Raw genomic sequence first — 57,671 nt, forward strand, 5'->3', positions numbered from 1 at the left:
TTTTTTTTATTTTTTCTTTTCAGCCCTGTGTTCGCAACTTATTGTAAACCACTTGCTTGCAGAAGAAATTTATGATAAGAGCTGACCGATTCAGTGTTGTCTTTTCCGTTTCGGGATTGCAAAGGTAAGCGCTTTTTTTACTCTACCAAACTTATTTTAAAAGTTTTAAAAAACTATTTTTAAAACATCAATGTTTATCAGCATTACAGAAGAAAAATAATTTTATAATGGACTGCCTGCTTTTATTCCCTTTACCGGACCTGCTGTCCGGTAAAAAGAGGCAGTATTACACTCAAACCCCTACCCCGGCTGCATTTGGAGTCCAATTAGCATAGCAGGCATTAAAATTCTATAAACACAAGTGCTTAGGGCAGCGGACTGTTATTTATAGGACTGGCACCATCATTTAAATACGATACGCTATAAATAATTTCCCCCGGATAAGGGATTCCATTGAAAATACATAGCTTTGCCCTGTTTGGGTTAAATATACCAATCATATAGTCATAGCGAGTCTCGTTGCTCGACAGTCTTATGGGTAACCATACTTAAACGTTGCCGTTCCGGGGTAGGAGCTGGAACGGCTTTTTTTCTTTTCCATTGTGGCAAATCTGCCACCTTTTAACATTCAGTTTCTTCATTATAGTACACCAGGTACCGGGCCCGGCTTATCTCCTATTTAGTTTGGACAGGTATTTGGAGCAGTTAGGTAAGCCGTCCTCTTTACTGAGCGGTAGGGGAGTTTACATTTAATCACCAAAAGCCTAGAATCATGCAAAACGATCATTTTAAAGTACCATTTAATCAGGCAGGTAACACCTATACAGTCCAGGTACATACGGAACCCTCCACAGATGATGTTGACACCTATGTCTGTCAATTAAACGGGGAGAGAATTACCCAGGTTCGCAAGGATATGGGTACATGGAAACAATTATGGGGGGAGCTCAAGGAAGCAGAAGTCCAGCAAATCGGACAGGCCATAGATCAGGAGCTAGCCAGATAGGCCGGCTCCTTGTATTCAATAGGCTTATTTACTCGTATGGTTATCATTAATCCGCAGAAAAGTCTACAAATAGCTTAAATACGGCTTCAGGCTTATCAGACCACTGCTGCATGGCGCCTCTAACTTCTTCGGGTTTTAATTTCTGGGTAATTAAATCTTCTAAAGGTAGCTTTCCGGTCTCCATATAGTTCATGACGGCCCTGAAGTCTTCGGGCAGCGCATTTCGGGAGCCTCTGATATCCAGTTCTTTCTGAACAAACAGCTTGGTTGTAAAGGCGACTTCGTTTTTAGAATACCCGATATAAACGACTCTGCCGGTAAACGCCACTTCTTCAATGGCTGTCACATAAGTGGCCGGACTGCCAACGGCTTCAATAACAACATCCGGTCCCTGAGCAGCCGTAATTTTTTGCAGTGCATCATGGAGTTCGTCTTTTCCGGCATTGACCGTGTATTGAGCCCCTAATTTCCGGGCTATTGTTAATTTATGGTCATCTAAATCCACTGCTATGACCCGGGCACCTCTAAGGCTGGCCCTGATAATCGCTCCTGCGCCTATCATGCCGCATCCAATAACCAAAACAGTATCAATATCCGTCACACCACCTCTCTGAACCGCATGAAAACCAACGCTCAAAGGTTCTACTAAGGCCAGTTGCTCCCGGCTCAGCTGTTCATTCATCAAGAGCTTCTGCCAGGGTAATGCCAGATACTGCTGCATGGCACCATTACGCTGCACGCCCATGGTCTCATTATATTGACAGGCATTATATCTTCTTCTTTTACAGGATGGACACTGGCCACAGTTCGTATAAGGGTTGGCGGTTACCAACATGCCCTTTTTAATATATTCAGGGACCTGATCCCCTTTTGCAACCACTTCTGCTGATATCTCATGTCCCGGAATGACCGGATATTGAACAAGTGGATTGGCACCTCTAAAAGTACTGAGATCCGTACCGCAGATGCCTATATAATTAATTTTTACAAGCACCTCACCGGATGTAACCTCAGGGATATCGTTTTCCACTATTTCTACTTGCCCGGGTGAGGGAAATAGCACTGCCTTCATAATTTGATACAATTTTGCCAAAATTACCTAATAAAGAATTTGTTCATTGGTAAAATATTTTCAATTATTAATCAATAATTGCCATCTTGTAGCTACTATTTATTAACGGATTGTCAAACAAGCGGAACTTTGCTGAACTATCCCTAATTTTGTTATTCATAACATTTATTTACAATCCATTATTTTTCAGTGATTTAAACAATAATCGCCGGATACCGGATTAAACTTATTTGACATTAATGAGAAAACTCCTTGTTTTGGCCATATGTGGCCTGATGATGACAACTGGGTTTGGACAAAAGTACCAGCCGAACTGGCAGTCGCTTAATACGCGTAAAATGCCTGAGTGGTTTCACCAGGACAAATTTGGCATATTTATTCATTGGGGACTGTATTCTGTGCCCGCCTATGCACCTGTCCTGCCGAACAGTGGTTATAATTACGCGGAATGGTACTGGCGTCGGATCAGAAGGGATCATACCGACGGAGAGGAGCAAAATGAAGCCTCCAGGCAACTTTTCACCGATTTCCATAACAGGGTATATGGCAAGGATTTTAAATATGAGGATTTTGAGCCTATGTTTAAAGCGGAGCTGTATGACCCTAAACAATGGGCGGAGGTCTTTAAAGAGTCGGGCGCTAAATACGTGGTGCTGACCTCCAAACACCATGAGGGCTATACCCTTTGGAACAGCCCTGAAGCCGACAAAACCTGGGGGCATCCCTGGAATGCCGTAACGGGTACGCCTAAAAGGGATTTACTTGGAGATCTCTCAAAGGCAGTAAGGGCCGAAGGATTAAAAATGGGTTACTACTACTCCTTATATGAATGGTTTAACCCTTTGTGGTTAACCAACAAACAAAAATATGTGACCCAGCATATGATTCCCCAGTTAAAGGATCTGGTTAATAAATATAAACCGTCCATCATCTTCGCGGATGGTGAATGGTCTTTACCGGATACTGCCTGGCACAGTCTTCAATTCTTATCCTGGCTAGTTAACAGCTCTCCTGTAAAGGATGAAGTAGTGGTGGACGACCGCTGGGGCAGTAATACCAGGAGTATGAATCACGGGGCCATGTATACCACTTCCGAATATGGAAGTGGTATGGATAAAAGCATTATCTGGGAACAATGTGAGGGCATCGGCCACTCCTTTGGTTATAACCGCAATGAGCAATTAGCAGATTATAAATCAGCAAAAGACCTGATACTCATGCTCGTGGATATTGTTTCCCGTGGTGGCAACCTCTTACTGGATATCGGCCCGACAGCCGATGGCAGAATCCCTGTCATCATGCAGCAAAGACTTCAGCAAATGGGTGCCTGGTTAAAAATAAACGGTGAGGCGATTTATGGCACGGAAGCCTTTGATCACCCTTATCAGTGGAGTGAAGGTATCGTGCCCGGTCAAAAAGAAGGCAATTATATGAATGGCTACAGCACGACAGAATTAACCAGACCTAAAAAAGATACGGCCCATATCGAAGCATTTTTCACGACCAAAGGCAAGGACTTATATTGCACGCTGCCGGCGTACCAGCCTCAGCTCTTATTAAAGGGCGTTAAAGCGCCTAAGAGCGGTACAGCCCTGTTATTAGGAACAGATATTCAGGTTCCGGTCAGCCAGAAGGGCAAGGACTGCATGATTAACTTAAACGGCTTAAAGGCCGATCAGTTAACGGGTAAGATATTCACCTTAAAACTTTCCGGCTCAAGGTAGGCAGTAAATAGCTTTTTATGTTAACTAGTGCGGGGTGTAATTGGAAATTATTTGCCAATTACACCCCGCACTAGTTAAGCGCCTCTCTCTGCCTCTCTGCCCGCAATCATTACGAGACTTATGAAGTTTAGGCATTTTAAATGCGTCATATTTTGAAGGACCCGAACATAGACATGGTTATATCCGCCTATTCTAAGTCCGGGTGCCCCCAAATATATACCGTCAACTATGCCATAACCTGACGTCCGCCACAAAAGATGGTTGGCTTATTTATAAACATCTGATAAGTATAGGTTTGTCTTACTTCAAATAAAAAAGATCTGTCTTTTTGAGGGGTCGCCTCGAAAACTCAGGGCCACTCCAGGACAACTGCAGCGCAGCGGTTGACTTATTTGCACCAGCGCTTTGATCAGCCTGTGAGGCGTCCTGTTTTATAAAAAGATGCAAAGGATGCAACCCCGCTTTTAAAAACACGGAGGCTACTTTATCTGATACTCCCTGATACCCAAAATCATCGTCAATTAGCTGCATGTCATGCAGGCGCATAAAGCAGGGGGATGCGGTTTTCAGATAAAACGTATAACGCCCATCCCTGGGCACACTTATATATCCATCTAAGGCTAGAATACCGGCCTGCCTTAACTTTTTTTGATCCGTACCCGGCAGCTCTCTAGTTGTGAGATCTGCAGGGGAACATACCCCCTTTTCAGCAGGCTGCAGGGTGCTGGTTTGCGGGATCCATGAATAAGCACCCTTAAAAAACTTCCAGCTAAGCCCGCTTAGGAGTTCCCCCTTTTTCACCTCCTTTAATTGAGCAACCGCAGGCACCAGCGCACTGTCATAAGGTCTCTTGGCCCACTTTTCAGGCCTTCTTACCTGCAAGACCCGTGCTTTAAAATAATCCTGCAGTTCAGCTATCGTCCTGACCGGTTCTGTCAAAGGAGCATTCATATTGATCTTTACCGTTTTTTCGGGTTGACTGGCCAGATTTACACGCTCTCCGGGATCAGTTACCACATTATATATTTCAAAATCATCGCCGGCTGATTGAATATTGTAGCGGACTGCGACAAAACTATCCAGCCGCATCAACTGCATCTGGTCACGTAAACGGTTTCTATGCCCCGGTGCAAACTCTTTAAACCCTGGCGTATTACCATGGAAGTAATATTCATTATAAATCAGACTAACCAGCTGCTTTTTTGGATGCCCGGTCAACTCCGCCAGCAAGGAGCGACCGTCCATCCTTTCTGGAGGTACCGACCCGGCAGCCTGAATAAAAGTAGGCGCCCAGTCATAGGAGACGCTCGGACTGGAAATAACCTGTCCGGCAGGTATATGACCGGGCCAGGCGGCGATGACCGGCATTCTGACCCCTCCTTCCCAGTTATCTCTTTTGATCCCGTCAAAAGGGCCATAACTGGCAAAGAAAGTGGGTTTTACATGAGCGTACCCCTTAGGCAGATAATCTTCTATGGAAGGGCCATTATCGGAAGTAAAGACCACGATGGTATTGTCATCGATTTTTAAGTCCTTCAAAAGCGCCATCAGGTCTCCGACGCAGTAATCAATCCTTCTATTGGACATGGCATAACGCTTATAAGTATCCGGCCAGGACACCTGGGGTGTGGAAGGGTCATTGTCATCATCATAGGTGGCGTTTGCGTAGTCTGGATGCATATAACTGTCTGGAGTGCCGGTGGCTGTGTTGATCATATGCCCCGGGCGCCCCAGCCATTGAAGCCCGCCTTTAAGCCCCTGACCTTGAGGATAGGCCTCTGTAGGCAGCTCCAGGACAGCATGAGGTGTCTCAAAAGCCAGATACATAAAAAACGGTTTGTCTTTTTGGACACTTTTTTCATATTGTGTAATCCATTTTTTGGCATAAGCTGTCCACAGATCCGGGGTATAACATTTATCTAATTCAGCAGTGATGTTTTTCCCTTCATCCCAGACTTCTATTGGGGTATGCTCCGGAAAATAAAGCGCCTCCTTGGGATAGTGTTCATGGCCATCCATGTGCCGCATATAGCCAAAAAACTGATCAAACCCACGATTCGTTGGTCTTGCGTTCCAGTCATTGCCGTTAACATCCCAGGGGGTAGCACCCTGCAGACCCCATTTACCGATGGCAACGGTCTGGTAACCCAGTGATTTGAGCGTGGATGCCATTGTGTAATTACTATCGATAGCCCGGTCAAATTCATTGTCTCTAACATTGGCATGCCCCTGGCTGACACCCAGCATCAGGGAGGCTCTGGAGGGCGCACAAACCGGCGCTGCCGAATATTGATCCGTAAGCATGGCACCGCTTTTTGCCAGCTGGTCCAAATAAGGCGACCGCTCAAAAGGCTTGCCTTCTTTTTCTCTTTGGTGCTGAAAGAACACCCCTACATCTCCATATCCCTGGTCGTCTGTCAGGATGAAAATAATATTGGGCTGTTTGGATTTAATGGTTTGTGCATATAGGCTTTTCGGTGCCGGCATAACCGCCGCAAGACTTATTAAGCCCAGAGTGGAAACAAGTTGTTTGCGGCCAAAAGTTCGGTTCATATAAATTAATTTAAATTTTCAGGAGACATATAATGGCTGAATACTCCATTTACAGGTCCCTGTTTCAATCAAAAAAACAGGGGGCGGCCTACTTCAGTTATCAGTTTCGGCAGCCCCCAGTACATTTATTGCTGTTACCTTTAAGTAAGCAGTCTTTATTTTATCCCATAAAAGAAAGGCCGTTTAAATGGCCTTCCCAAAAATCATTCATTAATCCCAGCCTGGATTTTGGTCCAGTGCCGGATTTAAAGCGATTTCATTGGTAGGTACCTGGTAAAGGTAATATTTATCCAACCAGCCTTTGCCAGATTTAACAGGATCGTTAAACAGGAAGCGGTAGCCCTGTGTCATACCCGTGTTATCGGCCTGGGAAGTACTCGTGTTCAGCAGGCTTCCTGTAATCTCGGATTTATTGATCCACATACCATAATCCTGCCGGTTGACATACCAGGCTGCTTTATCCCATCTTCTGATATCATCAAAACCAAATCCTTCTCCCATCAGTTCAATCATACGCTCTCTTCTGATTTCCCAAAGAATCGGATCGATGGACTGATCTCTGGCCGGATCAAAATCTGCTCCAATGGAGGCCAGCGTCATATGGGCTACAGACGCCCTGTCACGCAGTTTATTAATAGTCTCATCGGCAATGGCCTGTGTAAACTGACCCATTTCCCACATACACTCCGCATAATTCAGTAATACTTCATCTATTTTAAAGATGGGTTTATCGGAGGTATTTAAGGCTGAATTATTAAAACTGGTCTCCCATTGATCATAATATTTCCAGACATAATAACCGGACCGGCAGGATACAAAGGCTTTCGTGGCACTGGAAGTTCCATCTGCAAAGTTAGGTACAGCACCCAGCACGGTAGCTGACCAGTTTTGAGAAGGCAGGCGTTTCATGCCGATACCAGGATTGGAGCAGCTGAGGTTGGGGCCCATGATATCAATATATTCTCTGTCCCCAGGATCTGAGGTATAGGACCAGCCGGGGGCATCCCCCGGCGTACTGCTGACCCGAAAAGGGGGCATTACGGTCTGATAAAGCCTGGGATCTCTGTTTCTAAAAGTAGCATAAGGTGTTTTATCGCCTGCATACTGCGTATTGGCAGCATTATGTATAGGTAACCCGTTTTTAGTCAGATACATGTCCACGGTATGCTGAGGCATCTCTACATTATGCGAGGAGGTATGCTCTATATAGGAGGAATTGCAATAATAATTGGTATTGGCAAAATACTCCTTATATAAAATCACTCCGGGAATTCCATCCAGGCTTTCAGTTGTCCACATCTCCCCATATCCGGAGGCAGGAGAACCGTCAGTGCCTGTATAGAGCGTAGGATACAGGGCCATTAATTGCTTGGAGGCGCTGGCACATTCCTGCAAATAGTTGTTATAATCTCCTAAATTATGATATTTTCTCCAGGTGGCTTCTCTTAATGTAAATCTGGATATCACCGCCAGAATACAGTTTTTATTGATGGTATTGGCACCATCCTGAGCGGAAAAATCACCAATATTTTCCTCTGCCCATTTCAGACGGGCCAAAATGGAATCGGTTACCACAAGTCTGTCGACTCTTGGGCCATAAGCCTGCTCAGAGGAAGTTCCAAGGGTCGTATTCACCCAAGGCACATTGCCAAAATGGTTGACAAGTTCCATATACCAGTAACAATAAAAGAAATAACCAACTGCTTTCCAGTGATTGCGCTCTTCAACCGAAAGACTGCCATCACCGATATGGTCCAGCATAATATTGATTCTCCTGATATAACTAAAATTCCAGCCATTCCCGGAAACCGCATCTTCTATTGTCTGCCAGGCATACGGGTTTTGCTGACTGGTGCCTTTAAAGGTGAGGTAGTTGGCATAATAATCTCCCCGGTACTGTGCATTTTGAGGGAAGCCATTGGTTACAGAAGTGAGGATCGTTGCATCGGTAAACATGCCGTAACATGGATACAAATAGGATTTAAAATTATCATAAGTCTGGAAAGCCGTGCTTTCCGTAGGTGAGGTGATCGGATATTTCTCTAAATAATCTTTAGAGCAGGACCCCATTATGACCAGCACCAGGGCTAAAACTAAACATATATTTTTCATCTGTTTCATTGTATTTTTCTTTAATAACTATGACCGGATAACGGCTCCGCTAAAGGGTTATATTCAGACCAAAAGAAATTGTCTTGTAAAATGGATAAGACCAGGTCAGAGACTCAGGATCAAATCCCTTAGGCAAAGAAGTAAATGTGGCCAGATTTTCTACATCCACAAAGAATCTAAGTGAAGTAATCTGTGCCTTTTTGAGCAGCTCCTGCGGAACGGAATAAGAAAGGGTAATATTCTTTACGCGTAAGTAAGAAGCATTCTGCAGGTATTTATCCGATACCCTGGTATTGGATCCGACATTTTCCATCTGACCGTAGATTCTGTAGTATTTAGCATTGGGATTCTCGGCCACCATATAATCTGCACTGGAGGGATCCGTGCTTTTTGGTTTCCAGTAATCTGTTTCGTTATAATATAAAGGCTGGAATACAGCATCCGTTGCACCTGATCCGGCAAAAGGAAAGAGCGCCTGCCCGGAAATCCAATAATCTCTTTTGCCGATTCCCTGAAGGATTACATTTACATCAAATCCTTTATAATTCAGTCCGAAGTTAGCCCCGTATTGGTATTTAGGCATGGAATTACCGATCACTTTTCTGTCTCCCGGATTTTCAAGTGTACTTAACCCTGCATCAATCTGATTGGTACTGTTGGCATCATCCATCAGGTTTTTAAACTTAACATCTCCTGGTTTTACATTATATCCTTTAATGGAAGTAACCCCATCTTTGAGCGTCCAGTTATTAATATCAGAGAAATCATTTACGCTGTAATAACCATCCGCCACATATCCCCAGATCTCACCCCATTTTTCACCGACATAGTAATCACTGAGTAATCCGGAAGTATTCGTGTTGTACTTGGTAATCCAGGAACTACTGTTGTAAAGATTGAGTCCAAGCCGGTAGCTCAGCTGACCGATCTTGTCATGCCAGTTTAAAGAAAGCTCAAAGCCGCGGGTACGCATGTCAGCTGTATTCTGCAATGGAGCAGAGGCGCCTACCACTGCAGGCAAGGGAGAGCCGGCTGAAAGCATATTTTTAGTATCTCGCTGGTACCAGTCCACCACTCCGGATAATTTGTTTTTAAAGAGCCCGAAATCCAGACCTACATCAGCAGAGGTCACCGTCTCCCAGGTAAAATTATCACTCACCAGGGCTGGTGTACCGATGACCGTTACCCGGTCCTGGTTGGCGGCCCACACATTAGACTTAGCGACTTCCATTGTAGGAGAATAGGCGTATGGGTCAATATTTTGGTTGCCGATCGAACCATAGGAAGCACGTAATTTTAACTCGTTGATGGTGCCCCGCAGATTTTCCATAAATCCTTCTTTAGCAATCTGCCAACCTGCGGATACGGATGGAAAAAAGCCGTACCGGTGGTTTTCAGGGAACTTACTGGATCCGTCATAACGACCGTTGAATTCCAGTAAATACCTGTCTTTATAACTGTAATTGACCCGGTAAAACAAACTTCTTAAAGAATATTCGCTGTACTCATCATAATCGGTAACGGTTCCCGTAGCTCCGGAGAAGGAAGGGATGGAGAGTAAGGCCTGACCCTCTGCATTGTTACTGATAAACTCGTAATAACTAGACTCCTGCGCAGCACCGCCCATTACCTTGAGATGATGCTCCCCAAAGTCTTTTCTGTAGGTCAGATAGGCATTAAATGAGTTATAATCCGTATAATAACGGGACTTATAATAATAATCTGTTGCAGGAACGGTGGTTGCAGCCATTTGAATGGTGCTGTAGGTCCACTGACCAGAATAATAGGAAGACTCGTTATCTGTTTTATTATAAGTATATTCAAAGACACCTTCCAGATTCTTCATGGGTTTTAAGATGGACTTGAAGGACAGGCTGGGTGTATTGGTGATTAAGGTACTTGGATTGGAATATAAAATTTTATTCTTAGGGGTAAAAATCGGAACATCCACGTCACTGTTTAACATTAAAGAGGCCGGCATATCTCCTTCCGGATAATAGGAAACCAGTCTTAAACTGTAAAGGCCGCCTGATTCATCTGTTGGTAATTGTTTGGTAGACTGCGCATATTTAATACTCAACTCCTGGGTAAACCACTTAGTCACGTCCGCTGAGACATAGGAAGTGGCCGACAGACGTTTATAGAAATCCTTTTTGGTGATTAAAGGTCCATTTTCAGAATTATATCCGCCGGACATTCTATACCTCACCCTGTCCGTACCACCTGATACCGAGATATTATGGGATTGCAGAAAACCGTTGGTTAAAAAGCTGTTCCAGAGATTTTTATCATGCAGATAATAAATATCATTATCCGGATCAATGTAAATGCCATCTCCGATCAGATTAAAACTGGCGGGATCCTTCTTATAGGCTTTATAATAATCCAGCCATTTAGAAACACTCTGAGAGTTAGCCCAGTATTTATCACTGAGCCCCGCATCCAGATAAGCGGTCAGGTAATCCTCCAAGGAGGCCTGCTCCGGTGTTCCTATCGCTTTTTCTGAGCCAAAGTTATTGTTGTAGTTTACCTGAAAAGGAGCATTGGCGCCGGGATGTTTTGTAGTAATCAGAATGACGCCGCCGGCCGCACGGGCACCATAGATGGCAGAAGAGGCCGCGTCCTTCAGTACGGTTACGGTTTCTATATCCTGCGGATTCAAAGAGCCTAAATCACCCGGCACATTGTCTATTAAGACCAGCGGATTACCTCCGTTAATGGATAAAGGACCGCGGATATTTAAAGAGTTGCTGTTCTGACCCGGAGTAGAAGACCTGGTAATCTGCAAGCCCGGAATGGCCCCCTGAAGGGCACTGGTTGTATTGATTACCGGACGGTCCCCCAATACATCTTCCATTTTAATCTGGGAGACGGAGCCGGTCAGGTTTTCTTTTTTCTGCTGACCATATCCCACCACAACTACGTCATTGAGGTTATTGGCCAGACTCACCATGGTAATTAACATGGAGGTCATTTTACCAGTTTCCAGTATACTACCGCTTAATGTCTGGGCCTGATAACCGATACTGCTGAAATTAAAATTATACCTGCCGGGTTTTAAGCCCTCAATTTTGAATTTACCGAGACTATCGGTAATCACATGGGCCACAGCCTGGTTATTTTGTTCAGCTTCGACGGTAACGCCACTTAGTGGGACACCAGCACCATTATTGACAATCCCTGTGGCTCCTGTTCGACCTCCCTGTCCGTAGACCGAACCGGCCCACAGGGTGAGTAGCAGTAGACAAAGGCTGCATAACTGTTGTTTTAAACTTTTCGACATAGTTATAGTGATTAATATTTATTAGTAATACGCTTAGAAAACCCCCATCCCGTAATCATTGTTGATATTTTTTTAACACAAATGCTGAAAAACAAAAATATATCTAAACATGCCAATAATTTACCAAGTTATCAATTATATACACATTATGATAATATAATTATTTATGATTTTATATTTTATTCTGTTAGCAAACTGGCTATTTCCATCAAAAACACGCTTTTCTTCGTCTTTAAAATGTCTGACATTACTTATTGATTCCTCTGTTTTTTGACGCATTTATATACAAAAACATGTATAACATATTGAAAGGCAAACCATAAAAATTCCCCAGGGCAAATACAAAGCACTGTACACAAAAAAAGCCCAGATTTATTTTGGGCACTTCGCACAGAACATGTTCAGCATTTACCGAAAACTTGTATAAGTCATCATCGATTTATTTTTGCAAACATAAAAAATAGTCTACTAATTTAGTAGACTTAATAATTATTTTTTTTCATTTTATATTTTTATGTCAATGCCTGCCTTTATTGCAGGATATACTTATGATTGAGGGTATCGGCTGAAAGCTTCAGATCATTCATGGCAGCTATATCTGATAAAACTTTTTCAATAGGGGTGTGATCATTTACCGTCCCGATAAACTTTATATTATCCACTTTGTTGGTTGGATAGGCAATCTTGACACTGCGTTTTTCTGCCAATAGGTCCAGTACCCTAGCCAGGCGGACATCATTGAACACGATAGCTGTGTTGCTTTGCGTGATGGCAAGTTTCGTGGAGGTGCCAGCGCGGTGAATACTTTCAGTCGCGACCGCTACAACATCTGTATTTAAATGATTGTTGCTTGCAGCAGCTGCGCTGCCAGCAATCGTCGGATGATCAATTTCAGTAAACTGCCCCTCTACCCTGCTATAGGCAATCTGATTGCCGGGCAATAAATAATAATCTTTCCCATCCGCCGCTTTTTTATCCGTGGAACGTACCAGAATCTTCCCCTCCAGGAGCGTCACGGCAATCTTTTTACTGTTCATCTGCTCCTTTACTTTAAAGACGGTTCCAAGGGCTGTTGTTGCTACCTCTCTGCAATACACCGTAAAGGGCCTGGCAGCATCTTTATGCACTTTAAAGATACCTTCTCCTGTAAGATATATATCACGCCGGGTGCCGTTCAGGTCTTTTAAATATTTAATGCGGCTTCCAGGCGATAATTGAACTTCCGACAAATCCGGCAGAAAATAGGTTTTGACAATACTTGATTTATTGTCCTGAATGGTATATAAGGAACTGATCGGCGTGGGGCGGTGCGTTAATTCTACAGCCGGTCCTTTCAGATAGGGCAACAGAAAATATCCTGATAACCCAATAAGCAGACAAACACCGGCAGCTACCGCCACTCTGTTTAACTTCACCCCCCTTAAAATGGAACGACCTCCATACTTAATCTTATTTTCTGCTGGTGGAAGTTCCAGTGGTTCTTTCGGTAATTTTGTCCCCAGCTTTTCTAAAAAATTGTCTGCGCCAGCTTCATTAAAAGATATATCGGTTTCAAAGTGGTCCCACTCAGACTGGTCAAAAAACTGGTCCATCTGTTCAGGATGCTCCTGAAAAAATGTCTTCAGCTCTTGTTTTTCCTTTTCAGAACAAGCCCCATTAAAGTATTTTTCAATCAGTTCTTTTACCACAGAATCCTACATCAATTAATAATAGAGTAATAATTATTCGTGTCCTGTTTTTATCAGGTTATTTTCACCAGTCCTTTAATATAACGCAGCGCGAGTTGTATATGTTTATCAACCGTCTTTACAGAAATAGATAAGGCTTCAGAAATCTCCTTATGACTGAGGGCTTCTTCCCGGCTTAACTTAAAGACTTTTTGCCTGACCGGCGGTAGTTGCTTTACCGCCTGGTTAATGATTTGCCGGGTATCTTTTTCATCCAATACGTCATAGCCGCTACTAATATGCGTATTAAATATATTATCCACTACTTTATATTGTTCTAATTGTTCTTTACTGCGTCCTTCTCTGCGAAGTTCGTCAATCATCAGGGTTTTGGCGATCTGAAAGATCTGCGTGGAAAGCTTTAAATCCGTATTCAGATTTTCCCTGTAACGCCATAATTTAATAAAGGTCAGTTGCGTAATTTCATTAGCCAGATAAGCAGATTGGGTCTTGTGATACAGAAATCCATAGAGTTTGCCGCTGTATCCATAAAACACTTCATTAAAAGCAAGGTTGTCGCCAGCCTTTATTTTCACCAGAAGGGTATCCATTATAGAAATGTTTTTTAAAATAATTGATTCGAGAAACCTGGGCTCTCATAAAACGGAGTCAATTTAACAAATATTAACCGAATAAAACAAATATTCTCTACACAAAGGTTTGCGCCAATTGCCTCCCAATTCGCTTCTGTTACGGGTAAGCCCTCTGCCACCCTCCTTCGGATACATTGATAATTAATATTTTATGTGTATCTTAGCTGCAGATTTACAGACCTTCAGGTATTACTCCTGTGAAGAGGTCCAACCAGAACCAAAAAATGAGTAGATTATGTCTTTTAAGAAGAACCAAAGCTTTTATCTGATTAACCAGTTAATCCAGAACAGGAAAACGGTCAGTTCCTTTGAAATCCAACAAAAACTGTCTGATTACGATCTGCCCAGTTCAGAAAGGACCGTCCAAAGACTGATATCGGATCTTAAGGATATGGGACTGGAGTTAGCCTATAATCCCCAGACCCGTAAATATGATTTTAATGCCATGGACAGTACAGATCAAACCAAACTGTTGGCACTCATGGTCACTGCGGATTTTATGCAATCAGTCGCAGCCTTTCCAACCAATACCTTGCAATACATTGATTTTGATGACCGGTTAGTTGCCAAAGGCGCTCATTTTTTACCGGATTTATTTTTAGCCATCCAGCAGCGAAAATGGATTGAGATTGTTTATCAGCGTTATGAGACAGAAACGCCAAAAACGCACAGACTGGCTCCCTTATTTTTGAAAGAATTTAATTACAGGTGGTACCTGCTGGCAGCGGTCAAAAATGGTCATACGGATGAAAAGAAAATGCCGCTACTCTTTGGACTCGACAGAATCCAGCAGCTGACCCTCACGGGCCAGAAATTCAATAAAAACCTATTTCAATCCCTTTCTGAGTACACGCCCTGGTCTAAAGGTTCCATTAAAAAGCCTATGGACCTCTTTGATGATGTCATCGGTGTCCGGTTTACAAACGAAGCAGTTCAGCAGGTTAAATTGAAATTCAGCCCTGAACAAGCGCCTTTCGTTCAAAGTCAGCCCTGGCACTCCACACAGATGATACTGGCAAATACCGAAGAGGAATTTACCATTGAAATATGCGTACGCCCCAATGACGATCTCATGACGATGATCCTGGCACAGCACGGGAATGTCGAAGTACTGGAACCCTTGAGTTTGCGGGAAAAAGTCCAAAGCCTGCTGCAAAAGAGCCTGGAAAAGTATAAAACTCACAAAAAGCCTATAAAAAAGAAAAAATAAAGACTATTAAAGGCCTAAGCGAAGCCCGTTTCATGGGGCCTTTTATGGGTTATAATCTCCTTGCTGATGATGCCATTTTGAGCGAGAATCTCTTTTAACAGATTTATCTGCTCATAGGCGAGTTCCAGGGCACGCAGATAACCATCTGCACAGATTACGGCCATCGGCCCCGTTAACAATGAAGGATTCCCGGCATCCATGCCCTTTTGGGTAAAGGCAATGGGATCAGGTCCTTCCAGACGTAAGATTTCTGCTAAAGAAAGTCCATATACATTGCAGAATGTGGCAAGGGTTGCAAGGGAAACGGACTTATGTTTTCCACCCTCTATTTTGCTAAGTGTTGCATGAGACAGGTTCATTTTTTCCCCCAAACCGGCTAAGCTGGTTTCATGGTAAGCACGCAGGCTGCGCATATTATGGCCCACGCTTTTGAGCAAAGCATCGATATCAATCATATGACAGGTTTTAATACCATGAAGTTACGAAAAAGGAGCAATCAAAGTCCGGGGTAGAAAAAAAACAGCGGCAGCACCTTTGTTCAAATCCCCTCTTTTTTGACGCGCCACCTGTCACATCATCTCATTTTTTAAGCAATTTGTCTCAATTGGCCCCTTTAAGGGCTCAGGTCCTCCCTATTTGTTATTGTAATCGCTATTATTGTAGGACAAACCTACCAGATTTTAAAAAAGTACAACAGACAATGGCTATAAACACCATGGCAAAAGAAGCCGCGGTAGACAACAGCACGGTTAAAAGCGCAGCCCCGGCAAATGTTCTATTGACGACCAGAACACATTACATGGCTTTAGATGGCCTACGCGGCATCGCTGCCGTCGCAGTAGTGATCTTTCATTTCATGGAGTTTATTATTCCGGACTACGCGGACAGCTTTATCGGGCATGCCTATCTGGCTGTAGATTTCTTTTTTTGTCTGTCCGGATTTGTGGTAGCCTACGCCTACGACAACAGAATTAAAAAACTGGGGAAAGCAGCATTCTTTAAAATGAGGCTGATCCGCTTACAGCCCATGGTGGTTATCGGTGCTTTTATAGGTCTTTTAACCTTCCTATTGGATCCCTTTCATCATTTCTATGCCCAATATGGATGTAAGGATACTGCCGTTATGTTTTTAAGTGCCGCCTTTATGATTCCTCATCCAGCCATGCCAGAGCGTTACAACAATTTATTTTATTTTAATCCACCTACCTGGTCGCTATTCTGGGAGTATATTGCCAATATCTGTTACGCAGTCATCTTATTCAAAATACATAAGAAAATCCTGATACCTTTAACCATCCTTGCCGCCTGCATCCTTGTGTATACAGCCCATCAGTTTGGCAACCTCAGCATCGGATGGGGAGCAGAGAACTGGATTGGAGGAGCAGCCAGGCTGTTTTACTCGTTTTTAGCCGGAATCCTCGTTTATAGAAGTAAATGGCTGATTCAAAATAAATTAGGCTTTCTTGGGATGGGTGCATTGCTAGCCATTGCCTTTCTGATTCCCTATGTGGATCGTATCAACTGGATTACCGAGCCCATTATCGTAATTTTTTACTTCCCCCTATTAGTGGCTTTGGGAGCCGGCGTCCGGATCAATAAAAGCGTTCAGCCCGCCTGTAAATTCCTGGGGGATATCTCCTACCCACTCTATATGGTGCACTACCCCTTTCTCTGGGTTTTTCTAAGTTACCTGGAAACACAAAAACCATCCATGGGACAGCTCTATGTGCAGATCCCTGTCATCACTTGTCTTTTGATCGGCTTTGCCTACATCATGGCTAAATTCATCGATGAACCGGTTCGCAAATATCTGAAAGGAAGATGGCAAAAAGGTATTAAAGCAACAAGATCTTAATGAATCAGTCCGTACATTTTATAACAACTAACTAATTAGTCAATTACTTTAAATAGCATGGCACCATTTATCAGGTAGCCAGGCGCCTCATGAACAAACCTATTAAAGTCGTACCATCTGGTGTTGCCGAAGGCTTTGTAGTTTACTGGTAATAGCGACTCCAGAAAAAAGAGTTCGCAAAGCATGCTGATATACTTTCATAAGTAAACAAACTAACCATTGAAAACAATGTAGCATGCTCATGGCGGCAATTGTCCTTGCAACCGACGGCGGCATTACCAACGACATTTTCAAAACAACCTTTCTTGTCGAACAAAAGCATTAAAAAACCGGAAGCTTATTGCATCCCAAGGGATGAAGCAAAGTGAACACTATGATTGGTATAAAATTTTATACCCATGAATATGTTTAACATATCGCAAGATCAAGCAGCATTTAAATACAAAGATTCACCTCCAATACGGATCGATTTTAATTGAATTTATTCATAACCTGCCACCTGTTTTCTGAACAAATCATGCAAAAATTGTATAAACTGAAAATAATTCATAAAATCCATTTTTATTTCATTCTATAATGATAATTAATATATAATTATCTAAAAGAGTGAATTGTAACAATTTATAATTAAAACAAGTTTTTAAAATTAAAAATAAATTTTAATTATTTGGTAAGCAAATTTTGTCAATCGTTTGCGTAACAACCCTGATTTTGAAATTATTCGTTAAGAGCTGTCCTATATTTGGCTATAACAATGTTAATATCTTTCTATTTTTTAGAGAACATCTCCTCAAACAAAATTTCGAATTCATGAAAAAATCTCAGCGTGTTTTGTTATTTGACAAAACCAAAGGAGCCTTCAGGTACGGAGTCAGCCTTATGGCCATTTCTGCTTTGATGCTACCTTGCGGATCTTTATGGGCGGCAGCAACACCAGAAGTAAGCCCAAATAATCATCAAACAACCCAACAGGAAATCACGATTACAGGTTTTGTAAAAGACCAGAATGGTTTGCCGCTGCAAGGTGCATCCGTGCTGGTTAAAGGCACCCATAAAGGCACCCTTACAGGCTCGTCCGGAGAATTTACTATTAAGGTACCCGGTGAACAGTCCGTCCTCGTTATCAGCTCTGTTGGTAAAAAAACCCAGGAAATCACAGTCGGCTCTCAGACCTCCGTTACCATTCAGTTAGAAGAAGGAGCAGGTAATCTGGATCAGGTCGTTGTTGTGGCATTTGGTAAACAACAAAAAAATCTGATAACCTCTTCCATTGCCGTTGTTGACAATAAAGCAATGCAGGACCGGCCGGTCAGCAACCTGACTTCTGCACTTCAGGGACAGGTCCCCGGATTAAATATCGTTTCCAACTCAGGGCAACCAGGAGCGACGCCGACTATTAATATCAGAGGTGTTGGTTCCTTAAATAGTGAGACCAACCCCTTGGTTATAATCGATGGTATCCCCGGGTCTCTGTCCATGATCAATCCAAGTGATGTATCCTCAGTTTCAGTCTTAAAGGACGCATCTGCCTCCTCTCTATATGGAGCCAGAGCGGCCAATGGAGTAATCCTGATTACGACAAAACACGCAAAAGTAGGCAAAGCGAATATTAATTACTCCGGTTATGTTGGTGTTCAAAACCCGACTGAACTTTTCCAGGAAGCGAATGCCTATAATTATGCCAATGCATACAACACGGCACTTATGATGGATGCCATCAATCGCAATAAGCCAGATCTGGATCCTTCCAAAAAAGTATTTACGGAGGATGAACTCAACGCTTGGAAATCTGGACAGGTTCCTTCCACCGACTGGCGCGATGCGCTGTTTAGTCAAAACGGTGTAACCCAGTCTCACAACTTAAACATTTCTGGAGGACTGTCCAATGACAATATAGCTATCAGAAACAATTTATCAATGGGCTATTTTCAAGAAAAAGGCAATATCGTACATACCAATTACGACCGTGTTACCCTCAGAGATAACGCCGGGATTGACCTCGGGAATTTTGGTATTGATTTAGGCCTCGCCCTTACTTACACCAATCAAAAGGCGCCCACCTCAGCGGCCGTAGGGGACTTATATGCCATCACCAGCGCCATTAACCGTCAACGCCCTGTAGATCTGATTAAAGATGAAAATGGTGACTGGGTAATTACCGCTACCAATGACACACGTAATCCGGTACGACAGGCGGAAGAGGGTGGATTAGATCAAAAGAAAATATATAATGTCATTGCCAATATCAAATTACATTACGATTTGACAAAAGATCTGGTTATAAACTTTACCAATAGTGCCAATTATTTAAGCACGGATAGAGACCAATTTAAAAATACGCTTGAATGGTCAAATGGGACAACAACCGGTCCCAACTCTTCCACCAAAGAGTCATACAGCACCATGCATTATATGCAACAGCTGGATCTGAATTTCGATAAACATTATGGAGACCATCACATAAAAGCGATTATCGGAGGTCAACAGGAGTATGAAAAGTACAAATACCTGAGTGCCTATCGCCGGGATTTTGTCAATAACAGTTCGGGGAGTCTACAATTAGGCAGCTCTGATGGCCAGAACAACAGTAGTGTCGACTGGGACTGGGGACTGATCGGAGCATTTGCCAGGATTAATTATGATTACAAAAGCAAATACCTGTTGGAACTTAATGCCAGAGAGGATGGGTCTTCCAGACTTACGCCGAATGCTCACTGGGACTTTTTCCCATCAGCTTCAGCAGGCTGGCGCATTTCCCAGGAAGATTTCTTTCAGCCTATGCGCCATATATTCTCTGAGTTAAAGCTTCGCGGAAGTTACGGCGTACTTGGAAACCAGAATATCGTTGGTGCTGTATCAGATGATAATAACGCCAAATACTATCCCTATCAGGCAATAGTAGGTGCCACCACCGACCCGGCTTATTGGGGTCAGTTATATTATGTATTTGGCGGTAACATTATTACGCCGATGAGTGTAGTGCAAGATCCTAATAATACTTTTACATGGGAAAGAACTTCTATCACGGATATCGCACTGGAGGGATCTATGCTTAATAATGCACTGAACTTTTCAGTGGGCTATTATAACAAAACAACCAGGGGCATGCTCATGACAAAAACAGTATCCGCTGTCAACGGTGCTAAAAATTACGTCGCTAACATCGGCAAGATGAGTAATGCAGGTATCGAAATTTCCCTGGGCCTGAATAAAATCAACCCGGAAGGCATCAGTTACAGTCTGAATGGGAATGTCAGCCATGCGGTAAACAAACTTTTGGACCTGGGTGGAGAACAACTTGCTCCAACCTCAACTAGGGCTCAAGTCGTAGGGCACCCTAATAACGCATACTATCTGTATCAGGCAGATGGCCTTATTACCAAGGAAGATTTCCAGGACCCAAATTTCACCCTGCTAACCGGTCAGACCTATGGCGACCAGAAGATCGTAGACAGAAACCAGGATGGTAAAATTGACAACGCCGACAGAATACTGATTGATAAGACATCGACCCCTACCTGGCTTTATGGTCTGAATTTCGATGTATCCTACCATAATGTTGGTATTGCAGGCATGGTACAAGGTGCGGCAGGTGGATGGTTATATCTGGGCTCCAGCACCGGTTACGGATTTAGTAGTGGCTACGGTATAACCGACTGGACCATTGAAAACTCTTATGATCCAATCAATGCACCAGACAATTACAACACACGCTTACCAAGAGTGTCAGTCAGTAATTCCATTAACTCAACTTATCCATCCACTACCTATTTATTTAATGCATCCTATGTACGGTTAAAAAACCTGAGAGTATATTATAGCCTGCCTGTCAACTTTATCAAGAAAGCCAGTATGACCAGCGCCAGAATATATGTTTCAGGACAAAATTTATATACCTGGTCTAAGTTACCGCGCGCCTTAGGAATCGACCCGGAAATCAGCAGCCCGACTGCAGGATATCCTTTATTAAAAACATATTCCTTTGGGATCGACGTGACTTTTTAATCAGTTAATATAAATTCATTCTTGCTCAATGGAATATCAATGATATAACCCAATGATGCAAAAACAAAAAATAACATTTCAATGAAAAAGATAATAGTAGCACTGGCCACGCTGGCATCACTACAGCTTGCCTCTTGCGTTAAGCTGGAAAGACAGCCCACAGACGGTTATTCCACTGACCAGTATTTCACCAATAAGCAAGCCGCATTAGATAACCTGGCCTCTGTTTATCAGCTGACCAAAATGAGTGGTTTTTTTGAGGACGGCAATAGTATCCTTCTTGACGATATCACAGATAACGCCTATTGTCCGTTTACCAATCAGCTAACCTCATTTATTGCGCTGGGAACAGCAACGCCTTCCTTAACGGGAAAATATGTGGATCTTTATAGAGGCTATTTTAGTTATGAAGGCATCAAGACAGCCAACTATTTTTTAGAGAACATCGACAAGGTATCAACCATTTCTGATGAAGATAAAAAAGAGCTTAAGGCGGAAGCCAGGTTCCTAAGGGCCTTCAACTATGCCAGAAAAATGATGTTTTTTGGCGGGGTGCCGATTGTAACAAAAGTGCTGAGCTACGGAGAGGAAAATTCATATCCTAGAAATACAGAAAAAGAAGTGACGGACTTTGTAGATTCTGAACTAGAGAGCATTGCACCTGATTTACCCATTACCAGAGAAGACGCAGACTATGGCCGGGTCACCAGAGGTGCCGCTTTGGCCTTAAAAGCAAGAGTCGATTTGTTTGTGGGTAATTATAGCGGAGCTGAAAAAGCAGCCAAAGACGTTATTGATCTGGGTATATACGGCCTTTATGACAACTATGAAGGGCTATTCTGGGAGAAAAATCAAACGGACCCGAATAGAAACAAAGAAGTCATTCTGGAAGTCACCTATAAAGCGCCTACCTGGGCTTCCTGGATCGATGCCCTTTATACCGTAGAGGAAGGTGGCTGGAATTCTGTCAACCCGACACAAAGCCTGGTGGATGCCTACGAAACAAAAAATGGCAAGTCCATCATGGACGATCCAACCTATAATCCAGACAAACCATATGAAAACCGCGACCCTCGCTTCTACGCCTCGATTATCTATCCTGGCGAGACCTGGAACGGGCGTATTTTTAACAGTCTTGAACCGGTAGGACCTGATGAGTACTACAATTCCTCCAAAGGCAACCGTAGCCGTACCGGATATTGCCTGCGTAAGTATTGTGCTCCGCTGGTAGACCTTCCCAATGGCGATCCAGCCGATGGACAGGGCCTTAGTTTTATCGTATTCAGATATCCTGAAGTATTGCTGACCTACGCGGAGGCACTGATCGAGCAGAACAAAGATCTGCCTACAGCAGCAGCTATGATTAATGAGGTGCGTAAAAGGGTAAATATGCCTGCCGTGACCGAAAGCAGTCAAGCAGGCCTTAGAGCCAGGGTCCGTAATGAACGCAGAGTAGAATTCGCATTTGAAGGCCTTAGGTGGTATGATATGAAACGGTGGAAGATAGCCGCTGAGGTCATGAATGGTCCGGTCTATGGCGTGCGTCCTGGTAAAGTAAACATGACTACCGGGGTCGTTACTTTCTCCAGTCCAAACCATATCACGGTTGGAGCTGACAGAGTTTTTAATCCCGACAGAGATTATTATTTCCCAATACCTCAGGAAACGCTGGATGCCAGTGATGCCTTAAAAGGCCATCAAAACCCTAATTGGTAATCATCAGAAAACTTTTCACCTACTTTGCTGTTAACATTCAAATAGCAACAAAAGAAGGAACAAGTAAGAAGATAAAGAATCTAAGACCAAACAAGGCCGTCTCCTTATTTATGGGGAGACGGCCTTGTTATTGAAAATTCAATGATTTCAATAAACGTATTTTCATTATTTCCTCCAGGAGGTTCATTATTTAATCAGGAAACTATCCGCATCCCCTAAAAACGGGAACTGATCTCTTATTTGATGCAAATTTTCTTTCTTCAGCGTGATCGTCTGGATTTCTTCTCTGTCCTCTGCATCATACAGTGGATTACCTAACGGATCCAAAACCGTGGAACCTCCTTTATAAACAATATTATTGCCATCCACCCCCACCCGGTTTACAGCTGCCACATAACACATATTTTCTATGGCCCTTGCTTTAAGCAATGTGGACCACGTGCTTTGTCTTTTTTCAGGCCAGTTGGCGACGTTAATCAATAAATCATATTCAGGGGCTGCTCCTTGCATTTGCTGACGGGCCCACACGGGAAACCTTAAATCATAACATATCTGTAGATTAATTTTCCAGCCTTTTACACTGGCAATGAGTCTTTTGCCTCCGGCCGAATATTTAGCCCCCTCCCCTCCGTAAGCAAAAAGATGCCTTTTGTCATAGGTACCAATCTCTCCATTTGGCATCATCCAGACCAGGCGGTTGTAAAAATCCTCTCCCTCTCTGATGACAAGGCTGCCTCCGATGATTACATTTTTATCGGCGGCCAGATCCCGCATCCAGCTTACCGTCGGACCGTCCATGGTTTCTGCGACCTTCACCGGCTCCGAGGTAAACCCGGTGTTAAACATCTCAGGAAGCAGTATAATCTCCGTAGCAGAGGCAATGCCTTCTATTTTTTCCGTCAGCATCTGGATATTTTCCTGTTTTTTCTTCCAGAAAACTTTGGTCTGTACTAAGGATAAGGTGATAGAGGACATATTCCAATTTATTTTAAATGGTCATAGATTAATTGCAGGAGCGCTATCGCCTTTGGGGCGCCCGGTTCCTTTGCCATATCCAAGTTAAACAAAATATCGCATTTCGCTAAATTAATTATTTGGTAATACCTTATCTTAGCCATTCCATTTAACTTTCAACCAATTTTACCACATTTCAGAAACAAAGACAAAGTTATTATGAAGAAACTCGCTTTATTTTCTTTACTGCTAGCCGGATTTTTCACTGGCTCTGCCCAGCTGGAAAGGCCCAAATTAGTCGTGGGCATCGTTGTAGATCAGATGCGCTGGGATTACCTGTACCGCTATTATGACTTGTATTCAGATGGCGGATTCAAAAGAATGCTTAGTGAAGGCTATAGCTGTGGCAATACTTTCATTAATTACCTGCCTTCCTATACTGCGGTAGGCCATACTTCCATTTTCACAGGGTCTGTTCCTGCCATTCATGGTATTGCAGGTAATAGCTGGATCATAACCAAAACGGGTAAATCCACCTATTGTACGGATGACTCTACCGTGCAAACGGTAGGCGCCGGCGGAGATGCCGGAAAAATGTCTCCCAGAAATTTATTAGCAACGACGATTACCGATGAGTTAAGGCTTGCTACCAATTTTCAGGGAAAAGTAGTGGGCGTTTCTTTAAAAGACCGGGCTTCCATATTGCCAGCCGGTCATAACCCGACAGGCGCATACTGGCTAGATGATCCATCCGGTCATTTTATTACCAGTACCTATTATAAAAATGAATTACCAGGCTGGGTATCCAGCTTTAACCAACAACAGCTTCCTGAAAAGCTGATGAGCGGACAGTGGAAAACCTTACTTCCCATTGATGAATATACGCAAAGTACAAAGGACGACGCTCCGTGGGAGGGACTGCTGCCTGCCGCCAAAAGCCCCGTATTTCCTTATGACTTAAAAGCAGCCTATGCGAAAGATAAAGAATCACTCAGGGAGACACCTTTCGGCAATACGCTGACCCTGAAATTCGCGGAGGCGGCCGTTGCGGGAGAAGCCTTAGGTCAGGATAACGTAACTGACTTTTTAACCATCAACTGTGCCTCTACCGATTATTCCGGTCACCTGGTAGGCCCCAATGCAATTGAAGTAGAAGATGTCTACCTGCGCCTGGATAAAGACCTATCAGAATTTTTCACTTATCTGGACAAAAAAGTAGGGAAAGGCAATTACCTGGTGTTCCTTAGCGCCGACCATGGGGCTGCCCATGCCCAGGGATTTATGGAACATAGTAAAATGCCCACCGGTTTTATTACCAGTCTGCGCAGCGGTTTAAATAAAGACCTGCAGCAAAAATTTGGTGTGGAGAATTTAGCCACCAGCTTTTCCAATGAACAGGTACATTTTAATCAGGCGCTCACTGAAGCGCATAACATCGACATGGATGCGCTGAAAAAGGAAACGATTGATTACCTACACCTTCAACCAGAAATCTCTTTTGTGATGGATGCCGCTAACCCCGGCCGTTCCGGTGTTCCTGAAAAAATAAAAGAAATGATTGTCAATGGCTACAATAAGGAAAGAAGTGGCGCCATTAAAATCGTGTATAACTCGGGATTTTTAGATAGTCATTATAAAACAGGAACCACCCACGGTAGCTGGTACACGTATGATACGCATATTCCACTGATTTTTATGGGCTGGAAAATACCACATGGCGAGACTAATAAAACGCTTCATATGACAGATATCGCTCCGACTATTGCAGCTTTATTACATATTCAGATGCCAAGCGGGTGTATAGGCGACCCCATCACCTCAATTACGGACCAGATTAATGGAAAATAAAAAGGGCTGATTTTTAATACGCAGGCATAGAATTATTAAAAAGAAGGCTCCAACTGCTTCAAATTCAATCTTAGAGGTTAAATTTGAAGCAGTTGGAGCCTTTTAGCATTCCGTATATCAGGATCCCGGCTACTGGCATAAAAGCCTCATTCTATGGTCGTTGTATTGGGATGCCCGGCAGCCCGGCATAACCTGAAATTATAGTAATGCCCCCAGACAATAAAGGTAACGGCCGGAATCAGTAAAATGATGGAGTAATCATGCCATATCTCCTTGGCAAATAAAAATAAAATGCCCACTGAAAATAAAATAATGGGTACAAAACTACGGTGATGCTTACGGTAGCCATGGGATAATGCATAGGCCCCTACGGCAAATGCAAGAAAAATCATAAAATATTCAAATCCTTTGTTCTCGATAATATTTATACCAAAGACAGGCAATGAAGTCATGATTAACGGCAAAAGGGCACAGTGTATAGCACAGGCCAGCGAAGCCCCTATCCCCATTGCATCCCAGTTGATTTTAAAGCCCATTTATTCATACAATTTGTGCAAAGATACAACTTTGCAACAAAGTTGCAAAACAATGTTAAGCCATAGACAAATCATCCGGCAAGCCGCTCCGTTTATCGTACCTTTGCACACCAAAGGAGCTGTTGCCCCGCTTACGCACATAAATTAAAGAATTAAGTCATGTCTGTACTCAAAAAATATAAAAAGCTAATTGGATATACCCTGTTTTTTGCTGTTTGCTGTATTGTTTTCTGGATTTTTCTTTTTGCCGGCACGGACAACTGGAAAACAAAATTACCAACACTTAGCACAGTACAGCCGTTTTCCTTTACCAATCAGGATGGACAGCCATTTACGCAGGAAGATATGAAAGGTAAGGTTTGTGTGGTGAATTACTTTTTCACCACCTGTAAGGGCATTTGTCCCAAGATGAATCATAATATGGATGACATCTACAATACTTTTAAGGATGAAAAAGACTTTATGATTATCTCCCATACCTGTATGCCTGAGGTGGACTCCGTACCCCGTTTAAAACATTATGCAGACTCAATGGGAGTAAATGACCGTAAATGGGTGTTTCTGACGGGAAGAAAGGATAGTCTTTACTACCAGGCCAGAAACAGCTACCTGGTGGATGACAACAAGAATCCGGTAGAAAGCATTGATGATCAGTTTATTCACACGCAATTCTTTGCCTTGATTGACAAAGATGGCAACGTTCGTGGAGAGATTTTTGATGGATTACAGAAAAAAGACCTGGATAAATTAAAGCAAGACATTCAGATCCTGCTAAAAGAACGGCCCGGCGGCAGAAACAACTTCAGCAACAACATATTCGGTAATAATATGTAATTTTGTGATAGGTTCAAGCGGAACAAAGGAGGTCATTATGCAAGACGAAATTATAGCCAACATATTAAAATCAGCCAACCTAAGCGTTACGGCCAGTAGAAAAAAGATCCTAAATCTTTTTCTATCTACGAATGGTGCGCTGGCACATGCTGATATTGAGCAGGAGGCAGACGAGAAAATGGACCGGATTACCATTTACCGGACCTTACAGGCTTTTGTTCAGAAAGGCATTATCCATATCATCCCTACTACAGACAATTCAATCAGATATGCATTATGCAAGGATGAATGTTCTGAAGGGCATCATCATGACCAGCATGTGCATTTTGTCTGCAGTGAATGTCACACAACCTATTGCCTGGAGCAAATCAATGTTCCTCATGTGAAACTGCCCTCTGGTTTTACAGAATCTCAGACGGAAGTTATTATCAACGGCCTATGTGCAAAATGTCACGCGTAGGTTATAAATAGGCTTAAAATTAAGTCTGATAAAAGCATTAAGGCCCCCAGCTGGGGGCTTTTTCTATTAAATGCAGATAGGCATATTACGGATGGCTGTTATTTATTTTCATTTATTATCAATTATTCCCTTTTTTCCTAAAGAGGGCCATTCATAACGTTGATGTATATTTTTTGGACGATAAGGTGCAACCGGTTTTATCCATCCTGTTTTTATAGCAGGGTTTAATTTTTTCATCCAAAAATTTTTTCGATCTGATCACCCTACAAGATCTTGAAGCGCTTGTTTATTAAGCCGGCCATGTAGTATTGATACAATTTGTTTAACTTGATCAGATCTTATTGCGTAATCCTCACTGGTCATACTCCTTCCATTATGGCTGGGGTATCTTGGGGAGTAACACGTAGGAGTAATAAGTGCTGACACCGAAAAAGTCAACCGGATAAAATTCGCCATCAACAGAAACACTCCCCTTATGGAGATAAGGTAGGTTATATTCTGTTATATTTGTAGAAGCCTGCAATTTCCCATAATACAAATATGACGTATGAATAAAACATTACTGTATTTTATAGGACTTATTCTGATATCCTGTACCTCCCATGCTCAATCGAAAAATTCAGCACTGAATCGTTTATTTGATAGTCTTGCCAAAGAAGGACAATTTAACGGCACAGTACTCATCGCTGATCAGGGAGAAATCATATTTGAAGGGGCCTATGGATATGCAGATTTTGAACATAAAATCCAAAATACAATCAATACCGCATTTGAGCTGGCATCTGTCAGTAAACAATTTACGGCTTTGGCCATCATGAAATTACAAAGTGAAGGCAAGCTTAATTATACGGACACCATTACAAAATACCTCCCTGACCTTCCCTATCATTCAGTCACCATAAACGATCTTATTCATCATAGCTCTGGCATCAGTGATTTTTTAGGATGGACAAAAGAGCAGATGCATCTGGATAAAGAGGTCTGTAATAACCAGGACATAGAAAAATTTTTGCCATCATTGGCTCCGAAAACAATTTTTGAACCTGGAACTTTCTATACCTATTCCAATACGAATTATCTCCTGTTGGCAAATATCATCAGTAGGATTTCCGGGCTTTCCTTTGCTGAGTATCTGAAAAAAAATATCTTCATCAAGGCTGGCATGAATAACACGTCTATACCAATGGGCCATTACCAGAACTTTAAACCAGGCGGATACGCCAAAAATTACCTGTGGGATCCGCTCACACATAAGTATCAGCCGTTTAACGAAATTGCCCCGCTGGATTATTATAAACTTTTCAGCGGCACCAGTGGCCATGCAGGAATTCAGAGTACTGTTAGCGATCTTTATAAGTGGGTAGAGGCCATCCACCAACATAAACTGGTACCGGAAAATACCTTTAAAGTGGCCTTTGAGCCTTATTTAAATAAAAATGGCCTCGACACCATCGGCATGGGGCAAATGCCCTATACTTTCGGATGGTTACTGGTTCCTAAAAAGGACTCCACTCCATCCTTTCTTTGGCACAATGGCGGCATAGGCGGCTACAGATCGCTTATCACTTATTATCCGACGATCAATCGTGTCATCATCCTGCTGGAAAATACGGATCAGATGATGGATCAGAGAAGTCTTATGATCCCTATACTTGATATTTTAGACAGGGCGAAAGATATTCAGTGGCCCAAATTCAGTTTGAAACCAAAAGCCAGTCAGGTGGATAGCAATTATTTAAAAAAGCTGACCGGCCTATATGTCATGAAAGACCAACCTATGATTAAAATGCAGATAACCACAAAAAATGGCCGGTTGTATGCAAAATATATGGATCAGCTGCCTTTTGAAGTATACTACCAGGCGGATGATACGTTTTTTTATACGGCCGTTGATGCCCGGCTACAATTCAGTAAGGCAAATGAAAGCTACAAGGAAGTAACCCTTTTACAAAATGGTCTGAAAATTAAAATGACAAAAACGGACGATGCTGGCCGGAAATAAATTTTAAAAATCAATCATTACCGGATGATGATATTTACTGGGTCCTGCTACTGCAGCAATTAAAATGTCCTCAGTCCATTATCTGAACACGGCGGCAGCCTCGACAAGCCGCTCCGGTGTGCCGGTATCCATAAACAAGGAGCCCGTATGGTCATAAAATCCGACCGCCTCCGTTTTACTGAGCGCTAAATATGCGTCAATGATGGAAAAAGGCATCTGGCCGTTGAATTCGGGTATTTCTGATAAAAGCTGAATAATTTTGCTGTTCATACAGTGAATCCCGCTAAATGCTTTGGGGATATAGCCCACTGTCTGGCGGGTGATTTTCTGTTCACCCGTAGTCATATTCTCCCATCCTGCAAGCAGGCCGTTCTGCTTTTCAAACAGCAGCCTTCGGCTGCTGGCTCTGTCACTAACGGCAAGAGTGGCCAGATGTCTGCTGCTCACTTGTTCTTTGATAAGCGCATTTAGGGATAAATCTGTCAGGATATCCGCATTGACAATCAAAAACTGATCGGTATCCGCCAGATAACCTGCCGCGGCAGCCTGCATAACAGCTCCGCCAGTATCCATCAGTCGGCTGGTTTCGTCAGAGATAACATAATGACTCCCCCACCCCTGGTTATCCTGAAGGCATTGTACTATCTGATCCGCAAAATGATGCACGTTTACAATAACATCCTGAATACCTGCCTTTTGCAGGTATTCAATGGTTCTTTGTAATAATGATCTGCCATTGACCTCGGCCAGGGCTTTGGGATGATGTAAAGTCCAGGGCTTTAACCGGGTGCCCAGGCCTGCCGCGAGTATGAGTGCTTTCATTGCTTTTAACGCTTACTGTTTTGTGCTTACTTTCTGCTGTGTGCTGCCTTCTGTCTATTCTTAAATTACCTGACCCAGTTATCCTGATTGGTGTGATTTAAGACGACCTTTACCTTGTATTTATTTTTGAGATACCGGGCCGTCTGCTCCGCACCATAGACGCTGCGATGCTGGCCGCCGGTACAACCAAAATTAATCTGCAGGTGGTCAAAATCTCTGGAAATATAATTTTCCACTGAGATACTCACCAGATCAAATACGCTATTGAGGTATTCATTCATAGTGGTACGCTGTTGCAGATAATCCTGCACCGGTTTATCCTGACCCGATAGTTTTTTAAACTCATCCTGCCTGCCGGGATTTAAAATACCGCGGCAGTCAAAAACAAAACCGCCACCGTTACTGCTGTTGTCTTTGGGGATTCCTTTTTTGTACGAAAAGCTGTTAATCTCTACCACCAGCGGCGTTTGCCCCGTAGCCTGGACCGGTATAAATTTTGTCTTTGTCTCGGGCCCTGTAATCAACCCCAGGATTCTTTCAAATTCGGGAAGTTCTATACCGATTACGTTATTATCCGTGAACTTTTTTAGATTATCGAGCGCAATAGGAATACCTGCTAAAAAAGCGGCCTTCCTTTGGAATAATCCTCTAAAACCATAAGCGCCCAGCACCTGCAATAACCGGATCAGCACAAAGCCCTTAAACTGGTTTTTAAAGGCATTCTTATCGACTTTGATGTCCACCAGTGCATCTACCTGTTCGATATAATAGTCCAGCAGGGACTCTTTCCACTCCTTGGAGAGGTTAGCCTTGGCCTGCCATAAAAGGGCAGCGGCGTCATATTGCAAACCTCCATTCATACCTCCCTGATAATCGATAAAGTAGACCTCTTCATCTTTGACCATGATATTGCGGCTCTGAAAATCCCGGAACATAAAATATTTGTACCGGCTCTGGCCTAAAAAGACGCTTAGGACATCAAATTCATCCAGCAGCTGTTGCTTGTTATAAGGTAGTCCCAGAAAGTCGAGAAAATAATATTTAAAATAAAGCAGATCACTTAAAATGGCCTGTTTCCCAAACTCAGTAGAGGTCAGACAAAGCCTGTAATCCACCTTTGAGTGGCCTTTGACCTGTAATCTGGCCAGCGCCGCCAGGCTTTTTTGAAACAGACTATACACGCGGTCACTATGGCCTTCGGTTTCCAGAAGTCCTGCCAGGGAAGTACTGCCAAAATCCTCCTGCAAATACAGCAGATAATCTTCCGATAAACCGTAAATCTCAGGAACGGGTAATCCCAGACTCCTGAAACTCTCTGTAAAAGCCAGAAAGGTTCTGTTCTCCTGTTCATTATAGTTGTAGGTGGCTATACAAGTTGCGGGATTTTGGCTGTTGGCAGGGGCAAACACCCGGAAATACAACCTATCACTGCCACTTTGAGGTAGTTTCTCTGTTCTTTCAGGCTGCTGGCCGTAAATCTTTTGATATAAGGATTCAATCTTTTCTATAATCATAGCCCCAAAAGTAATTAAAACAGTGCAAAGAGCGAACCTGTCCATAAGAAGACCTTTTAGTCTGGACATGCTCGTCACAGCTAAAAAGCGTAGCTTCGTGGAGCCCAAAGCCGACGCCGGGCACCCATTTATATTAAAAAAATAAAATTAATGATTCATGTCTGAAGCTTCCAATAAAAAGCCCAATCACCTGATTTCCGAAACCAGCCCTTATTTATTACAGCATGCCTATAATCCGGTGGAGTGGTACCCCTGGGGGGAAGCTGCACTGCAGCTGGCCCGGCAGGAAAACAAACCTATTTTGGTCAGCATTGGTTACGCCGCCTGTCACTGGTGCCATGTGATGGAAAACGAGAGCTTTGAGGATCATAAGACTGCTGATTTTATGAACGCCCATTTTATCAACATAAAGGTGGACAGAGAAGAGCGCCCCGATCTGGATCATTTATATATGGACGCCGTACAGGCTATGAGCGGACAGGGCGGCTGGCCACTCAATGTGTTTTTATTACCGGACACCCGTCCTTTTTTTGGAGGCACTTATTTTCCGCCGAAAAGAATTTATCAAAGACCCTCCTGGACGGAAGTGCTCGATAGTGTGGAGAAGGCCTTCAGGGAACAATTTCAGGATTTGGTGACTCAGGCCGATAATTTAATGGAACATTTAAAACAACAGAACCTGCCTTTAAGCGTATCAACCCATCAAAACACATCAGAGGCTGCTTCCGATACGCAAACAAATGAATCAGGATCTGCGCTGCAGGAGCTCACCCAATCAGATGCCATCCCCAGACAGGCTGACCAGCTCCGCCAGGCCATTATGCAGACGGCAGATACCAAGTGGGGCGGCTTTGGGCGGGCGCCTAAGTTTCCACAAAGTTTTACCATCCGTTATTTATTAAGGGATTATTACTATACCGGAAATACACAGGGCGTACAGCAGGCCTTATTAAGCCTGGACAAAATGCTGCAGGGCGGCATCTATGATCAGATTGGTGGCGGCTTTGCCCGTTATAGTACAGATGATCAATGGCTGGTACCCCATTTTGAGAAAATGCTCTATGACAATGCGCTGCTGCTGGAAGCACTTTGCGAAGCTTATCAGTTGACCGGTAACGCGGTTTATGAAAGAACCATCCGGCAGACGGTTGACTTTCTGTCCCGGGAAATGCACTTATCAGGCGGCGGGTTTTATGCAGCCCTGGATGCAGACAGCGAAGGGGTGGAAGGGAAATATTATGTATGGCAAAAATCCGAAATAGAACGGATCCTGGGCCCGGAAGCGGAACTCTTCTGCCTGGTCTATGATGTGGAACAAAAAGGGAACTGGGAGGAGCACAATATCCTATGGCTGCAGCAAAGTATCACGGAAGTGGCCAAAAGTATCAGAATCAAGGAATCTTCTCTGATCAGTGTACTTGACCGGGCAAAAGAAAAGCTGCTTTCCGCAAGAAGCCAAAGAGTTGCTCCTGGTAAAGATGATAAAATCATCCTTGGCTGGAACGCTTTGTTGATTACCGCACTTTGTAAGTGCGGGCAGGCCATCAGTGAACCGCTCTATACTGAGCTAGCCGAAAACTGCTATCATTTTTTAAAAGCGCATTTAACTGAAGACCTGATGACAGTTGAGGCTGCGACTACAGCTACGAAAGCCACTTCTGTCGGCGGCTGGCGCCATCACTGGAATAAAAAACCAGGGAATTCCACCGCATTTTTAGATGATTATGCGGCACTTATTCAGGCATTACTTGAACTAAATTCAGTCACTGGAAATAAAGAATATTTACAGTCTGCCGCCTCCCTCACAGGGCTGGTTACGAGTCAGTTTAGTGATGAAAACGGGCATTTCTTTTATTATACCAATCAGGCTACCGGGGCGCTTGTCAGAAAAATGGAAACCTATGACAACGCCACCCCTTCTGGTAACGCGATAATGGCAGATAACCTCTGGCGCCTGGCAGTTTTATTGGACAAGGCTGAATGGCGCGACAGAGCTCTTTATATGGTAGCGTCCATGGAGCCATTATTTACGCATTATCCCACTTCCTTTGGCTGCTGGGCAACCCTTTGGCAAAAAATTGCCTTTGGGACCCCGGAAATAGCCATCATCGGACAAGCCGCTGAAAATCAGGCAAAAGAAATTTTAAAACAATATATTCCAGGGGCTATTTTACAATACAGCGCTGAAATGCAACCGGATAACCCCTTATTATCCGGCAAAAAAGTTCTTCCCGGGCAAACCTTTATATATCTTTGCCAGAATTATGAGTGTAATCAGCCTGTTATGTCTGTTCAGGCACTCATTAATAGCCTGAGCGCAAGCGGCGTCCATCTGACATTCGCTGATTCAAAGGATGGCAGAAGTGCTCAGGGCATTAACAACAAAGATAAATAGCACATGAAACAATACAAGATGCCCCTTATTTTAGGTAGCATTGCCTGGGTTCTGGCAGGGCTGTCTCTGATTATCGGCATTATTGACCTGGTACAACACGGCGTTAATAAAAACACTTATTTTGCGGCAGCCATCGTTATTGGGGGTGGCCTCTCAGGGGTCAATCTTTTAAGACTGCACCGGCAGCTTAAATACAGAAAACCACCCGATCAAATAAATAAGGACATGGCAGCAGGCGCCCATCAGCCGTCTGCGGACTCGTCTGATCCGGCCTAAAAACGGCCTATCTGCAAGGTTTAAACTTTGGCTCATCAAAAGTAAGGATGCGTCTTCCAGGTCAGGAAGACGCATCCTTACTTATGTCAGTAGGGTTGGTCTATGTGCTCTTTAAATAATTCATCAAAGATCAGGGATGAAAATATTGCCAGATTTTGGCTGCTTTGGAGATGCCCACTTCCGCCGTCAGCTCTCTTTGTGTCAACTGCCGGATCTGTTTTACGGAACGGAACCTTTTAAGTAACTGACTGGCCGTTGCCTCCCCAATGCCCGCAATGGCTTCCAACTCATTTTTAAAGGTACCTTTGGACCTTTGATTGCGGTGAAAAGTAATCCCGAAATGATGTACTTCGTCTCTGATTTTACGGATCAGCTTTAAAGAAGGGCTATCCCAGGGAAGTTTTAAGGACTGGCTGTCTCCCGGAAAAAACAGCTCTTCTTCATTTTTAGCCAGCCCTACCAGGGTCATCTCCCCTACCATATCCAAAGATTCTATGGCTTTCATGGCAGCGCTGAGCTGCCCTTTTCCGCCATCTATAATCACTAGTTGGGGTAAAGGCAGTCCTTCTTCTTTAAGCCGTTTATATCTTCTGAATACCGCCTCTGTCATGGTCGCAAAATCATTAATGCCTTCCACCGTCTTAACGTTAAAATGGCGATAGTCCTTTTTACTGGGCCTTCCGTTCTTAAAACAAACCATGGCTGAAACCGGATAGGATCCCTGAAAATTTGAGTTATCAAAACACTCAATATGTGTGGGTAGCTGGGGTAAAGAGAGTTGTTCCTGGATCATGCTCAGTGCCCTTTGGTCATCTGAGGTGGCCTGCTCTTCTAAAAGCAGCGTCTTTTTCTTTTTGAGTTCCATCCGGAAATAATTGACATTTTTTTCGGAGAGCTCCAGAAGCTTTTTTTTCTCCCCCGCCTTGGGTACCGTTATTTTAATGCTTTGGTCCGGATAATCCAAGGTCGCCGACAACACGATTTCTTTATTATTACTGTTAAACTGCTCCCTTAAATTAGCGATTGCAAATAATAATACATCCTGCTGCGTCTCCTCAATCTGTGCCTGTAATTCTACCGTGTGGGTATGGATGATGGTACCGTTTTCTACCATAAGGAAGTTAACATAAGCCACTTCCTCCTGTTTCCAGATAGAAAATACATCCAGACTGCCCAGATGAGCATTCACAATGGTAGATTTTGCCTGGTAGTTTTCCAGATCAGCGATTTTACGCCGAACAATCTCCGCCTTTTCAAAGGCCATATTTTCTGCATGCCGTATCATTTCTTCTTTAAAATGCTGCACCACGGGCCCCAGGTTACCTTTTACGATTTGCCGGATCTGCTGAATGCTGTCATCATAATCTTCTTTGGTCTGTAAACCCTCACAGGGGCCTTTACAGTTGCCCAGGTGATATTCCAGACACACCTTAAATTTACCTTGATCAATATTGGCCTTTGTCAGATTGAGCTTACAGGTTCTGAGCGGAATATTTTCTTTAATCAGATCCAGGATTTCCCGAACGCGCCAAACATTGGTAAATGGGCCGATATATTCCGAGCCGTCTTTTATCTTATTACGGGTCAGATAAATCCTGGGGAATGGTTCTTTTTTAATGACGATATAAGGATAGGTCTTATCGTCTTTGAGCATGATATTATACTTTGGCTGAAACTGTTTAATCAGCGAATTTTCCAGTAAGAAGGCATCCTGCTCGGTATCAACTATGGTAAATTCAATGTGATCAATGCGCTGTACCAGTTCATGCGTCTTATAATTGCTTAGCGTCTTATTAAAATAAGAGCTGACCCTTTTACGCAAATGTTTTGCCTTGCCCACATAGATCAGATTGCCTTCTGCATCAAAATATTTATAGATGCCGGGCTGCTTGGGAATACTCGGTGCAATTGCTAAAAACGCTTCAGAAGTCATACTGCAAAAATAAGTAAATCCAGACTGGGAAAATAAAGTCACCTTATTTAACTGGTAATCAATAATGATACGACTTTACTTTAAGGTTTTAATCCATCCATTAAGGGGTATTTAAAAAAATATTTTGTTTGGATTTTTATTTTCACGTACTTTGTATTACAAAGTACTTTTAGACACGACTTATATAAGCGCTTCCTAATTTATTTTCTATGGCAAAGCAGACCGATTACCGTCAGACCAACGCTTCAAAGCGACCAGAATCTCCCACCGGAGCGTCGGACAAGGCGCAGTACCAACAGGATTTGAGTGCCATCCGCACCATGATGGAACGCTCTTCCAGATTTATTTCCTTAAGCGGGCTCTCGGGAGTGGCCGCCGGTCTCACCGCGCTATTAGGTGGCGGATATGCCTACTTCCTGGTCAACGAAGCGGGAAGGGATTATCTCACCCATACTTCCCTGAGCTATTCGGGGGATTTAATGACCCGTTTAATCCTACTGGCCCTTATTGTTTTAGTACTGGCGCTTGGGCTGGCAACATATTTTACGGTGCGTAAAAGTAAAAAGGCAGCATTAAGCATATGGACGACGGCCACCAAACAGCTTTTATCTGCATTATTTGTTCCGCTTGTAATCGGTGGCATCTGCTGCATAGCGCTTATTTACCATGGACATATTGAGTTAGTTGCGCCCGCTACACTGATTTTTTACGGTTTATCGCTTCTGAATGCCAGTAAATATACCTATACAGAAATCTACTATTTAGGCATACTGGAAGCGGCATTAGGATTAATGAGTTCATTCTTAGTGGGCTATGGGCTGATTTTCTGGATGCTGGGCTTTGGCGTCTTACATATTGTATACGGAATTGTAATGCAGCGGAAATACCGTTAAATTTGCCCACCAATCATGATTAATATTCAATTACTTAATAAAGATTTTGAGAGCCGGGTACGCCTGGGGATCATGAGTATCCTGATGGTCAGGGACTGGGTGGAGTTTAAGGAGCTCAAAGAGCTCCTGGATATCACCGACGGCAACCTGGCCAGCCACGCCGGCGCGTTGGAGAAAAACCAGTACCTCCAGGTACGGAAGGAATTTGTCGGCAAAAAACCGAGAACCACTTATGCCGTAACGCAACTTGGTCGCAAATCCTTTCAGGATCACCTGGCCGCATTAGAGAAACTACTGGGACAGCCTTAATTTTTTTTGCCTTTACACTTTGAAATACAAAGTACTTTTTAATAAATTATAAAATATAAAAAAATGAACCTCAAAAAAAAATTAAAGCTGTTCTTACTGGGACTGCTGAGCTTTATTATCCTGTTCTACAAACATGAGCCGGGAATCAATGTGCTGATATTCTCCTTGATAGCCTGGTTGTTGATGGTTTATAGCGAAAGCGGATTTTCCAGATTTAAAAAAGACCGAAATTTCTGGATGCTTTCATCCTTTGTTTGGTTGACAGCAGGCGCTTTCACGTTTTACGGAGATCCGGGGTCCTTTTTTGCCCTGCTGCTGTGTTTTTATAGTCTGGGGATCTATATGACAGACAAAACTTTTCAGCCCCTGCTCTACCCTTTACTGCTGGCCTATAGTCTGGGGTCCTTTATTGTCCGGGTGTTTTTTATTTACCAGTGGCTTCCTTTAAAAAAGCGGACCACAGGCCAGAAAATAGCTGAGCCATTGCCTTCTTCCCTTTCGAATGCCGATGACAATGGCGCCTCCACTGGCCCCGTGGAGCAACCCGTACTTGCCATTACAGCTGCCATACCCCAGAGGGATACCCCACTACCTACGCCCTCACTTGCGGCGGAAGGCATACGCCAGCAAACGGAGGCAAAATTAACTGCCCTGCAGCTGTGGTGTAGCACCTGGCTACTACCCATCTGTATCATTTTACTTTTTGTCATCGTTTATATGTCCAGCAGCAGTTTATTTTCCGATATCCTGGTAAGGATCATCCCTAACCTTGATTTTCCGATGCTTTATTTTGTCACCATTGCAGGTTTTTACTTCCTGTTTAATTTTATGTACCTGCTGCCGATCCCCTGGTTTTCCACGTTAAATGATAAAATTACCAGCTGGGACAGTCCGGCGCCTGCCATAATCAGCGGACAACAGGATGTCAACCGGCAACAATTTCTTTCCAGGCATGAAAAAGCAGCTACCCTAACCCTGAGTCTTCTAATAGCGCTCCTGCTGGTTTTTATTTTAATATACAGCTATGAACTTTACCGGGGAATCCATGCGGCAAGGCTTAGCCAGGCCCTCCATGAACAGGTTAATTCCATCATACTTTCCATTGTAATGGCCGTAGCCGTCATCATGTATTATATAAGACCGGGGAATCTATCTGTTACAGGCAATAAGCCTATTGAGTCATCCGAACACAAACCGGATCTCCTACATAAACTGGCTTACGGCTGGATACTATTAAATGTGGTACTGGTAATTTCCGCAGGCCTCCATAATCTGGCTTATACCAGTCGTTACGGCCTGACCCATTTAAGAATCGGCGTGTATATTTTTCTTACCCTGTGTCTTATCGGCCTGTATTTCACCTATGTAAAAATCAGAAGACAACGCAGTTCCGCCTATTTAATCGGCACTATGTTTAAAATATTTATTGCCACTATTGCCCTTAACAGTGTCATCAACTGGAGTGCTATTATCACGAGGTATAATCTTCGTTATATGGCTACACCTGATCTGAATTATTTATTATTGCTAGAGTATAATGGGCTTACCCTCACTCCGCTTATAATGCAGGATCCCCGCTATAAAAACGACCAGGAATTAAAAGATCAAGTTCTGAATAAATTATTTTGGAACAATACCGGGGTAAAAAGAGATTGGCTGTCAAGCACTTTATATTTCAATTTTGAAATGCATCAGCTTAAAAAACAGGGCTATTTAAAACCCAAGAAGAAATAATATCAATAGCATAAACAATATAACATAGCCGAACAAAAATGGGGTTCTTTTTAAGATAATGTATCAAGCAGCATTATCTTAAAAAGAACCCCATTCATTATAACATATCTAATTCAAATAGAGGTCGTCTATTTATTGTATTATTTTTTATGCTCAGCTTAGTTTAAAGCGTCAATAATGGCAACAAAGTCATCAGCTACCAGAGAGGCACCACCCACCAGTCCGCCGTCAATATCCGGCTGACTGAATAGTTCTTTGGCATTATTCGCTTTTACGCTACCACCATATAAAATAGAAATCTTGTCTGCAGTCTCCTGTCCGTATTTACCGGCTAAATGATCTCTTAAGAATTTCTGGATTTCTTCTGCCTGTTCGCTGCTGGCTGTTTTACCGGTACCAATAGCCCAGATGGGTTCGTAAGCAATGATAACTTTGGTAATCTCGTCTTCACTTAAGTGAAATAAAGACTCTTCCAACTGTGTGGCCACAAAGGCATTCTGGTTGCCGCTTTCTCTGATTTCCAGGGATTCTCCCAGACAAAAAATTGGCGTAACACCGTTTGCTAAGGCAACGTCTACCTTTTCTGCCAGAAACTGATTGGATTCTCCAAAATATTCTCTTCTCTCAGAGTGACCGATTAAGGTATGGTAAACACCAACGGATTTCAACATTTCCACAGAAAGTTCTCCCGTATAAGCGCCAGAGGTCTTCGAATAGATATTCTGGGCAGAGATATAGACATTTTCCCTGTCTCCAACGATTTCTTTAGCGGCCTGCAGGTAAGGCGCAGGAACGGCAAAAATAACCGCATGCCCTTCTCTGACAGAAGTGGATTTAGAAAGGATATCACTTAACAGATCCTGACCCTGCTGCAGGGTCAAATTCATTTTCCAGTTTGCTGCTGCAATTTGTGTACGCATATTCAATTTTTGTTCAAGTTTTGTTTAATCAATATGTAACTGAGATGATGATTTGACCAGACAACAGCGCTTAGCGCCGCCTTCCGGTCTGGTCAAAGATATGATTCAAAATCTGAATTTCCCGTTTATCCAGGCTGCTCAACTTAAAGCGAAGCCAGTTTTCAATATGTACAACAGCCTTTTCTATTTGATAATCAGTTAAGTTATGACCAGTGCCCCATAGAAACGACCTGACATGTCTGGGCGGCATCTCAAGACCAAAAATATTACAGCACAGACCAATATTGGATCCTGTAGTCAGCTGTGTCCCTACGCCAATTCTGGTATAGTCTCCCATCAGCGCCCCGAATTTCTGTCCTACCGACCGGTAATCCTGTAACGCAGCGTCATATACCCGTACCATGCCAGCCGTATTTTTGACGTTACTGCCTCCGCTTCCCGCCCCGAAATTGCAAAAAGCGCCAATAATACTGTCACCCAGATATCCATCATGTCCTTTATTAGTGCCTTTATGGAAAATGCAGTTCTTGATTTCTCCTCCCAGCACGACGTCACTACCGGTAACCACAGGACCGTACAGCTTCGTACCCATTTTCAGTGTGGAATTATCCCCTAAGAAAAGGGGGCCCCGGATCAGGCATCCTTCCATCACCCGGGCATTTTTTCCGATATAGATCGGGCCGTTTTCTGTATTAAAGATGGCAAAATGCACCTCAGCACTTTGTTCTATCACCACTTCATGGCTGCCCCGGATTTTATTGCCAGAGGCCTCGATGGCCTTTGCATCCAAAAAAGGTCCGCCTTTAGCCAGCTGGAAGTCTATTGCGGATCTTATATCGGCTCCTGCAAAATGCAATAAGTCCTCTGGATGGAAAACCTGACGCACCTCCCGGGCCTCTGTCCAGCGAATCTTCTGTGGAGCGAGTAAGGTAAATAACGCTTTATTGGGATCTGCCTGATTAATAACGGCATTTCTAATGTCACTTATGGCCAGTTTTTCTTTTAATCTGACGGCTAGTACCTGTTGTTCCGCCTGATCTTCCTTATCATTTTGCCTGGTAATTAGGCCAGCCCCAAGGCTGATTCCACTACCCTGCTTTGCATCAAATAAAGTATTTAATGCCACAGGTCTTAGTCCCGCAAAAACCAGGTAGTCTCCCCGCTCTATACACCTATCCTCTCCAGACACATCAGACAGGAAATCCTCTGTAATCACAGAGAAGGTGACTGTTCCCTGATCCTGATTGTTGAAGGTCCACGCATCCAAAATCGAAATGCCGCCTGCAAGTAATTCCAGGATCGTCTTATTTTCTGTCAAAGGACTTAACCGGTCTCTGAGCGACCGGGTCTCAAATAGGTAGATTGCCATAACTTTCGAATAAAGTTCCTAAATCGGAGTTTAACCGTCAAATTTTTATGCAAATCTAAATAGACCCTTCCCCATTGGCCTAAAAAATGCTAAAAAAATCTTATTTTCAGCCCCTGGCGTGGAACTTGTTAACGAGCGATTATATTTCTATTATTTTTGTCCAAACTCAAAAAAACATTATTTGTGAAAGCACTTTTTCTCTTTTTTGCATCAGCTAGTATACTCATGTCCTGTGGCGCCACCAAGGATAAAAAAAAGAACCAAAAAGAGGAAAAAGAACCCAAGACCGGCCTTTACCCGGCAGATTCTTCTTATTTCAGGCCGCTGACGGACGCTGAAAAGGAGCATTACAAAAATGAGGTAGAAGCAGAATACCATAAAATAATGGGGCCGAATTTTAACGGCGAGATTCTGGTAGCTAAAAACGGCCAGGTTGTTTATGAGGATTATAAAGGTATTGCTGATTTTAGAAAAAAGACGCCAATAACGCCAAATACGGCGATGCACCTCGCATCGATCTCTAAGACTTTTACGGCGATGACCATTTTACATCTCTGGGAAACGGGCAAACTCTCCTTAGATGATGACCTGCAGAAATATTTTCCAAAATTGCCTTACTACGGCATTACGATTAAAATGCTACTCTCTCATAGAACAGGGTTACCGAACTATGTCTATTTTATGGAAAAGGGCTTTGATCGCAACAGAAAAGCCACCAATCAGGATGTCATCAACTTTATGATGGTAAATAAGCCTAAGATCACCGCTAACCCGGACAGGGCTTTTCAGTATTGCAACACCAATTTTCTAATACTTGCTTCCATTGTGGAAGAAGTCACCAAAATGCCTTTCCCGGACTATATGAAGGACAGCGTCTTTAAGCCGCTGGGCATGAATGATACCTATATTTTTTCGGCCAAAGACACGCCCACTTATAACCCGACTTACCAAGGCAACAGACCATTCCCTATGACCAATGTGGATTGTACATACGGAGATAAAAATGTGTATAGCACGGTCAGAGATCTGCTTAAATGGGACCGCAGCCTATATGCACATACGTTTTTAAAGGCTTCTACCCTACAGATGGCCTTTACTCCTCAAAGTCATGAACACGCCTCTATGCATAATTACGGATTAGGCTGGCGTACTTATTTTAACCCAACGACCGGTGATTCTATTATTTACCATAATGGCTACTGGCATGGCAGCAATACGGTATTTAACCGTATTATCCAGGATACGGCCACCATTATCCTGCTAGGTAACAGGTACAGTCCCAATAACTACAATGCGAAAAAGCTGACGCATATCTTTACTGGTCATAAGGATTATTAAATGACACAGCTTCACAAAGTAAGTGTGTAAATGTAAGGACAATAAAGCATAAGGGCAGTAAGCATCAAGTCAAAAGTTTGCAGTCGTTGCAATGAGTAGCATTAATTTTTATAAATGCAGGCAACAGCTGTACATAAATACTATCCATATCTTTTTCACACATGCCGATATATAGAAAATTTGAACCTGACAATGTTTTTTCTTTGTTATTCGCAAAAGCATCCAATTCTTTAAAGCAATGAGTTTTCAAGTGATGACATAATAAAATAGTAGAACCGCTCAATGAGCGGATTTTATTCATGGGTATTTCCCTTATGTGCATCATCTAAAAATTTCTTCTCCGTAGCTGTTAAGTTTACAATTATTTTCTTTCTTTTTACAATTACCTTATTATTTGATTCTAAGAGTTCTATAGGTGCTTGGACAGCAACCTTTGCCAGTTTGTTGCTGACTGTTCTGTATGTATAGATCGGCGCCCATCCGTCTTCAGCTTTTAAATAGTGGTTAGCATCTCTCTTCGGGTAACATTTTGTTCAGGAGTCCCTTTGCCACTAGTTAGCACTAAATATACTTCTCCAGCTTTTTTATTAACTTTGGTATAGATCTGTGATTGGTTATTTCTGACCCATCTTTAGAAAGCGCTGCTGAGAATTTACTCAGCTCATCTTTACTGCCCCACTTTCAGCTTCAAACGCTGGTTCTAGAAAGACCGTGGAAAGCTCGACTACAGCATTTACCCTGGACTTATCCTCCGTAAAATTATTTTCATAGTTTTTAAGAATATTCCCATTTCTGTCGCAAGGCGGAATAGTTAAAATGTGGCTATTGCTGCATTCATCCAAATAATTTTTAATTAAGTGTGCAAAGACAATCATTTTACTTTGCATTATGAAACAATTTCTTTCGTAACTATAACTTCTGCCCCTGAAGCTGCAATTATTTCTATTATACCGTCATAGGTAACAATCATATAATTGACTGCCCAATCATTGTATATATCATAAGACAATCGGTTAAAGGATTCAATAAAGTCTCCTTCTTTTGTTATATACAAAGACCAATCCTGTAGAATGAATGGAATTTCATCTAATGTCCTTAAATGATAACTTTCATCAAAATTTCTATAGCCATAATAATATTCAAAGTGAATTGTTACAATTTCATTTTGATTACTTTCATTTCCAAGTACAATAGTCAAACCATCTTTATGCACTAATTCTTTAAGAAATAGTTTGTTTGGAATATTTGGAAGAGGCTTCCATATTTTAATACTATTCTCCATATCTTATTTTTGTTATAGACCCATTAGGAAATTGTCTTTCTAAAGTTGGACTTCCTTCCTCACTTTTTTCCCTTACAATAATTCTTGAACCATCTTCAAGAAGGCCAACTTTTCCGTTATATGGCAATAAAAAACAACAAACAGTTTTTTCAAATATTATTGGAATAATCATTCATGATCACTAATAGCTACTTTAATCCCTATTTTCCAAAATCTATTTAAAAGCCGGATGAAACCGCTCCAATGTTGATTTTAAGAACTGTTTGTCCAGATGCGTATAAATTTCGGTAGTGGTAATGCTTTCATGCCCCAGCATTTCCTGGACAGCCCTCAGATCCGCACCGCCTTCTACCAGATGTGTCGCAAATGAGTGACGTAAGGTATGCGGTGAGATATTCTTTTTAATGCCGGCAGCTTTTGCCAGGTCCTTAATAATTAAGAACACCATCACACGCGTAAGAGGCTTTCCTCTTCTATTCAAAAATACAAAATCTTCATATCCCGGCTGAATCACTCCTACCCTTCTTTGGCCCTGTTCATAAATTTTAAGATAATGCATGGCCTCCCTGCCAATAGGCACTAACCTCTCTTTATCTCCTTTACCAATTACCCTAATAAAGCCGGTCTCCAGAAAAAGCCAGCTTTTTCTAAGCCCGACAAGTTCACTTACCCTGAGCCCACAGCTGTATAATACTTCCAGCATGGCCTTATTGCGATGACCTTCAGGCTTACTGAGATCGATGGCGGCAATCATGGCTTCTATCTCTTCAAAGGAGAGTACGTCAGGCAATTTCCTCCTGGTTTTCGGAGCTTCCAGCAGTGTAGTGGGGTCTGCCTTAATAAGCTGCTCTGTCAGTAAATACTTATAAAAACCTTTAATACCGGATATCAACCTGGATTGCGTCGTGGGCTCCAGCCCCAGCTCTGCCACAAACCGGATAAAACCTTGCAGATCTTTTAAGGTAAGCTGATGTGGTGCCATCTTTTTACCTTCCAGTTCCAGGTAGCTGGTCAGTTTTTGAATATCACGCAAATAAGCCTCCACCGAGTTGGGACTCAGAGACCGCTCAAGTTGAAGATAACCTGCAAATCCTTTTATAGAAGACTCCCACATTATTGGCAAAGTTATTCTAAAATCTTAGGTTTGTTGTACTATTCGTGAAGTTATACAAAGAGTCGTCGTTTTAACCAGGGAAAAGATGAAAAAAATCAATTTAAAGACCTTTGCCATAAAGGCCGAAGAAAAGAAAAAAGGATTCAGGAGGTTTATCAATAAATTAGAAAAACAGCCTCCTAAGAACTTAAATGAACTGGCCATAGAGACGGACAAACAGGTCTGGCAGGAGATTGACTGTACCACTTGCGCCAATTGCTGCAAAAAAATGACGCCCACCTTCACCCCAAAAGACATTAAAAGGGCGGCCACCTTCCTGCATATGACACCGGCAGCCTTTAAAGAAAAATGGCTGGTCAAACAAAAAAAAGAGAAAGACTGGGTAAACCGGCAGCAGCCCTGCCAGTTTTTGGATCTGTCCACCAACCTTTGCACTATATACGAGGCCAGGCCTTATGACTGTGCCGGCTTTCCACACCTGGCTAAGCAGAAAGTCAAGGATTACATCCATATCCATAAGCAAAATATCATGTACTGTCCGGCTACTTACCGGTTTATTGAGTTATTAAAAGACAAATTGAAAGGCTATCCCGTCAAAAAGGACCTTAGCGGCCTTAAAATAATCGGCAAGGGGAACAAACGCAAGTCACCCATTATCCCTGTGGAATAAATAGCCTTAGCCGGGCGTTTGGGTTTACTGGATAAGCTTTGTACTTTTGCCGCGATAAACCATCATTCTATCTAAATTGAACATATGTCCGAAAAAAACATATTTCTCCTAAGCGGCGTAGTCAGAAACTACAGCTGGGGTGGGACAACTTTTATCCCCCGTTTATTACAACTGGAGAATAAAAGTAACGAACCTTTTGCTGAGTATTGGATGGGAGCCCACCCATCTGCTCCATCCACACTGGACATGAATCACCAGAAAAATGCTTTAAACCAACTCATTGAACAGGACGCGGCCAGATACATTGGCAGTGAGGTCTTTGAGAAGTTCGGTGAATTGCCTTATTTGTTTAAAGTATTGGATGTCAAAGAAATGCTTTCTATCCAGGTACACCCTTCTAAATCAGAGGCGGAAAAAGGCTTTGATAAGGAAGAGGCGGAAGGCAAATCCATCAGTGACCCTACCAGAAACTATAAAGACCGCAATCATAAGCCCGAGGTCATGGTAGCGCTTAGCGATTTTTACTTATTGCACGGCTTTAAAAATGAAGCGTTACTGCGCCAGACATTATTAGACACAGCGGAACTTACGCCGCTTTTAGCAGAATTTGACCGCTCCGGCTACAAAGGACTCTACCAATACGTTATGGAATTACCTCAGGAAGAGGTAGATAATTTTCTGGAACCTTTGGTAAAATCTGCTTTAGCGACTGAGCCTGCCAAAACAGCGCCGGCTTACTGGGTTAAAAAGCTATATCCCAATGGCATTAGCGAATCAGAAGCCCTGACTAATATCGACCGGGGAATTTTCTCCATCTATTTTTTCAATATTGTATATGTAAAACCAGGCCAGGCTGTTTTTCAAGGAGCCGGTGTTCCGCACGCCTATTTAGAGGGACAGAATGTGGAACTGATGGCCAATAGCGACAATGTGCTCAGAGGCGGTTTAACGCCTAAACATATTGATGTACCTGAGCTTTTAAAGCATACGACTTTTGAAGGCATTGAACCCAATATCATGGATGGAGATCAACTGGATGATGCCACGTGGAACTATCCTTGTCCGGTGGGTGATTTTGGCATACAAAAAATTAACCTAACTGAAGGGGCCGCTACTGAAGGGCATAGTAAATCAGGAGAAATCATCCTGGTGATGGATGGCGACATCAATATCTCTGACAATGCGGATCCGGGGAGTCAAAACGATCTTCACTTATTCAGAGGGGAAGCCTGCTATATCTTACCGGGCACCCAGTACAGGGTTTCCAGCGATGAAAGCGGACAGGCTTATAAAGCATTCGTTCCTTTAGCCTAGATCCGGCTAAGCGATCTGGTTGGCTTTCTGTGTATCCTGCCCACCCGTCTACCTTATCTTTTTTTGGATATGCAAAGAGCGGTCTGGCAATTAAAGTCAGACCGCTCTTTTTATGCGGCTTGTGTTCATTTGTAGTCTTTTACACTACAAAACTTCAACCCTTAATTCAGTACATTATAATCTCCTTGTAGATCTACGCCTATTAAAGGCAATTCATGGTTTTGCTCAAAATAATCATAAACAGGCTTTAGGCTTGCTGTAAAATGCTGCTGATCCACATCATTAAAACTATACTTAGTGTAGTAGGCCAGGCTCTGCTCATTGTCAAAGCGCACCGGGAACACATGCACCGGAATATAGTTCTGACCATTTAACCGGGCTGCCGTAGCCAGCAGGTACACTTCATCAATCTGATCGTTTTGCAAGGGAATACAACCTACGGAAACGCAGTTTCCGTGGATATAAATTCCACCACCTGGTTTAACCTTATCGCTTAACAGCTTATCAGATTCATTGGGATAATTAAGTTTTAAAGACAGGTGATATTCACTTCTTGGATTAAAGCCAGAGATATAATAGAATCCTTCCGGCACCTGGTAATCTCCTTCTATTCTTTTAGGACCGATGGTGCCTGCCATTACGCAGACTTTATAAGTCTTAAAGAGCTTAAAAGGTTCATTATCACTGTTACGAGCCCAGACCTCTAACTGGCTGTCATACTTAAAAGAGCGGATATAGATTTCCCTGGCCGGCCAGATAAGACCTTTTTTCCCAAACGCTTCCCGGAGCGTATTTTCTGTTCTTAGCAACTCTGTCGTGATACTGGGAGAGGTCTGCGCCTGCTGAGCAATGGGGCCCTGCGCATTTGCCTGACTGCAGCAGACACCAAAAACCAATACAAAAACACTTAAAATAATCCTTTTCATTGAAACTCAACTGTTTTATTAATAAGACTGCTCAATAAATCACATCAGAAATAAGTCAAATCACTGACCTTAACTTAAAAAAAGCACGTCTACACCTAATGAAGGTTTACCAAAAATAAGCTATTTCACCAGTTACCAAAATTAAGCAGGTTTTATTAGGTTTTATTTTGGGAATATGCTAGTTCCTCCTCAATTAGCATAAAACTTGTCGCCATTAAAAATTGTCCCCAATCCGTTAAGTGGCTTTACCAAAGGCTGATCCCGTGCCCAAATTCTGCTATCCCTCCCCTAAAGAAACCTATCTTTTACATCCTGAAAGGCAATCGTTTATGGATTTCAGTAAAATATTTTTTAAAATTTGAATGCTCCCGCTTTATATATAACAATTAAACCCTACCTTTAAAACTAATAATCGTTAGTAATGGATTTAAGTAAACATAAAAATGAAGACTGGATGAAGTTATTATCCAGTGATGTAAAAGCCAAAAGAGCACAGATTATGCTGGGCGGCGGCAAAAAATCGATCGAGAAACAACACAGCAGAAAAAAACTGACGGCCAGAGAAAGAATTGATTACCTGATAGATAAAAAAAGCAGGTTCCATGAACTGGGCAGTTTTACCGCTTATGAAATGTACCAGGAGTATGGCGGCTGCCCCAGTGGCGGTCTGGTATCCGGTATCGGAGAAATCGCCGGACGTAAATGTATGATTATCGCTAATGATCAGACGGTAAAAGCAGGTGCCTGGTTTCCGATTACGGCCAAGAAATTTTTAAGGATGCAGGAGATTGCCATGGAAAACCGTTTACCGGTTATCTACCTGGTGGATAGTGCCGGCGTTTTTTTACCGCTGCAGGCAGAAGTATTTCCGGATAAAGAGCATTTTGGACGGGCATTTTATAATAATGCCCGGATGAGTGGTATGGGCATCACTCAGATTTCTGCGGTGCTGGGTGCCTGTGTGGCAGGAGGCGCTTATTTGCCCATTATGAGTGATGAGACTTTAATGGTAGAAGGCGCAGGCAGTATTTTTCTGGCGGGCCCTTATCTGGTAAAAGCAGCCATCGGAGAAGATATTGACGCAGAGACTTTAGGGGGAGCCACCACCCATAACGCCATCAGCGGCATTGCGGATTATAAATTCGACTCAGAAACGGCCTGTCTGGATCAGGTCAGAAGGCTTATTGCCAAACTGGGGACTACCCCAAAGGCCGGATTTGACAGGGCCGCACCTGCGCTGCCGAAAACAGATCCTGCCCAGTTATACCAGACCCTTAGTACCGGTAACGCCAAGCCTTATGACACCCTTGATCTCATTCACGCAATGGTAGATAACAGTGAGTTTGATCAGTTCAAACAGGACTATGGCAAAACCATTGTCTGCGGTTATGGCCGTATTGACGGCTGGGCAGTGGGCATCGTCGCCAACCAGCGGCTGGTTGTCAAAAGCGGCAAAGGAGAAATGCAGCTAGGCGGTGTCATTTATGGTGATAGCGCCGACAAGGCCGCGCGCTTCATCATGAACTGTAATCAGAAGAAAATCCCTTTGGTATTCCTTCAGGACGTAACAGGGTTTATGGTAGGCAGTAAAAGTGAACACGCCGGCATCACCAAAGACGGTGCGAAACTGGTCCAGGCGGTCTCCGATAGTATTGTTCCTAAATTCACCATTGTCATCGGTAATAGTTTTGGCGCCGGCAACTATGCCATGTGCGGCAAAGCCTACGGACCCAGATTTATCTATGGGTGGCCTTCTGCTAAAATAGCCGTGATGGGCGGCAGCCAGGCGGCCAAAACCTTGCTACAGATACAGGTAGCTTCTAAAAAAGCCAAAGGTGAAAGCGTATCAGAGGCAGAAGAAAAAGCCTTACTGGAAAAGATAACTTCAAAATACGAAGAACAGACGACTCCATATTATGCCGCTGCCAGACTCTGGATAGATGAAATCATTGACCCGGGTGTCACCCGCGAAAAAATCGCACTGGGCATCGCCTGCGCCAATGAAAACCCTGATTTTGACAGCTTTAAATTAGGCGTGTTTCAGGTATAGCAAGGCCCGGATAAACGGGCACTTTTAAAATATTCCGGCCATAAAAGGCTACGGTTCCATACAAAAATAATCCCATGGCACTGTAGCCTTTTTGCATGGTGAAGCCGTTTATAAAAAAACATTACCCATCATATTTTATCATGCCTATTCACTGCCTGAGAACACTACCGTTTTTATTCTTGCTGTTTGCGGTCTTATCTGCCAAGGCGCAATCGCTATCCATCAACAATCAGTCCCGTATCCCTCAAAAATACGGCTCTTTCAACCTGAGTGCCGGCATGATCTTTATGCCGGCCAAGACAGCCTCTCATTTGTTAGGTCAAAGGCCCTCGGTTGGATTCCACCAGGGGTATCGTTTTAATTATGCTTTTAATAAAGACTGGCTTGCCTACGGTGCTTTGGGCATTAATTATTACCGTAGTCAAAGACCGGCTATCTTAGACCCAACCGCTATTGGCATCCATGCGGAAGATATCCTGGAAGCCATTTTTCGTCCCATCGAAAACATAAAACCTACACTGGACGCCGGTGTCATGTACCGGTTAAAAATAAAAAATTGGGAAATCCTGCCTGCCCTTGGATTTAGTTATACAGTCGATGACTGGGGAAGAGACCGGGAGCTGACACTTGACAACGGAGTGCATCTGCATTACAAAATGCAAGGAGACGTACCGGGTATAAAATGGGGCGTGAATGCACATTATTGGGTCTCTAAAAAAGCAATGCTTCTACTGGGCTTACAGGCGGAACAGCCCCTTCAAAAACCAAACGCTTCCGCCATTTACCTGAGAGGCGACGACATAATGAAGTCCGAAAAAATCCGGTCTTCGGCCTATGGCCGCAATCTTTATTTTGAGGTTGGCTACGGATTTAGCTTTGCCAGAAGATATTAAGGCTTTTTTTGTGACCTATTTTTTTCTCTCCCAGGTCTCAAACACATAGGCATATGGATTTTTCTCATCTGCCTCATGCGGGAAACTGGCCACTTTGTTCCATTGTTTGGGATCCAGCTCCGGGAAAAAAGCATCTGCATCTTCAAAACTGGCATCTATACGGGTCAGGTAAACTTTATTTGCTTTAGGCAACAGTAATTTATAGATCTCAGCCCCGCCGATAACCATCAGTTCATTATAATGATGTTCCTGGGCTAAAAAGAAACCATCATCGAGTTTACTGACAACAACTGCCCCTTCTGCCTTAAAGTTTTTATCCCTGGATAATATTATATTCAGTCTTCCGGGCAGCGCTTTACTTTCCAGCGCCTGGAAGGTTCTTCTGCCCATCAGCACGGGTAAACCCCAGGTCTGATTTTTAAAATATTTAAAATCTTCCGGCATATACCAGAGCATCTGGTTATTTTTACCGATGGCATTATTATTGGCTGCTGCAACGATTAAAGTAATGTTCATGGATGTGGACATAGTATAGCGGATAAGATTTTTAAATATATAATGTATTAAACAGCAACAATGCCTTTAATATGTGGATGAGACTGATAATTTTCCAGCGTAAAATCCTCAAATTTAAAATCATACAAATCCCGGACCTCCGGGTTCAGCTTCATGGTTGGAAGCGGATACGGGTTGCGGGTCAGTTGTAACCTGACCTGTTCAAAATGATTGTTATAAATATGCAGATCGCCGAAGCTATGGATAAAGTCACCCGGCTGCAGCCCTGTTACCTGGGCCATCATCATCGTAAGCAGTGCATAGGAGGCTATATTGAAAGGAACCCCCAAAAAGGCGTCCGCACTGCGCTGATAGAGCTGGCAGCTTAATTTTCCGTCAGCTACATAAAACTGAAACAAAGCATGACAAGGGCTCAGCGCCATTTTGGGCAGATCGGCTACGTTCCAGGCATTGACTATGATACGACGGCTGTCGGGATTTGTTTTGATCAGTTCTATCGCCTCCGTTAACTGATCATATATTTTCCCGTCAGCACCTTCCCAGCTACGCCACTGCTTTCCATACACCGGACCTAAATCGCCGTTTTCATCCGCCCATTCATCCCAGATAGACACTTTATGTTCATTGAGATATTTTACATTGGTATCCCCCTGTAAAAACCAGAGCAGTTCGTATATAATACTTTTCAGATGCAGCTTTTTAGTCGTCACCAGGGGAAAGCCTTCCTGGAGATCAAAGCGCATCTGATAACCAAACAAGCTGCGCGTCCCCGTTCCGGTCCGGTCAGACTTATCCGTCCCCTTATCCATAATATGTTGCAATAACCCTAAATACTGCTGCATGACTTTTTATTTAATGCTGATAATGAGCAGGCTATAAACGCCTTAGCGCCGCCGCCCGAAGCCAAAAATACTATATTGCTTTCATATTTAAAAGCGGCCCTGGGCAACCGGTGCCCTTCCCTACCTTACAACGGAGCGCCCTACTCTAGCTTTCTTCATCATAATAGAGCTTATAATAATGTTTACCGCTCATATCATCAAAGCCTTTCTCCAGTAAATCCCTGCGGGCATGGATATAAATATGGAAGTTTTTATCCAGCTTTAAAATTGACTTAAAGGATTTAGCCTGCTTTTTTACGGCGGCCAGGTTGATATCAAAACTTTCCGGTGTTTCAAATTCCCTGGACTTCTCGTAATTCTCCTTATAAGCCATAAAAGTATCGATTACTTCTTCATGTACAATTACGTCCTTGGTAAACTCCTGCAAATCAAACTGTTCATTGGTTTTAAAGTAATCCATGGACCTTTCTACCAGTTCCAGCTGTTCGCTCTTGGCCACTTCAAATTTATCCGGATATTCCTGGGTAAAGAACTGTTTGCAAAAACCTAGTAATTTATCGGTCTGATGATAGGCATCACTGTAAGGCGTTACCTGCAGGAATTCATCGATCCAGTAATGGGTATCATTTTGCTTATTGGTGATATCCACCACGCAAACCACATACCCTTCGGGTCGCTGGCGGTTATAAATCACACAACCTTTATCCAGTTTATTGATATTTACGCCTTCTTCGGAGGTGACCTCCAGATTGTCTCCGTGGGGGAAGACCTTTAAAAAGGGCTGCTTGGACTCACTTTTAAAGATCCCGATGGCTTCCACAAATTCTCCATCCAGTGGCACTTCTCCAAAATGAGCCACATAGAGCTCCCCTTGCTTCACCTTCACATGCGTGCTTTTACTGAAAAGAAACTGTGCGATATCCACCGATACCTCCGTGAAGGACTTTTTGTCCTCAAAAATTCTGCCTGCGTAGGCATATAGCTCATTGAGTTCCAGATCACTGACATGGGTAAAGTGATAGCGTTCGTTTTCATTAAAATTACCCAGAAAATATTTGGTGAGCATCTCTCTGACCAGGGTATCATTTAAGGTAAGCGGCGCTTCTGAAAGCACCAGCTGCTCGCCCCTGGTAGGATTGCCTACCTGATGCACAATCACACTGCGAAGTTCTACATTTTCAATTGCTGTCATGGCAGCGAAGATAAGTCAAGCCGCCAAAAATCTTAACCCGAAGCGCAAAATCTCCCCAAATGATTTTGCGATTTTGCCGACCAGCCTCTGAACCTCCATTAGACGGGCATTATTTAGCTGTAAAAATAAAAACCGGGGTGCTGCTCTTTTTTTGAGCCTGCACCCCGATACTTATTTTACCGGCTTTTAGGTCGCTATCCTGTGGACACCGGATAACGAGCCTTCATCTGGCGGATTTTTATTTAATCTGAGATTTTAAGTAGTCAATCTCCTGTTGATCCTTAGCAGCGTCTGCAGCCTGGCCGTGTGCCTGGGTCTTTTGAGTCAGCAGCTGGGTCAGGGTCTGATTAATTCTTTCTTTAAAGGGGGGATACATGGCAGCGATTTTCTCCCGTACCTCTACTACCGCGTCTGTCATTTTCTTGAAATGATCCGGATCCTTCAGGTTATTCATATAGGATATCATATCAAATAACCCGCTGACTTTCTCCTGGCCCATGGGCAGTTCGGTGAAATTCTTATAGATTTCATCAAAATCCGCATCCGTTTTAGTCAGAATGGTCAGTTTCTGGACGACAGAAGCCAGTCTCCCCTTGGCATCTTTTTCCAGCTCGGGCAACAGTGTCATGGCGGCCTGCTGATCTACTTTGGCCAGGCCCTGTAAAGAAGCGCCTGCTACACTGTAAGAAGAGTCTTTAACCCCGGCCGTAAAGATATCCTTATAGGCAGGATCTCCGGTAAAGGCCAGCACGTCGATCGCTGCGGCGCGAACAGGCCGGCTTGGGTCATTTTGTGCGATCTGCTGCACTTTTTTAAAGTCTGCTGCCGTGTAACTATTGGGATTGGTTTGCTGCAGGACATCTTTTCTCAGCCCAAAATACGGATCATTTAAAGCGCTGATCAGAAAATCCTTGGCGCCGGCCTCATCCATATGATCACTGGCGTAATCAATGGCTTCTTTTCTGTCTACATAATTACCTGCTAACTTATACTGTGCAATAAACTCCTGCAGGGTTTTGTGATCTGTTTTCTCAGCCAGCAGTATCTTATCTCCGTCCACATTCACCAGCTCGGGTTTTGCAGCCACTGAAAAACTAAAAAGCTGACGCTGGTGATCCATCCATACACTATGTCTGGTCTTCTTGCCTGCTACATATACGTCGATATCAATGGGCAGTTGAAATACTTCTGCTGATTTTTGCTGCTGTTCAATAGCCACAATGGTTTTATGCTGACTGGAGTCATACACATAACTAATGTCCAGTACCGGATGTCCGGCCCCAAAATACCACTGGTTCCAGAACCAGTTGAGGTCCTGTCCGGTGACCTGTTCAAAAGCCAATCTTAACTGATGGGCTTCCCCTGTGGAGAATTTATTTTGATTCAGATACAGGTTCAGTGATTTAAAAAAGGCGCTGTCACCCACATAATGACGCAGCATATTTAAAATACGGCCGCCTTTATTATAGCTGACGGCGTCAAACATGTCTTCTTTATCTTTATAATAGAACCTGACCAGGTCTTTATTTTCACTGCCGCTGCGCAGATAGCCCTGCATCTCATTATAAGCCTGGGCCTCACCTGCATCTTTACCATATTTGTACGTCTCCCACAAATATTCACTGTAATTGGCAAAGCTCTCATTCACGGTCAGATTGCTCCAGCTCTCGGCCGTTACTAAATCACCAAACCAGTGATGGAACAGTTCATGGGCAATGACATCTTCCCATCTGTTACCGTCGGTCAATTCCCGGGCGTTCTGCTGGGCGGATTCCTGGTGCAGGGTGGCGGTTACATTTTCCATGGCACCACTGACATAATCTCTGCCGACGATCTGATCGTATTTTGGCCAGACGTAATCCAGCCCCAGAATTTTGGAGAAAAAGCCGATCATCTCGGGTGTATTGCCAAAGATTTTACGGGCTACATCCTTATAGGCAGGTTCTACGTAGTACGCAACTTCCTTCCCTTCATAGTGATCCTTTACGATAGCATAATCGCCTACTCCCATAAAGACAAGGTATGGCGCAATGGGCATATCCAGCTTCCAGGTGTCGGTTCTTGTCCCATCGCTGTTTTTTTGCTGATGCGTTAACAAGCCGTTGGACAGCGTAACATACTTATCCGGTACCCGCATGGCGATCTCGATCTTTGTTTTCTGATCCGGCTTATCAATGGTGGGAAACCATACACTGTTGCTCTCGGTCTCTCCCTGGGTCCAGATCTGGGTAGGTTTATCTTTATCCAACCCTTTGGGGTTGATAAAATAAAGCCCTTTATCATCTGTTATGGCTGCGCTGCCATGAGATTTAATCTCATTGGGCTTTGAAGTGTATTCTATATAAACGGTATAATTATCTGCGGCCTTAAAAGTTTTACCCAGCTGAATATGCAGCTGCAAACTATCGCTATAGGTATACTTTAATGGAATTTGCTTGCTACCGCTGACAAGTGCCACTTTAGCAATATCCATCCCCTTTGCATCCAAAGTCAGGCTGTCCGTATCATAAAAATGGGGACTTAATGTAATCCAGGCCTTGCCATATAAATAGCTTTTGTCGTAATCAAAGCGAACATCCAGCTTCGTATTGACAATATCATTAATTTTTGGAGAGGAGGCTCTGTACGCTTCTTTCCAGGCCGTATCCCTGGATTGCGTATGCACTGTTTGTGCCTGTAAAGTTCCTTGCAGACAGGCAGTAGCGAGGATCGCTACGATAAGATTTCTCATGAATTATTGCACTTTTGTTGACCGTAAAAATAGGGATATTACCGAAGATTATCCGGAAGATTATGCGTAATTTGCATAAAAGTTAGCTACAGCGTTCGTAGTAGCGGCATCCTTTTTTGATGAGCGGCGCAGTGTCTTCAAAAAAGCCCGTTGGCGCCCTTGGTATCCCTTCGACTACAAAGTATCCGAAAAAAGGGCATCCATTATTAATAAACCATTTATAATGAAACGATTACGTAGAAATAGCCTGCATTTTATTTTTATATTCTTCCTGGGATGCACGGTTTTTACCGTACGGGCCCAGCATCATTTTACCATCCTGCCGCTGGGCGTATACGGAGGCGGTGATGAAGGCAATCTCTCCTGCTATCTGATTGCGCCCTTTAAGGACACGGCTTTTATTGCCCTGGACGGCGGCACCATTAATGACGGCCTTAGGGCCGCCAGGCGACATCATTTTTTTAAAATGGACCCCGCTGATTTTCAAAAAAACCGCATTAAGGGATATCTGATCTCTCATCCGCATTTGGATCATGTGGCAGGCCTGATTATTAATGCTCCGGAGGATAGTAAAAAACCCATTTACGGGCTTCCCTTTACCATACAAACCCTGAAGACCAAATACTTTACCTGGACCAGCTGGGCTAATTTTGCCAATGAAGGCGAACAACCGGCCCTGAATAAATATCACTATGTCCGCTTACAACCGGGCCGGTCAACACCGCTGGAAAATACCAAATTGGAGGTAACGGCCTATCCGCTCAGTCATGCGGTGCCAGGCAAGAGCACGGCCTTTCTCATAAAAAATGGTGTCAATTATTTTCTCTATTTAGGGGACACAGGTGATGACGCTATCGAGCAAAGCACTAAAATGCAGGATTTATGGCAGGCGGTTGCACCTATTTTAAAAGCGGGTCAACTCAAAGGCATTTCCATTGAATGTTCTTTTCCGGACCAACAGCCGGATGCTCACTTATTCGGGCATTTAAAACCGGTGCTTTTAATGCGCAACCTGGCGACCTTAGATAGCCTGGCCGGCGGCAATAACTCCCATCACCCCATCAAAGACTTACCTGTTATCATCGCCCATATAAAACCGGTTGGCAGCAATGAACAGGTAATCCATAAAGAGCTCCATCAGCAAAACG

General features: G+C 43.2%; 44 protein-coding genes and 1 pseudogene (1 of these 45 running past the window's edge). 21 read left to right on the top strand and 24 right to left on the bottom strand.

Annotated elements, in window-relative coordinates:
* Window positions 1-772: 772 nt before the first annotated feature.
* Window positions 773-1,006 (top strand): hypothetical protein, encoded by a 234-nt coding sequence (locus tag BLU80_RS15485; protein WP_091400271.1) that lies wholly within the window; start codon window positions 773-775, stop codon window positions 1,004-1,006.
* 46 nt (window positions 1,007-1,052) lie between these two features.
* Here BLU80_RS15485 and BLU80_RS15490 read toward each other — a convergent pair whose 3' ends face one another.
* Complete coding sequence (locus tag BLU80_RS15490; protein ID WP_091400273.1) at window positions 1,053-2,078, bottom strand: zinc-binding alcohol dehydrogenase family protein; 1,026 nt, start codon at window positions 2,076-2,078, stop codon at window positions 1,053-1,055.
* 239 nt (window positions 2,079-2,317) lie between these two features.
* Here BLU80_RS15490 and BLU80_RS15495 point away from each other — a divergent pair, with 239 nt between their 5' ends.
* Window positions 2,318-3,802 (top strand): alpha-L-fucosidase, encoded by a 1,485-nt coding sequence (locus tag BLU80_RS15495; protein ID WP_091400276.1) that lies wholly within the window; start codon window positions 2,318-2,320, stop codon window positions 3,800-3,802.
* Between the two features lie 300 nt (window positions 3,803-4,102).
* Here BLU80_RS15495 and BLU80_RS15500 read toward each other — a convergent pair whose 3' ends face one another.
* The 5 genes from BLU80_RS15500 to BLU80_RS15525 all read right to left on the bottom strand — a co-directional run bounded on the left by BLU80_RS15500 (window position 4,103) and on the right by BLU80_RS15525 (window position 14,028).
* Window positions 4,103-6,355, bottom strand: coding sequence for a sulfatase-like hydrolase/transferase (locus tag BLU80_RS15500; protein ID WP_091400278.1), 2,253 nt, complete (start codon window positions 6,353-6,355; stop codon window positions 4,103-4,105).
* A gap of 210 nt (window positions 6,356-6,565) precedes the next feature.
* Window positions 6,566-8,467, bottom strand: coding sequence for a RagB/SusD family nutrient uptake outer membrane protein (locus BLU80_RS15510; RefSeq protein WP_091400390.1), 1,902 nt, complete (start codon window positions 8,465-8,467; stop codon window positions 6,566-6,568).
* Window positions 8,468-8,516: 49 nt separating this feature from the next.
* Window positions 8,517-11,750: a SusC/RagA family TonB-linked outer membrane protein gene (locus BLU80_RS15515; RefSeq protein ID WP_091400283.1), complete on the bottom strand. Its 3,234-nt coding sequence runs from the start codon at window positions 11,748-11,750 to the stop codon at window positions 8,517-8,519.
* Between the two features lie 530 nt (window positions 11,751-12,280).
* Window positions 12,281-13,438: a FecR family protein gene (locus BLU80_RS15520; protein ID WP_091400285.1), complete on the bottom strand. Its 1,158-nt coding sequence runs from the start codon at window positions 13,436-13,438 to the stop codon at window positions 12,281-12,283.
* A 53-nt stretch (window positions 13,439-13,491) separates the two neighbouring features.
* Entirely contained in the window at window positions 13,492-14,028 is a 537-nt protein-coding gene (locus BLU80_RS15525; protein WP_091400287.1) for an RNA polymerase sigma factor, read from the bottom strand.
* Between the two features lie 277 nt (window positions 14,029-14,305).
* On the opposite strand from BLU80_RS15525, the gene BLU80_RS15530 reads away from it, so the two are divergent.
* The gene (locus tag BLU80_RS15530) at window positions 14,306-15,280 is read left to right on the top strand and encodes a helix-turn-helix transcriptional regulator (protein WP_091400290.1); all 975 of its coding nucleotides are present in this window, start codon (window positions 14,306-14,308) and stop codon (window positions 15,278-15,280) included.
* A 14-nt stretch (window positions 15,281-15,294) separates the two neighbouring features.
* Here BLU80_RS15530 and BLU80_RS15535 read toward each other — a convergent pair whose 3' ends face one another.
* Window positions 15,295-15,735 (bottom strand): helix-turn-helix domain-containing protein, encoded by a 441-nt coding sequence (locus BLU80_RS15535; RefSeq protein ID WP_091400293.1) that lies wholly within the window; start codon window positions 15,733-15,735, stop codon window positions 15,295-15,297.
* 245 nt (window positions 15,736-15,980) lie between these two features.
* On the opposite strand from BLU80_RS15535, the gene BLU80_RS15540 reads away from it, so the two are divergent.
* The 3 genes from BLU80_RS15540 (at window position 15,981) to BLU80_RS15550 (ending at window position 22,856) form a co-directional block, all read left to right on the top strand.
* Window positions 15,981-17,135, top strand: coding sequence for an acyltransferase family protein (locus tag BLU80_RS15540; RefSeq protein ID WP_244518966.1), 1,155 nt, complete (start codon window positions 15,981-15,983; stop codon window positions 17,133-17,135).
* An 810-nt stretch (window positions 17,136-17,945) separates the two neighbouring features.
* Window positions 17,946-21,140 (top strand): SusC/RagA family TonB-linked outer membrane protein, encoded by a 3,195-nt coding sequence (locus BLU80_RS15545; protein WP_091400295.1) that lies wholly within the window; start codon window positions 17,946-17,948, stop codon window positions 21,138-21,140.
* 81 nt (window positions 21,141-21,221) lie between these two features.
* On the top strand, window positions 21,222-22,856 hold the full coding sequence (locus tag BLU80_RS15550; RefSeq protein ID WP_091400298.1) for a RagB/SusD family nutrient uptake outer membrane protein: 1,635 nt from the start codon (window positions 21,222-21,224) through the stop codon (window positions 22,854-22,856).
* 186 nt (window positions 22,857-23,042) lie between these two features.
* Here the strand turns inward: BLU80_RS15550 and BLU80_RS15555 are convergent, their stop codons facing one another.
* Window positions 23,043-23,831: a nitrilase family protein gene (locus BLU80_RS15555; RefSeq protein ID WP_091400301.1), complete on the bottom strand. Its 789-nt coding sequence runs from the start codon at window positions 23,829-23,831 to the stop codon at window positions 23,043-23,045.
* Window positions 23,832-24,029: 198 nt separating this feature from the next.
* Here BLU80_RS15555 and pafA point away from each other — a divergent pair, with 198 nt between their 5' ends.
* Window positions 24,030-25,658 carry an alkaline phosphatase PafA gene (pafA, locus tag BLU80_RS15560; RefSeq protein ID WP_091400304.1) on the top strand — a complete coding sequence of 543 codons (1,629 nt, stop codon included), beginning with the start codon at window positions 24,030-24,032 and terminating at the stop codon, window positions 25,656-25,658.
* Window positions 25,659-25,804: 146 nt separating this feature from the next.
* On the opposite strand, the gene BLU80_RS15565 is transcribed toward pafA, so the two are convergent.
* Window positions 25,805-26,194, bottom strand: a complete 390-nt coding sequence (locus BLU80_RS15565) for a MerC domain-containing protein (RefSeq protein ID WP_091400307.1) — start codon at window positions 26,192-26,194, stop codon at window positions 25,805-25,807.
* Between the two features lie 159 nt (window positions 26,195-26,353).
* Between BLU80_RS15565 and BLU80_RS15570 the strand changes: the two genes are divergently transcribed.
* Together BLU80_RS15570 and BLU80_RS15575 are read left to right on the top strand one after the other, a co-directional pair.
* On the top strand, window positions 26,354-27,028 hold the full coding sequence (locus BLU80_RS15570) for an SCO family protein (protein ID WP_091400309.1): 675 nt from the start codon (window positions 26,354-26,356) through the stop codon (window positions 27,026-27,028).
* 37 nt (window positions 27,029-27,065) lie between these two features.
* On the top strand, window positions 27,066-27,488 hold the full coding sequence (locus BLU80_RS15575; protein ID WP_091400312.1) for a Fur family transcriptional regulator: 423 nt from the start codon (window positions 27,066-27,068) through the stop codon (window positions 27,486-27,488).
* Window positions 27,489-27,596: 108 nt separating this feature from the next.
* On the opposite strand, the pseudogene BLU80_RS19985 reads toward BLU80_RS15575, so the two are convergent.
* Window positions 27,597-27,734, bottom strand: a pseudogene (locus BLU80_RS19985) (hypothetical protein); the annotation flags it as partial.
* Window positions 27,735-28,035: 301 nt separating this feature from the next.
* Between BLU80_RS19985 and BLU80_RS15580 the strand changes: the two are divergent.
* Window positions 28,036-29,490, top strand: coding sequence for a serine hydrolase (locus BLU80_RS15580; RefSeq protein WP_091400315.1), 1,455 nt, complete (start codon window positions 28,036-28,038; stop codon window positions 29,488-29,490).
* Window positions 29,491-29,568: 78 nt separating this feature from the next.
* Here the strand turns inward: BLU80_RS15580 and BLU80_RS15585 are convergent, their stop codons facing one another.
* Both BLU80_RS15585 and BLU80_RS15590 read right to left on the bottom strand, forming a co-directional pair.
* Window positions 29,569-30,312, bottom strand: coding sequence for a sugar phosphate nucleotidyltransferase (locus BLU80_RS15585; protein ID WP_091400317.1), 744 nt, complete (start codon window positions 30,310-30,312; stop codon window positions 29,569-29,571).
* A 65-nt stretch (window positions 30,313-30,377) separates the two neighbouring features.
* Window positions 30,378-31,871, bottom strand: a complete 1,494-nt coding sequence (locus BLU80_RS15590) for a RapZ C-terminal domain-containing protein (RefSeq protein WP_244518968.1) — start codon at window positions 31,869-31,871, stop codon at window positions 30,378-30,380.
* A 112-nt stretch (window positions 31,872-31,983) separates the two neighbouring features.
* On the opposite strand from BLU80_RS15590, the gene BLU80_RS15595 reads away from it, so the two are divergent.
* Complete coding sequence (locus BLU80_RS15595) at window positions 31,984-34,221, top strand: thioredoxin domain-containing protein (RefSeq protein ID WP_091400324.1); 2,238 nt, start codon at window positions 31,984-31,986, stop codon at window positions 34,219-34,221.
* Between the two features lie 3 nt (window positions 34,222-34,224).
* The gene (locus BLU80_RS15600) at window positions 34,225-34,497 is read left to right on the top strand and encodes a hypothetical protein (RefSeq protein WP_091400325.1); all 273 of its coding nucleotides are present in this window, start codon (window positions 34,225-34,227) and stop codon (window positions 34,495-34,497) included.
* Between the two features lie 130 nt (window positions 34,498-34,627).
* On the opposite strand, the gene uvrC is transcribed toward BLU80_RS15600, so the two are convergent.
* Window positions 34,628-36,430, bottom strand: coding sequence for an excinuclease ABC subunit UvrC (gene uvrC / locus BLU80_RS15605; protein ID WP_091400394.1), 1,803 nt, complete (start codon window positions 36,428-36,430; stop codon window positions 34,628-34,630).
* Window positions 36,431-36,639: 209 nt separating this feature from the next.
* Here uvrC and BLU80_RS15610 point away from each other — a divergent pair, with 209 nt between their 5' ends.
* The 3 genes from BLU80_RS15610 (at window position 36,640) to BLU80_RS15620 (ending at window position 39,366) form a co-directional block, all read left to right on the top strand.
* Window positions 36,640-37,323 carry a hypothetical protein gene (locus BLU80_RS15610; protein WP_244518969.1) on the top strand — a complete coding sequence of 228 codons (684 nt, stop codon included), beginning with the start codon at window positions 36,640-36,642 and terminating at the stop codon, window positions 37,321-37,323.
* 15 nt (window positions 37,324-37,338) lie between these two features.
* Window positions 37,339-37,632, top strand: coding sequence for a winged helix-turn-helix domain-containing protein (locus tag BLU80_RS15615; protein WP_091400328.1), 294 nt, complete (start codon window positions 37,339-37,341; stop codon window positions 37,630-37,632).
* A gap of 63 nt (window positions 37,633-37,695) precedes the next feature.
* Complete coding sequence (locus tag BLU80_RS15620; RefSeq protein ID WP_091400330.1) at window positions 37,696-39,366, top strand: DUF4153 domain-containing protein; 1,671 nt, start codon at window positions 37,696-37,698, stop codon at window positions 39,364-39,366.
* A 158-nt stretch (window positions 39,367-39,524) separates the two neighbouring features.
* Here BLU80_RS15620 and tpiA read toward each other — a convergent pair whose 3' ends face one another.
* Together tpiA and BLU80_RS15630 are read right to left on the bottom strand one after the other, a co-directional pair.
* Entirely contained in the window at window positions 39,525-40,286 is a 762-nt protein-coding gene (gene tpiA, locus BLU80_RS15625) for a triose-phosphate isomerase (RefSeq protein WP_091400332.1), read from the bottom strand.
* Window positions 40,287-40,356: 70 nt separating this feature from the next.
* On the bottom strand, window positions 40,357-41,655 hold the full coding sequence (locus tag BLU80_RS15630; RefSeq protein ID WP_091400335.1) for a hypothetical protein: 1,299 nt from the start codon (window positions 41,653-41,655) through the stop codon (window positions 40,357-40,359).
* 183 nt (window positions 41,656-41,838) lie between these two features.
* Between BLU80_RS15630 and BLU80_RS15635 the strand changes: the two genes are divergently transcribed.
* Window positions 41,839-42,993 (top strand): serine hydrolase domain-containing protein, encoded by a 1,155-nt coding sequence (locus tag BLU80_RS15635; protein WP_139188171.1) that lies wholly within the window; start codon window positions 41,839-41,841, stop codon window positions 42,991-42,993.
* A gap of 656 nt (window positions 42,994-43,649) precedes the next feature.
* On the opposite strand, the gene BLU80_RS15645 is transcribed toward BLU80_RS15635, so the two are convergent.
* From BLU80_RS15645 to xerD, 4 genes are read right to left on the bottom strand one after another with little or no spacing between them, the layout of a single operon-like run.
* On the bottom strand, window positions 43,650-43,880 hold the full coding sequence (locus tag BLU80_RS15645) for a hypothetical protein (RefSeq protein ID WP_091400343.1): 231 nt from the start codon (window positions 43,878-43,880) through the stop codon (window positions 43,650-43,652).
* The gene (locus BLU80_RS15650) at window positions 43,880-44,275 is read right to left on the bottom strand and encodes a hypothetical protein (protein ID WP_091400347.1); all 396 of its coding nucleotides are present in this window, start codon (window positions 44,273-44,275) and stop codon (window positions 43,880-43,882) included. The genes BLU80_RS15645 and BLU80_RS15650 overlap by 1 nt, the downstream gene beginning before the upstream one ends.
* Complete coding sequence (locus BLU80_RS15655; RefSeq protein WP_091400350.1) at window positions 44,265-44,447, bottom strand: hypothetical protein; 183 nt, start codon at window positions 44,445-44,447, stop codon at window positions 44,265-44,267. Before BLU80_RS15655 ends, BLU80_RS15650 begins: the two co-directional genes overlap by 11 nt.
* A 42-nt stretch (window positions 44,448-44,489) precedes the next feature.
* Window positions 44,490-45,389: a site-specific tyrosine recombinase XerD gene (gene xerD, locus BLU80_RS15660; protein ID WP_091400353.1), complete on the bottom strand. Its 900-nt coding sequence runs from the start codon at window positions 45,387-45,389 to the stop codon at window positions 44,490-44,492.
* An 85-nt stretch (window positions 45,390-45,474) separates the two neighbouring features.
* On the opposite strand from xerD, the gene BLU80_RS15665 reads away from it, so the two are divergent.
* Together BLU80_RS15665 and manA are read left to right on the top strand one after the other, a co-directional pair.
* Entirely contained in the window at window positions 45,475-46,059 is a 585-nt protein-coding gene (locus BLU80_RS15665) for a YkgJ family cysteine cluster protein (RefSeq protein WP_091400356.1), read from the top strand.
* Between the two features lie 84 nt (window positions 46,060-46,143).
* Complete coding sequence (gene manA, locus BLU80_RS15670; protein ID WP_091400359.1) at window positions 46,144-47,373, top strand: mannose-6-phosphate isomerase, class I; 1,230 nt, start codon at window positions 46,144-46,146, stop codon at window positions 47,371-47,373.
* 161 nt (window positions 47,374-47,534) lie between these two features.
* Here manA and BLU80_RS15675 read toward each other — a convergent pair whose 3' ends face one another.
* On the bottom strand, window positions 47,535-48,299 hold the full coding sequence (locus BLU80_RS15675) for a L,D-transpeptidase family protein (protein WP_091400362.1): 765 nt from the start codon (window positions 48,297-48,299) through the stop codon (window positions 47,535-47,537).
* A 421-nt stretch (window positions 48,300-48,720) separates the two neighbouring features.
* Between BLU80_RS15675 and BLU80_RS15680 the strand changes: the two genes are divergently transcribed.
* Window positions 48,721-50,349, top strand: coding sequence for an acyl-CoA carboxylase subunit beta (locus tag BLU80_RS15680; RefSeq protein WP_091400364.1), 1,629 nt, complete (start codon window positions 48,721-48,723; stop codon window positions 50,347-50,349).
* A 140-nt stretch (window positions 50,350-50,489) separates the two neighbouring features.
* Window positions 50,490-51,242, top strand: a complete 753-nt coding sequence (locus tag BLU80_RS15685) for a hypothetical protein (protein WP_139188172.1) — start codon at window positions 50,490-50,492, stop codon at window positions 51,240-51,242.
* A gap of 15 nt (window positions 51,243-51,257) precedes the next feature.
* Here BLU80_RS15685 and BLU80_RS15690 read toward each other — a convergent pair whose 3' ends face one another.
* The 4 genes from BLU80_RS15690 to BLU80_RS15705 all read right to left on the bottom strand — a co-directional run bounded on the left by BLU80_RS15690 (window position 51,258) and on the right by BLU80_RS15705 (window position 56,523).
* Window positions 51,258-51,770 carry a dihydrofolate reductase gene (locus BLU80_RS15690; protein WP_244518970.1) on the bottom strand — a complete coding sequence of 171 codons (513 nt, stop codon included), beginning with the start codon at window positions 51,768-51,770 and terminating at the stop codon, window positions 51,258-51,260.
* A gap of 35 nt (window positions 51,771-51,805) precedes the next feature.
* Window positions 51,806-52,600 (bottom strand): thymidylate synthase, encoded by a 795-nt coding sequence (locus BLU80_RS15695; RefSeq protein WP_091400371.1) that lies wholly within the window; start codon window positions 52,598-52,600, stop codon window positions 51,806-51,808.
* A 145-nt stretch (window positions 52,601-52,745) separates the two neighbouring features.
* Window positions 52,746-53,792 (bottom strand): nucleoid-associated protein, encoded by a 1,047-nt coding sequence (locus BLU80_RS15700; protein ID WP_091400373.1) that lies wholly within the window; start codon window positions 53,790-53,792, stop codon window positions 52,746-52,748.
* A 238-nt stretch (window positions 53,793-54,030) separates the two neighbouring features.
* A complete protein-coding gene (locus BLU80_RS15705) occupies window positions 54,031-56,523 on the bottom strand; it encodes a M1 family metallopeptidase (protein ID WP_091400375.1) in 2,493 nt (830 codons plus the stop codon).
* Between the two features lie 223 nt (window positions 56,524-56,746).
* Here BLU80_RS15705 and BLU80_RS15710 point away from each other — a divergent pair, with 223 nt between their 5' ends.
* Window positions 56,747-57,671, top strand: partial view of an MBL fold metallo-hydrolase gene (locus BLU80_RS15710; RefSeq protein WP_091400378.1) — the 5' portion only. The gene runs 53 nt beyond the window's last position; only the first 925 of its 978 coding nucleotides appear in the window; its start codon is at window positions 56,747-56,749; the stop codon falls past the right edge of the window.

Origin of the sequence: Arachidicoccus rhizosphaerae, assembly GCF_900107765.1 — a bacterium.
Taxonomy (GTDB): Bacteria; Bacteroidota; Bacteroidia; order Chitinophagales; family Chitinophagaceae; genus Arachidicoccus; species Arachidicoccus rhizosphaerae.

What these genes read in the sequence shown, in the direction of transcription:
- BLU80_RS15615 (WP_091400328.1), top strand. Translation starts at nt 37,339, where the DNA reads ATGATTAATATTCAATTACTTAATAAAGATTTTGAGAGCCGGGTACGC.
- xerD (WP_091400353.1), bottom strand. Translation starts at nt 45,389, where the DNA reads ATGTGGGAGTCTTCTATAAAAGGATTTGCAGGTTATCTTCAACTTGAG.
- BLU80_RS15600 (WP_091400325.1), top strand. Translation starts at nt 34,225, where the DNA reads ATGAAACAATACAAGATGCCCCTTATTTTAGGTAGCATTGCCTGGGTT.
- BLU80_RS15680 (WP_091400364.1), top strand. Translation starts at nt 48,721, where the DNA reads ATGGATTTAAGTAAACATAAAAATGAAGACTGGATGAAGTTATTATCC.
- BLU80_RS15610 (WP_244518969.1), top strand. Translation starts at nt 36,640, where the DNA reads ATGGCAAAGCAGACCGATTACCGTCAGACCAACGCTTCAAAGCGACCA.
- BLU80_RS15525 (WP_091400287.1), bottom strand. Translation starts at nt 14,028, where the DNA reads ATGGATACCCTTCTGGTGAAAATAAAGGCTGGCGACAACCTTGCTTTT.
- BLU80_RS15570 (WP_091400309.1), top strand. Translation starts at nt 26,354, where the DNA reads ATGTCTGTACTCAAAAAATATAAAAAGCTAATTGGATATACCCTGTTT.
- BLU80_RS15650 (WP_091400347.1), bottom strand. Translation starts at nt 44,275, where the DNA reads ATGGAGAATAGTATTAAAATATGGAAGCCTCTTCCAAATATTCCAAAC.
- tpiA (WP_091400332.1), bottom strand. Translation starts at nt 40,286, where the DNA reads ATGCGTACACAAATTGCAGCAGCAAACTGGAAAATGAATTTGACCCTG.
- pafA (WP_091400304.1), top strand. Translation starts at nt 24,030, where the DNA reads ATGAAGAAACTCGCTTTATTTTCTTTACTGCTAGCCGGATTTTTCACT.
- BLU80_RS15510 (WP_091400390.1), bottom strand. Translation starts at nt 8,467, where the DNA reads ATGAAAAATATATGTTTAGTTTTAGCCCTGGTGCTGGTCATAATGGGG.
- manA (WP_091400359.1), top strand. Translation starts at nt 46,144, where the DNA reads ATGTCCGAAAAAAACATATTTCTCCTAAGCGGCGTAGTCAGAAACTAC.
- BLU80_RS15485 (WP_091400271.1), top strand. Translation starts at nt 773, where the DNA reads ATGCAAAACGATCATTTTAAAGTACCATTTAATCAGGCAGGTAACACC.
- BLU80_RS15700 (WP_091400373.1), bottom strand. Translation starts at nt 53,792, where the DNA reads ATGACAGCAATTGAAAATGTAGAACTTCGCAGTGTGATTGTGCATCAG.
- BLU80_RS15645 (WP_091400343.1), bottom strand. Translation starts at nt 43,880, where the DNA reads ATGCAAAGTAAAATGATTGTCTTTGCACACTTAATTAAAAATTATTTG.
- BLU80_RS15695 (WP_091400371.1), bottom strand. Translation starts at nt 52,600, where the DNA reads ATGCAGCAGTATTTAGGGTTATTGCAACATATTATGGATAAGGGGACG.
- BLU80_RS15580 (WP_091400315.1), top strand. Translation starts at nt 28,036, where the DNA reads ATGAATAAAACATTACTGTATTTTATAGGACTTATTCTGATATCCTGT.
- BLU80_RS15590 (WP_244518968.1), bottom strand. Translation starts at nt 31,871, where the DNA reads ATGGACAGGTTCGCTCTTTGCACTGTTTTAATTACTTTTGGGGCTATG.
- BLU80_RS15535 (WP_091400293.1), bottom strand. Translation starts at nt 15,735, where the DNA reads ATGATTGATATCGATGCTTTGCTCAAAAGCGTGGGCCATAATATGCGC.
- BLU80_RS15620 (WP_091400330.1), top strand. Translation starts at nt 37,696, where the DNA reads ATGAACCTCAAAAAAAAATTAAAGCTGTTCTTACTGGGACTGCTGAGC.
- BLU80_RS15675 (WP_091400362.1), bottom strand. Translation starts at nt 48,299, where the DNA reads ATGAAAAGGATTATTTTAAGTGTTTTTGTATTGGTTTTTGGTGTCTGC.
- BLU80_RS15515 (WP_091400283.1), bottom strand. Translation starts at nt 11,750, where the DNA reads ATGTCGAAAAGTTTAAAACAACAGTTATGCAGCCTTTGTCTACTGCTA.
- BLU80_RS15655 (WP_091400350.1), bottom strand. Translation starts at nt 44,447, where the DNA reads ATGATTATTCCAATAATATTTGAAAAAACTGTTTGTTGTTTTTTATTG.
- BLU80_RS15555 (WP_091400301.1), bottom strand. Translation starts at nt 23,831, where the DNA reads ATGTCCTCTATCACCTTATCCTTAGTACAGACCAAAGTTTTCTGGAAG.
- BLU80_RS15685 (WP_139188172.1), top strand. Translation starts at nt 50,490, where the DNA reads ATGCCTATTCACTGCCTGAGAACACTACCGTTTTTATTCTTGCTGTTT.
- BLU80_RS15490 (WP_091400273.1), bottom strand. Translation starts at nt 2,078, where the DNA reads ATGAAGGCAGTGCTATTTCCCTCACCCGGGCAAGTAGAAATAGTGGAA.
- BLU80_RS15540 (WP_244518966.1), top strand. Translation starts at nt 15,981, where the DNA reads ATGGCTATAAACACCATGGCAAAAGAAGCCGCGGTAGACAACAGCACG.
- BLU80_RS15690 (WP_244518970.1), bottom strand. Translation starts at nt 51,770, where the DNA reads ATGTCCACATCCATGAACATTACTTTAATCGTTGCAGCAGCCAATAAT.
- BLU80_RS15595 (WP_091400324.1), top strand. Translation starts at nt 31,984, where the DNA reads ATGTCTGAAGCTTCCAATAAAAAGCCCAATCACCTGATTTCCGAAACC.
- BLU80_RS15530 (WP_091400290.1), top strand. Translation starts at nt 14,306, where the DNA reads ATGTCTTTTAAGAAGAACCAAAGCTTTTATCTGATTAACCAGTTAATC.
- BLU80_RS15495 (WP_091400276.1), top strand. Translation starts at nt 2,318, where the DNA reads ATGAGAAAACTCCTTGTTTTGGCCATATGTGGCCTGATGATGACAACT.
- uvrC (WP_091400394.1), bottom strand. Translation starts at nt 36,430, where the DNA reads ATGACTTCTGAAGCGTTTTTAGCAATTGCACCGAGTATTCCCAAGCAG.
- BLU80_RS15665 (WP_091400356.1), top strand. Translation starts at nt 45,475, where the DNA reads ATGAAAAAAATCAATTTAAAGACCTTTGCCATAAAGGCCGAAGAAAAG.
- BLU80_RS15565 (WP_091400307.1), bottom strand. Translation starts at nt 26,194, where the DNA reads ATGGGCTTTAAAATCAACTGGGATGCAATGGGGATAGGGGCTTCGCTG.
- BLU80_RS15705 (WP_091400375.1), bottom strand. Translation starts at nt 56,523, where the DNA reads ATGAGAAATCTTATCGTAGCGATCCTCGCTACTGCCTGTCTGCAAGGA.
- BLU80_RS15630 (WP_091400335.1), bottom strand. Translation starts at nt 41,655, where the DNA reads ATGGCAATCTACCTATTTGAGACCCGGTCGCTCAGAGACCGGTTAAGT.
- BLU80_RS15545 (WP_091400295.1), top strand. Translation starts at nt 17,946, where the DNA reads ATGAAAAAATCTCAGCGTGTTTTGTTATTTGACAAAACCAAAGGAGCC.
- BLU80_RS15585 (WP_091400317.1), bottom strand. Translation starts at nt 30,312, where the DNA reads ATGAAAGCACTCATACTCGCGGCAGGCCTGGGCACCCGGTTAAAGCCC.
- BLU80_RS15575 (WP_091400312.1), top strand. Translation starts at nt 27,066, where the DNA reads ATGCAAGACGAAATTATAGCCAACATATTAAAATCAGCCAACCTAAGC.
- BLU80_RS15550 (WP_091400298.1), top strand. Translation starts at nt 21,222, where the DNA reads ATGAAAAAGATAATAGTAGCACTGGCCACGCTGGCATCACTACAGCTT.
- BLU80_RS15500 (WP_091400278.1), bottom strand. Translation starts at nt 6,355, where the DNA reads ATGAACCGAACTTTTGGCCGCAAACAACTTGTTTCCACTCTGGGCTTA.